The 55,341-nt window shown below is 66.7% G+C and carries 50 protein-coding genes and 1 pseudogene (2 of these 51 cut by a window edge); 26 read left to right on the top strand and 25 right to left on the bottom strand.

Translation table 11 applies throughout. The features are described from left to right. Both AC1DX2_RS07350 and AC1DX2_RS07345 read right to left on the bottom strand, forming a co-directional pair. A protein-coding gene (locus AC1DX2_RS07350) for a hypothetical protein (protein ID WP_477195638.1) crosses the window boundary here: on the bottom strand, positions 1-250 show its start. The gene continues 254 nt to the left of window position 1, outside the view; the window shows 250 of its 504 coding nt (coding positions 1-250); the start codon lies at positions 248-250; its stop codon lies off the left edge, out of view. Positions 251-329: 79 nt separating this feature from the next. After that, entirely contained in the window at positions 330-890 is a 561-nt protein-coding gene (locus AC1DX2_RS07345) for an N-acetyltransferase family protein (protein WP_477195637.1), read from the bottom strand. 46 nt (positions 891-936) lie between these two features. On the opposite strand from AC1DX2_RS07345, the gene AC1DX2_RS07340 reads away from it, so the two are divergent. After that, the gene (locus tag AC1DX2_RS07340; RefSeq protein WP_477195636.1) at positions 937-1,572 is read left to right on the top strand and encodes a helix-turn-helix domain-containing protein; all 636 of its coding nucleotides are present in this window, start codon (positions 937-939) and stop codon (positions 1,570-1,572) included. Positions 1,573-1,613: 41 nt separating this feature from the next. Here AC1DX2_RS07340 and AC1DX2_RS07335 read toward each other — a convergent pair whose 3' ends face one another. From AC1DX2_RS07335 to AC1DX2_RS07325, 3 genes and pseudogenes are all read right to left on the bottom strand, one after another. After that, positions 1,614-2,309, bottom strand: a complete 696-nt coding sequence (locus tag AC1DX2_RS07335; protein WP_477195635.1) for a PEP-CTERM sorting domain-containing protein — start codon at positions 2,307-2,309, stop codon at positions 1,614-1,616. Positions 2,310-2,446: 137 nt separating this feature from the next. Then, positions 2,447-2,812 carry a tudor domain-containing protein gene (locus tag AC1DX2_RS07330; protein WP_477195634.1) on the bottom strand — a complete coding sequence of 122 codons (366 nt, stop codon included), beginning with the start codon at positions 2,810-2,812 and terminating at the stop codon, positions 2,447-2,449. Between the two features lie 94 nt (positions 2,813-2,906). Next, positions 2,907-3,278 (bottom strand): annotated as a pseudogene (locus tag AC1DX2_RS07325) (DUF3703 domain-containing protein). Between the two features lie 227 nt (positions 3,279-3,505). On the opposite strand from AC1DX2_RS07325, the gene AC1DX2_RS07320 reads away from it, so the two are divergent. The 4 genes from AC1DX2_RS07320 to AC1DX2_RS07305 all read left to right on the top strand — a co-directional run bounded on the left by AC1DX2_RS07320 (position 3,506) and on the right by AC1DX2_RS07305 (position 6,034). After that, the gene (locus AC1DX2_RS07320; protein ID WP_477195633.1) at positions 3,506-3,943 is read left to right on the top strand and encodes a FixH family protein; all 438 of its coding nucleotides are present in this window, start codon (positions 3,506-3,508) and stop codon (positions 3,941-3,943) included. A 28-nt stretch (positions 3,944-3,971) separates the two neighbouring features. After that, positions 3,972-5,354: a cytochrome-c peroxidase gene (locus AC1DX2_RS07315; RefSeq protein ID WP_477195632.1), complete on the top strand. Its 1,383-nt coding sequence runs from the start codon at positions 3,972-3,974 to the stop codon at positions 5,352-5,354. A gap of 24 nt (positions 5,355-5,378) precedes the next feature. Beyond that, the gene (locus AC1DX2_RS07310; RefSeq protein WP_477195631.1) at positions 5,379-5,591 is read left to right on the top strand and encodes a YjfB family protein; all 213 of its coding nucleotides are present in this window, start codon (positions 5,379-5,381) and stop codon (positions 5,589-5,591) included. A gap of 176 nt (positions 5,592-5,767) precedes the next feature. Next, positions 5,768-6,034: a hypothetical protein gene (locus tag AC1DX2_RS07305; RefSeq protein WP_477195630.1), complete on the top strand. Its 267-nt coding sequence runs from the start codon at positions 5,768-5,770 to the stop codon at positions 6,032-6,034. Positions 6,035-6,047: 13 nt separating this feature from the next. Here the strand turns inward: AC1DX2_RS07305 and AC1DX2_RS07300 are convergent, their stop codons facing one another. Next, positions 6,048-6,866 carry a class I SAM-dependent methyltransferase gene (locus tag AC1DX2_RS07300; protein ID WP_477195629.1) on the bottom strand — a complete coding sequence of 273 codons (819 nt, stop codon included), beginning with the start codon at positions 6,864-6,866 and terminating at the stop codon, positions 6,048-6,050. A gap of 108 nt (positions 6,867-6,974) precedes the next feature. Between AC1DX2_RS07300 and AC1DX2_RS07295 the strand changes: the two genes are divergently transcribed. Further along, on the top strand, positions 6,975-9,056 hold the full coding sequence (locus AC1DX2_RS07295; protein ID WP_477195628.1) for a sensor histidine kinase: 2,082 nt from the start codon (positions 6,975-6,977) through the stop codon (positions 9,054-9,056). A gap of 117 nt (positions 9,057-9,173) precedes the next feature. Then, a complete protein-coding gene (locus tag AC1DX2_RS07290; RefSeq protein WP_477195627.1) occupies positions 9,174-10,211 on the top strand; it encodes a hypothetical protein in 1,038 nt (345 codons plus the stop codon). Positions 10,212-10,214: 3 nt separating this feature from the next. On the opposite strand, the gene AC1DX2_RS07285 is transcribed toward AC1DX2_RS07290, so the two are convergent. From AC1DX2_RS07285 to AC1DX2_RS07275, 3 genes are all read right to left on the bottom strand, one after another. Then, entirely contained in the window at positions 10,215-11,336 is a 1,122-nt protein-coding gene (locus AC1DX2_RS07285; protein WP_477195626.1) for a sensor histidine kinase, read from the bottom strand. An 84-nt stretch (positions 11,337-11,420) separates the two neighbouring features. Continuing rightward, positions 11,421-13,988, bottom strand: coding sequence for a glycosyl hydrolase 115 family protein (locus AC1DX2_RS07280; protein WP_477195625.1), 2,568 nt, complete (start codon positions 13,986-13,988; stop codon positions 11,421-11,423). 14 nt (positions 13,989-14,002) lie between these two features. Next, positions 14,003-15,508 carry an MFS transporter gene (locus AC1DX2_RS07275; RefSeq protein WP_477195624.1) on the bottom strand — a complete coding sequence of 502 codons (1,506 nt, stop codon included), beginning with the start codon at positions 15,506-15,508 and terminating at the stop codon, positions 14,003-14,005. 239 nt (positions 15,509-15,747) lie between these two features. On the opposite strand from AC1DX2_RS07275, the gene katG reads away from it, so the two are divergent. Continuing rightward, complete coding sequence (katG, locus tag AC1DX2_RS07270) at positions 15,748-17,940, top strand: catalase/peroxidase HPI (protein WP_477195623.1); 2,193 nt, start codon at positions 15,748-15,750, stop codon at positions 17,938-17,940. A 16-nt stretch (positions 17,941-17,956) separates the two neighbouring features. Here katG and AC1DX2_RS07265 read toward each other — a convergent pair whose 3' ends face one another. Beyond that, the gene (locus AC1DX2_RS07265) at positions 17,957-18,580 is read right to left on the bottom strand and encodes a glutathione S-transferase N-terminal domain-containing protein (protein WP_477195622.1); all 624 of its coding nucleotides are present in this window, start codon (positions 18,578-18,580) and stop codon (positions 17,957-17,959) included. 90 nt (positions 18,581-18,670) lie between these two features. Here AC1DX2_RS07265 and AC1DX2_RS07260 point away from each other — a divergent pair, with 90 nt between their 5' ends. Then, positions 18,671-19,714 carry a GlxA family transcriptional regulator gene (locus AC1DX2_RS07260; protein ID WP_477195621.1) on the top strand — a complete coding sequence of 348 codons (1,044 nt, stop codon included), beginning with the start codon at positions 18,671-18,673 and terminating at the stop codon, positions 19,712-19,714. A 10-nt stretch (positions 19,715-19,724) separates the two neighbouring features. On the opposite strand, the gene AC1DX2_RS07255 is transcribed toward AC1DX2_RS07260, so the two are convergent. Beyond that, a complete protein-coding gene (locus tag AC1DX2_RS07255) occupies positions 19,725-21,428 on the bottom strand; it encodes a tetratricopeptide repeat protein (protein ID WP_477195620.1) in 1,704 nt (567 codons plus the stop codon). Between the two features lie 239 nt (positions 21,429-21,667). Further along, entirely contained in the window at positions 21,668-22,579 is a 912-nt protein-coding gene (locus AC1DX2_RS07250; protein WP_477195619.1) for an alpha/beta hydrolase, read from the bottom strand. A gap of 155 nt (positions 22,580-22,734) precedes the next feature. On the opposite strand from AC1DX2_RS07250, the gene AC1DX2_RS07245 reads away from it, so the two are divergent. The 5 genes from AC1DX2_RS07245 to AC1DX2_RS07225 all read left to right on the top strand — a co-directional run bounded on the left by AC1DX2_RS07245 (position 22,735) and on the right by AC1DX2_RS07225 (position 27,996). Next, complete coding sequence (locus AC1DX2_RS07245; RefSeq protein ID WP_477195618.1) at positions 22,735-25,206, top strand: TonB-dependent receptor; 2,472 nt, start codon at positions 22,735-22,737, stop codon at positions 25,204-25,206. Between the two features lie 105 nt (positions 25,207-25,311). Next, positions 25,312-26,421, top strand: a complete 1,110-nt coding sequence (locus AC1DX2_RS07240; protein ID WP_477195617.1) for an alpha-hydroxy acid oxidase — start codon at positions 25,312-25,314, stop codon at positions 26,419-26,421. A 13-nt stretch (positions 26,422-26,434) separates the two neighbouring features. Further along, positions 26,435-27,118, top strand: a complete 684-nt coding sequence (locus AC1DX2_RS07235; RefSeq protein ID WP_477195616.1) for a Fe2+-dependent dioxygenase — start codon at positions 26,435-26,437, stop codon at positions 27,116-27,118. A 58-nt stretch (positions 27,119-27,176) separates the two neighbouring features. Continuing rightward, positions 27,177-27,458: a PepSY domain-containing protein gene (locus AC1DX2_RS07230; RefSeq protein WP_477195615.1), complete on the top strand. Its 282-nt coding sequence runs from the start codon at positions 27,177-27,179 to the stop codon at positions 27,456-27,458. Beyond that, positions 27,445-27,996, top strand: a complete 552-nt coding sequence (locus AC1DX2_RS07225; protein WP_477195614.1) for a cytochrome b/b6 domain-containing protein — start codon at positions 27,445-27,447, stop codon at positions 27,994-27,996. Before AC1DX2_RS07230 ends, AC1DX2_RS07225 begins: the two co-directional genes overlap by 14 nt. A 25-nt stretch (positions 27,997-28,021) precedes the next feature. Here AC1DX2_RS07225 and AC1DX2_RS07220 read toward each other — a convergent pair whose 3' ends face one another. The 3 genes from AC1DX2_RS07220 to AC1DX2_RS07210 are packed head-to-tail and all read right to left on the bottom strand — an operon-like array spanning position 28,022 to position 31,998. Then, a complete protein-coding gene (locus AC1DX2_RS07220) occupies positions 28,022-29,785 on the bottom strand; it encodes a carboxylesterase/lipase family protein (RefSeq protein WP_477195613.1) in 1,764 nt (587 codons plus the stop codon). 3 nt (positions 29,786-29,788) lie between these two features. Further along, positions 29,789-30,766 (bottom strand): Bug family tripartite tricarboxylate transporter substrate binding protein, encoded by a 978-nt coding sequence (locus tag AC1DX2_RS07215; protein WP_477195612.1) that lies wholly within the window; start codon positions 30,764-30,766, stop codon positions 29,789-29,791. Between the two features lie 38 nt (positions 30,767-30,804). Continuing rightward, positions 30,805-31,998 carry a CaiB/BaiF CoA transferase family protein gene (locus tag AC1DX2_RS07210; RefSeq protein ID WP_477195611.1) on the bottom strand — a complete coding sequence of 398 codons (1,194 nt, stop codon included), beginning with the start codon at positions 31,996-31,998 and terminating at the stop codon, positions 30,805-30,807. A gap of 95 nt (positions 31,999-32,093) precedes the next feature. Between AC1DX2_RS07210 and AC1DX2_RS07205 the strand changes: the two genes are divergently transcribed. From AC1DX2_RS07205 to AC1DX2_RS07190, 4 genes are all read left to right on the top strand, one after another. Then, positions 32,094-33,050, top strand: coding sequence for a LysR family transcriptional regulator (locus AC1DX2_RS07205; protein WP_477195610.1), 957 nt, complete (start codon positions 32,094-32,096; stop codon positions 33,048-33,050). Positions 33,051-33,160: 110 nt separating this feature from the next. Continuing rightward, positions 33,161-33,847, top strand: coding sequence for an energy transducer TonB (locus AC1DX2_RS07200; RefSeq protein ID WP_477195609.1), 687 nt, complete (start codon positions 33,161-33,163; stop codon positions 33,845-33,847). Between the two features lie 138 nt (positions 33,848-33,985). Beyond that, entirely contained in the window at positions 33,986-34,726 is a 741-nt protein-coding gene (locus AC1DX2_RS07195; protein WP_477195608.1) for a class I SAM-dependent methyltransferase, read from the top strand. Further along, positions 34,723-35,763 (top strand): pirin family protein, encoded by a 1,041-nt coding sequence (locus tag AC1DX2_RS07190; protein ID WP_477195607.1) that lies wholly within the window; start codon positions 34,723-34,725, stop codon positions 35,761-35,763. The genes AC1DX2_RS07195 and AC1DX2_RS07190 overlap by 4 nt, the downstream gene beginning before the upstream one ends. Positions 35,764-35,772: 9 nt before the next feature. On the opposite strand, the gene AC1DX2_RS07185 is transcribed toward AC1DX2_RS07190, so the two are convergent. From AC1DX2_RS07185 to AC1DX2_RS07175, 3 genes are all read right to left on the bottom strand, one after another. Continuing rightward, entirely contained in the window at positions 35,773-35,952 is a 180-nt protein-coding gene (locus tag AC1DX2_RS07185) for a hypothetical protein (RefSeq protein WP_477195606.1), read from the bottom strand. Positions 35,953-36,019: 67 nt separating this feature from the next. Then, positions 36,020-37,789: a methyl-accepting chemotaxis protein gene (locus tag AC1DX2_RS07180; RefSeq protein ID WP_477195605.1), complete on the bottom strand. Its 1,770-nt coding sequence runs from the start codon at positions 37,787-37,789 to the stop codon at positions 36,020-36,022. 18 nt (positions 37,790-37,807) lie between these two features. Continuing rightward, a complete protein-coding gene (locus AC1DX2_RS07175) occupies positions 37,808-38,320 on the bottom strand; it encodes a chemotaxis protein CheW (protein ID WP_477195604.1) in 513 nt (170 codons plus the stop codon). Positions 38,321-38,533: 213 nt separating this feature from the next. Here AC1DX2_RS07175 and AC1DX2_RS07170 point away from each other — a divergent pair, with 213 nt between their 5' ends. Together AC1DX2_RS07170 and AC1DX2_RS07165 are read left to right on the top strand one after the other, a co-directional pair. Beyond that, positions 38,534-39,070 carry a response regulator gene (locus tag AC1DX2_RS07170; RefSeq protein WP_477195603.1) on the top strand — a complete coding sequence of 179 codons (537 nt, stop codon included), beginning with the start codon at positions 38,534-38,536 and terminating at the stop codon, positions 39,068-39,070. Positions 39,071-39,094: 24 nt separating this feature from the next. After that, on the top strand, positions 39,095-40,531 hold the full coding sequence (locus AC1DX2_RS07165) for a Tar ligand binding domain-containing protein (protein WP_477195602.1): 1,437 nt from the start codon (positions 39,095-39,097) through the stop codon (positions 40,529-40,531). Between the two features lie 16 nt (positions 40,532-40,547). Here AC1DX2_RS07165 and AC1DX2_RS07160 read toward each other — a convergent pair whose 3' ends face one another. The 5 genes from AC1DX2_RS07160 to gtdA are packed head-to-tail and all read right to left on the bottom strand — an operon-like array spanning position 40,548 to position 44,431. After that, the gene (locus tag AC1DX2_RS07160) at positions 40,548-40,874 is read right to left on the bottom strand and encodes a non-heme iron oxygenase ferredoxin subunit (protein WP_477195601.1); all 327 of its coding nucleotides are present in this window, start codon (positions 40,872-40,874) and stop codon (positions 40,548-40,550) included. Between the two features lie 8 nt (positions 40,875-40,882). Then, positions 40,883-41,353 (bottom strand): aromatic-ring-hydroxylating dioxygenase subunit beta, encoded by a 471-nt coding sequence (locus AC1DX2_RS07155; protein ID WP_477195600.1) that lies wholly within the window; start codon positions 41,351-41,353, stop codon positions 40,883-40,885. 2 nt (positions 41,354-41,355) lie between these two features. Further along, complete coding sequence (locus AC1DX2_RS07150; RefSeq protein ID WP_477195599.1) at positions 41,356-42,624, bottom strand: aromatic ring-hydroxylating dioxygenase subunit alpha; 1,269 nt, start codon at positions 42,622-42,624, stop codon at positions 41,356-41,358. A gap of 26 nt (positions 42,625-42,650) precedes the next feature. Further along, on the bottom strand, positions 42,651-43,346 hold the full coding sequence (locus tag AC1DX2_RS07145) for a fumarylacetoacetate hydrolase family protein (protein ID WP_477195598.1): 696 nt from the start codon (positions 43,344-43,346) through the stop codon (positions 42,651-42,653). Between the two features lie 35 nt (positions 43,347-43,381). After that, positions 43,382-44,431, bottom strand: a complete 1,050-nt coding sequence (gtdA, locus tag AC1DX2_RS07140; protein WP_477195597.1) for a gentisate 1,2-dioxygenase — start codon at positions 44,429-44,431, stop codon at positions 43,382-43,384. Positions 44,432-44,540: 109 nt separating this feature from the next. Between gtdA and AC1DX2_RS07135 the strand changes: the two genes are divergently transcribed. Then, positions 44,541-45,458, top strand: a complete 918-nt coding sequence (locus AC1DX2_RS07135; protein WP_477195596.1) for a LysR family transcriptional regulator — start codon at positions 44,541-44,543, stop codon at positions 45,456-45,458. 47 nt (positions 45,459-45,505) lie between these two features. Further along, positions 45,506-46,513, top strand: coding sequence for a hypothetical protein (locus AC1DX2_RS07130; protein ID WP_477195595.1), 1,008 nt, complete (start codon positions 45,506-45,508; stop codon positions 46,511-46,513). A 316-nt stretch (positions 46,514-46,829) separates the two neighbouring features. Here the strand turns inward: AC1DX2_RS07130 and AC1DX2_RS07125 are convergent, their stop codons facing one another. Further along, positions 46,830-47,735, bottom strand: coding sequence for a helix-turn-helix domain-containing protein (locus AC1DX2_RS07125; RefSeq protein ID WP_477195594.1), 906 nt, complete (start codon positions 47,733-47,735; stop codon positions 46,830-46,832). 225 nt (positions 47,736-47,960) lie between these two features. On the opposite strand from AC1DX2_RS07125, the gene AC1DX2_RS07120 reads away from it, so the two are divergent. Then, on the top strand, positions 47,961-49,589 hold the full coding sequence (locus AC1DX2_RS07120; protein ID WP_477195593.1) for a tannase/feruloyl esterase family alpha/beta hydrolase: 1,629 nt from the start codon (positions 47,961-47,963) through the stop codon (positions 49,587-49,589). 148 nt (positions 49,590-49,737) lie between these two features. Here AC1DX2_RS07120 and AC1DX2_RS07115 read toward each other — a convergent pair whose 3' ends face one another. Next, positions 49,738-50,307: a TetR/AcrR family transcriptional regulator gene (locus tag AC1DX2_RS07115; protein WP_477195592.1), complete on the bottom strand. Its 570-nt coding sequence runs from the start codon at positions 50,305-50,307 to the stop codon at positions 49,738-49,740. A 332-nt stretch (positions 50,308-50,639) separates the two neighbouring features. Here AC1DX2_RS07115 and AC1DX2_RS07110 point away from each other — a divergent pair, with 332 nt between their 5' ends. The 3 genes in view from AC1DX2_RS07110 to AC1DX2_RS07100 are tightly spaced (each overlapping or abutting the next) and all read left to right on the top strand, a layout consistent with a single transcriptional unit that may run on beyond the window. Further along, positions 50,640-52,121, top strand: a complete 1,482-nt coding sequence (locus tag AC1DX2_RS07110; RefSeq protein ID WP_477195591.1) for an efflux transporter outer membrane subunit — start codon at positions 50,640-50,642, stop codon at positions 52,119-52,121. Next, entirely contained in the window at positions 52,118-53,263 is a 1,146-nt protein-coding gene (locus AC1DX2_RS07105) for an efflux RND transporter periplasmic adaptor subunit (RefSeq protein ID WP_477195590.1), read from the top strand. The genes AC1DX2_RS07110 and AC1DX2_RS07105 overlap by 4 nt, the downstream gene beginning before the upstream one ends. Further along, positions 53,260-55,341 carry the 5' portion of an efflux RND transporter permease subunit gene (locus AC1DX2_RS07100; RefSeq protein ID WP_477195589.1) on the top strand. It continues 1,026 nt past the right edge of the window, so only the first 2,082 of its 3,108 coding nucleotides appear in the window; the start codon lies at positions 53,260-53,262; the stop codon falls past the right edge of the window. The genes AC1DX2_RS07105 and AC1DX2_RS07100 overlap by 4 nt, the downstream gene beginning before the upstream one ends.

The following is a 55,341-nucleotide window of genomic DNA, read 5'->3' as shown; positions in this document are numbered from 1 at the left end:
GGATGTGCTGGGGGTCCTTGAACACCAGCACACCGCGCAGGTCGCCTTTGGTGGCGCCGATGCGCGAGACGGACTCGGCCACATTGCCTTCGCGCCATTCGACGAACAGGGTGTGCAACTGGTCGTCTCGCAGCCCCAGTTCGCTGGCGCTGGCGCCGGTCTTTTGCATCTCCTTGGTCGTGCCCAGGAATTCGCCGGAGCGCAGGATGGCGTGCACGGCACTGGTGGAATGGATGTAGACGCCGCTCATGGTGTGCTCCCTGCTTTCTGCTTTCTGCTTGCAGTACTGTGCAGGATACGGCGACGCCGGGGCGTTGCCAGCGGTGGCTTTACCTCATTTGGGGGATGTCGCCAGCCTGCACCCACCGCTGCACAAACACCAGGTCCAGCCAGCGCCCAAACTTGTGCCCCACCTCGCGGAAGTGCGCCACCTGTTCGAAGCCCAGGCGCTGGTGCAGGCGCAGCGAGGCCAGGTTGGCGGCGTCCACGCCGCCCAGCATCACGTGCTTGTCCATGGCGCGGGCGCGGACCAGCAGCGCCTGGATGAGCCGCTGCCCCAAGCCCTGGCCGCGGCAGTCGGCGCGCACGTGCACGCTGTGCTCCACCGAGTGGCGGTAGCCCGGCCAGGCGCCGCGGAATTCGCCGAAAGAGGCGAAGGCCATGACGTTGGATTCGGCGTCGGCGTCGTCTTGCGGGCGCACCGCCACCAGCACTGGAAAGCCGGCGGCGCGGCGGGTCTCGAACCAGGCGGCGCGCTCTTCCAGGCTGCTGGGTTGCAGCGCGTAGACGGCGGTGGAGTTGGCGATGACGTCGTTGTAGATGGCCAGGATGCCTGGCAGGTCGGCAGTGGTCGCGTCGCGCAGCAGCGCGGGGCGGTGGGTGGAGGGCATGGCTTGGTTCCTTGATAGTGGAATTAAAATCTACTATAGTAGACATATGGCCAAAACGCAAACCGTCAAACCGCTGCCCGTCAGAAAACTGCCAGCGCCCGCCCCGGCAGACGACCCCACGCCGCGCATTGCCGCGCGGCTGCGCGCGCTGCGCCAGGGGCGTGGCTGGTCGCTGGAGCAGGCGGCGCAGGCCTCGGGGGTGTCCAAGGCCATGCTGAGCAAGATTGAGCGTGGCGAGGCCAGCCCCACCGCACAGCTGCTGGGCCGGCTCAGCGGCGCCTTCGGGTTGACGTTGGGCAGCCTGCTGGCCGACGAGGGCGCGGCGCCCGTTCGGCCAGGCAGGCTGGTGCGCGCGGCCGAGCAGCCGCTGTGGCGCGACCCGCAAAGCGGCTACCTGCGCCGCCAGCTGTCACCGTCTTTCTCGCCGTTGTCCGACCTGCCCATGCAGCTGGTGGAGGTGCGGCTGCCGGCAGGCGCCAAGGTGGCGTTTCCGGCCTCGGCCTATGCCTTTTTGCGCCAGCTGGTGTGGGTGCTGGCGGGCAGCCTGCGCTTCACCGAGGGGGCGCAGGTGCACAGCCTGGCGGCGGGCGATTGCCTGGAGCTGGGTGACCCGGTGGACTGCGAGTTTGCCAATGCCGGGCGGGGTGAGTGCCGGTACCTGGTGGCACTCGCGCGGCGGTAGCCACGCGATACCCTGGCGGCAAGGCGCTGACGCCGCCGGGTTCAGGCTGGGCGACGACGCAGCGCGGCCCACCCGCCCAGCCCGCCGGCCAGCAGCAGCGCCAGCGTGCCGGGCTCGGGCACTTCGGCCTCGCGGGTGATGCTGAAGCTGGTGATGTCCAGCGACGCGGCGCCCCAGTTGCCCGGGCCGCCAAAGGCAAGGTTGCCGCCTTGGTGGAAGGTGAAGTCAGCCAGGTCCAGTGCGGTTGGCAAGGCCAGGCTGCCCAATGCGTCATTGCTGCCGGGAGCATGGCTGAACAGCACGAAGCCGGCGTAGGCTGGGGCCAGGCCGTTGAGGCTGGGGCCACCATTGAGTGGCGCCGTCACCCACAGACCGTCGAACAGTTGGCCGCCGCCGACGTCTTCGTCGTTCCACACCACGGCATAGTTGTCCTGCGTGCCGCCAAACGTCCAGCTCATGCCGGCGGCGGAGATGGTGCCGCCGATGACGGCCTGGTCGTAGAACGCATAGTGAGGCGTGATGGTGCCGCTGTCGGGCAGTGTGGCGTCGTTGACGCGCATGCTGGCTGTCACGATGGTGCCGGCGGCGATGCCCGTGCCAGCCAGCGGGTCCAGAATGCCATTGGCATTGACGACGGCGGTGAAGTTGTAGCTGATCACGCCCGCTTGCGCGGGCGCGGCCATGACGGCGCAGGACAGCATGAGCGCTGCTGCGCGGGCCCAGAATGGAACCTGCATGTGCTTTCTCCCTGAACGTGTGGGTCTGCGGCGGGCTGGCCACTTCGGACAGCCCCGGTGCGCATGATAAGCATATCGCGGTGGCCCCGGGGCATGCGGGTGTTGCGTGGGCGCCGCCTGCCGCCCGCCGCCCGCGCTCAGGTTGAGCGGCAGCGCCCGGTGGCGGTGTTTTCCTTGTCGCCGTCGTCGTAGTGGATGCTGACGGCGCCGCCGCGCAGCGCGGTGATGCGGCCGTTGAACCACTTGCCGCCGCCCTTCCAGTTGCACTGCACCCGGGTGCCGACCTGCCAGCTGTAGTTCTTCACCAGGCTGGAGGGCAGGGTTTCGCGGTCGCCGTCGTCGTAGGCGACGGAGATGCGCCCATTGTTGTCCTGCTGCACCACGCCAGGGTACCAGTAGGGCCCATTGCGGTATTTGGCCAGCACCCATTCGCCCGGCTGGTAGGCCAAGGCCGATGTGGCGGCGAACAGCATGCCCAAGAGACCCAGGATCAGTTTTTTCACGTCATCTCCTTGTGGTTGGCGCAGCCAGAGCTTACAAGGGGTGCGGGGGCGTGGCAATGGGGGCGTCACCCAGCCGGGAGGGCGCCTGTGCGCGTCAGCGGCCGGCGGCCTCGCGTGCCGCCCGGATGGTGCGGGCCAGCTCCGGGGCGACCGGCATCCGTTTGAAGGGGCTCACATTGGCGCCCCCGGTGTTGCCTGCGGGCACCCAGCCCAGTGCGGTCTTGGTGGCCGCACCCGCCATTCGCAGCACCTGGCCAAGCGCCTCGCGCACCTGGCCGTGCCTGCAGCTTCAGGCCAGCATGTGGGCGTGCACGCGCACATGCTGCACGGTGGAGGCCTGGCCCAGCACGTGGGCGCGTTCCAGGTGGGCAAAGGCCGTGGCGGCGTCGCCCTGGCTCGACGTGTGGCGCGCGGCGTGCAGCTCTTCATCCACGTGGGGTTTGATGCGTGTGCCGAAGGAAGGCATGCGGGGGCTCCTGGTCAAGGTGGTGGGCCGCACTGTAGGCGCCGCCGCCGCACCGCGCTTGAATGAAACGGCTAACGGGTGAGGCAGCCCGCGCAAAAAGCTCGCCCGACCAACTTGCCGGGCGCAATGCAGCCGTTTTGTTCAAGCATGCGGGCAGCTTCGCAAGGATCATTGCCCTGCACCGCACCACCGTTTTCATTCCCTGATTTTTACCTGGAGTTCTGACCATGTTTTGCAAATACCTTCTTACCGCCGCCCTGGCCTTGCAGCTGGCCGGCTGCATGACGCCGCCCGCCGACCTGGACCAGTCGCTGACCAAGGCCACCGCGCAGCAGAAATATGTGGTGGCCATACGCCCGCTGAGCGAGCCCATCGCCATCAACCAGATGCACAAGTGGGAGGTCAAGGTGACCTCTGCCGCCGGCGCGCCGGTGCTGCATGCCCGCATCGATGTGGACGGCGGCATGCCGCAGCACGGCCACGGCCTGCCCACGCAGCCGCGCGTGACGCAGGAGCTGGGTGAGGGCCGCTACCTGATGGAAGGCATGAAGTTCAGCATGACGGGCTGGTGGGAGATCAAGCTGAAGCTGCAGTCGACCAACGGTGGGCCTGACAGCGTGACCTTCAACAAGGTCATCGCGCTGCCCGCGGTGGCCAAGAGCTGATTCACCTTCAACCGACGCAGGAGGTCTCATGTCCACACCCAATGGCCGGATGGTGAACTGGCGCGCACTGCCGCGTGGCGCAGCGCTGCTGCTGGCAGGCATCGCCCTGGCCGGCAGCGCCTGGGGCGTCACATTGTTTGGCAAGCAGATCATGGACGGCTGGAATGCCGATGAGCTGGCCGTGGTGGCCTCGCTGCGGCTGAGCCAGCTGCCCGCAGCGCCCAAGGACCCGTCCAACGCCTATGAGGGCTCGACGGCGGCCGTGGCGCTGGGGCAGCGGCTGTTCAACGACACCCGCTTCAGCCGCAACCAGGCCGTGTCTTGCGCCAGCTGCCACGACGCGGCGCGCCAATTCCAGGACGGCCGGCCCCTGGGCCAGGGTGTGGGGCTGGGCGCGCGGCGCACCATGCCCGCCGTGGGCGCGGGGCACAGCCCCTGGCTGTTTTGGGACGGCCGCAAGGACAGCCTGTGGGCGCAGGCCCTGGGGCCGATGGAAGACGCGGTGGAGCATGGCGGCAACCGCACGCAGTATGCGCGGCTGGTGCAGTTGCATTACCGCGACGCCTACCAGGCGCTGTTTGGCCCACTGCCGGACCTGAGCCGCCTGCCGAAGGATGCCGGCCCGCAGGGCACACCCGCCGAGCAGGCGGCCTGGCAGGCCATGGACGAGGCCAGCCGCCACAACGTGTCGCGCGTGTTTGCCAACCTGGGCAAGGCCATCGCCGCGTACGAGAAGTCGCTCAGGCATGGGCCCTCGCGCCTGGACCAGTACCTGGAGCAACTGGTGGCCGGCAAGCCCAGCGGCCTGCCGGTGCTGGACAACCGCGAGATCAATGGCCTGCGTCTGTTCATCGGCAAGGGGCAGTGCATAGGCTGCCACAGCGGGCCGCTGTTCACCGACCAGCACTTCCACAACACCGGCGTGCCCGCGCGCAACCCCGCCGCGCCGGACCGGGGGCGCGCCGACGCGCTGGTCAAGGTGCGCGCGGACGAGTTCAACTGCCTGGGCCCGTTCAGCGACGCCAAGCCCGAGCAGTGCGATGAGCTGCGCTTCATGGCCACGCAAGACCCGAACCTGCTGGGCGCCTTCAAGACCCCCAGCCTGCGCGACGTGGCGCTGCGCCCGCCTTACATGCACGCCGGGCAGTTGGCGACGCTGGAGGAGGTGGTGCGCCACTATGTGGCAGCACCCCATGCCCCGGTGGGCAAGTCGGAGCTGAGCCATACGCATGAAGGGCAGAAAGCCGGGGCCAATGCTGTTGTCACGGCTGGCAGCCACCCCGAGCGCGCGCCCATCCAGCTGTCTGCCGCTGAGCAGCAGGACCTGGTGGCCTTTTTGCGCACGTTGTCGGACGCCGGCGCGCTGCCCGGGCCTCAAGTTCGCCCGCAAGCTGCCGATATAAGCCGGTAAGCACGCAAAAAATCAGAGTTCTCCATGGACATCACCGACGTTTCCCCCGCCGCCTTGGTCAACGCGTCCACGCAGATGGCGCAAGACCAGGTGCAGCAGACGGCGCAGATCCTGGTGCTGAAGAAGGCCATGGACGTGCAGGCCAGCAACGCCATGACGTTGCTGCAGGCGCTGCCGGGCAACCTGCCACTGGCTACCAGCGGCAACCTGGGCACGCAGCTCAATGTGATGGTCTAGGGCCTGTTCACACTTGCAATACAAGTGTGAACAGGCCCTAGACCCCGCAGGCTGAGGCAAGCACGCCACAGGTGGCGTGGTTCTGCTGTAGGCGCGCTGTACGCCGCTGGCCGGCAGGAGTATGCTTTTGGCAGGGGGTATGCCACGTAGCGTGCCCTCACTTGTTGGGGACCTGAATGGAAAACACGACGATGAAGACCGCCCGGCTGGCGCACCACTTGCGGGTGGCGGCACTGGCTTACAACGGCTCGGCCGACCAGCACCGGGAGAAGGGCAATGAGCGCCTGTTCCTGGAGTTCCGCCGGTTGGAGAAGGAGTGCTACGACTTCGCCGACGCGCTGGAAGGCGCCACCCAGCTCAGCGTCTCCAACGGTGCCATCGTGTCCAACCACAACCTGGCGGCGGCACAGCGCTTTCCGGACACGCAGCCGTTTGGCGCTTAGACAGGGCGGTGGCCTACGGCACCGCCACTTCCACCCGCAGGTAGGTGGCCGGGATGCTGGTGTGGCCCGCGCGCTCGCTCTTGTTCTGCGCCGTGAACAGGGTTTGCAGCTCCTTCAGCAGTTCGTCCGCGCGGCCGTTCTTGTCGGCTGACTCGAAGGCGTTCATGGTCGGGCCGTAGAACTTGCGAAACAGGTCCAGCAGCGCGGGCGGTTCGCCGTCGAACTCAAAGGTGTAGGTGGCGCGCGTGAAGCGCACATTGCCCTCGGGCACGCCGGCGGCGGCAAAGCGCTCGCGCACCTTGTCTTCCATGCCCCAGGTCATGGGGCTGACAAAGCCCTCGGGCGGCGGCGGGGTGTAGGCGGCGCTGGTCTTCAGCACCTGGGCCACCAGCGTGGGGTCGTTGGGGATCCAGTTGCCCATCACGATGCGCCCGCCGGGGCGGCACACGCGCACCATTTCCCTGGCCACATCCATGGGGCGCGGCGCGAACATGGCGCCAAAGATGCTCACCACCAAATCGAAACTGTTGTCGGCCAGGTCCACCAGCGCGGAGGCGTCGCCTTCCTGGAAGCGGCAGGTGGCGGCCAAGCCGGCTTCCTGCGCGCGCCGGTTGCCGGCGGCCACCAGGTTGCTGGCAATGTCCACGCCCAGCACGTTGGCGCCCAGTTTCGCCTCGGGCAGGGCGGTGGTGCCGTCGCCGCAGCCCAGGTCCAGCACCTGCATGCCGGGGGTGACACCCAGGCCGGCGACCAGCGCCTCGCCGCTGCGGCGCATGTTCTGCGCCAGGCGGGTGAAATCGCCCTTTTCCCACAGTGTCTTGTTCGGGTTCATCGCGGTGCTCCTTGCGCCAGGGTTGAGCCGCATATGGTACGCCGGGGCGGGCGGCGTGGGAAGCCTGAGGTCACGCAATGGGCACACACATCTGCGTTAAGCTGTGGCATGGCGGGCGAAACGACAACCGAAGCGCGTCCAAGGCTTGAGCGCCTGCTGCAACCCGGCGTGGTGCTGATGCGCGCGCTGCCCTATGGGCGCAAGTTCCTGCTGGTGGCGGTGTGCATGCTGGCGCCCATGCTGGTGATGGCGGCGCTGCTGCTCAATGCGCTGCGGCAGGACAACGCCACCTTGCAGCGCGAACTGCTGGGCGTGTCTGCACTGCGCGCCATCAACACGCTGGACACCTCGCTGCTGCGTCTGGTGGTGGCGCAGCGCGGCGTGGCACCGGCCACGTTGGCGCAACAGCTGGGTGCCGTGCTGGCGCTGCCGCAGTCACTGGTGCCCGGCGACCAATACCCGGTGATGCTGAAGCTGCAGCAGGCGCGCGACGCGGCGCAGAGCGGCCAGGTGCCGGCCTCGCGCGCGGCATTGGCGCTGATGCAGTCCACCCGGCTGCTGCGCCAGGCGGTGTATGAGACCTCCGGGCTGATACTGGACACCGAAATCGCCAGCTACTACCTGGGTGACGTGGTGGCCACGCAGTTGCCCCGCGTGGCGTTGACGCAGGCGCAGCTGGCCGACGTGCTGACGCGTGACATCCGTGCCGACGGAGTGCCCAGCAATGCCGAGCGGCTGGGCACGGTGGTGTATGACGAGTTGCGCTTGGCCGAGGTGTCCGAAACGCTGAGCTTCAACTACGGCCGCCTGTTTGGCGCCAAGCTGGCCGGCATGGCGCTGGAGCGCAGTCGGCCCTACCAGCAGTTGCAGCGGCAGATGGCAGCGATGACCGGGCTGATTGCTGCCATACGGCGGGGCGCGGCATTGGGCGATGTGGCGGTGGAGGCGCCGCTGCTGCCGTTGATCGACGAAATGACGGGCACCGTAGCTCAGGCCTGGACCGACGCGCAGGACGAGCTGGAGCACTACCTGGGCGAGCGGGTGCGCAACGCGCTCAGCCTGGCGCTGCTGCTGTGCCTGGCTATCGTGGCCTCGCTGGCGTCCGCCTGGTATCTGTTTGCGGCGTTTCGCCATGGCACGCTGGCCGACATCGGCCAGCTGGACCGGGCGTCCGCCGCGCTGTTGCGGCAAAACAGCAGCGAGCAGTTTGACGAACATGCCTTTGTGCTGGCCTCGCGCGACGAGCTCTCACGGGTTTCGGAAGCCTTCATGGCGTTTGCGCGCCGGCTGACCGAGGACAACCGCCACCGCGCCGCTGCCGAGGCCTCGATGCGGGTGGGCAAGCAGGCGGCCGAAGGGGCGTTGGCCGAGCTGCGCGATACGCAGGACAAGCTGATCCGCTCCGAGCGGCTGGCTTCGCTGGGCGGGCTGGTGGCCGGCGTGGCGCATGAGATCAACACGCCGGTGGGCATTGTGACCTTGAGCGTCTCCACGCTGCAGGCCCATGTGGACGAGATGCGCAGGGTGTACGACAGCGGGCGCATGCGCCGCGCCGACCTGGAGAGTTTTCTGGCGGCCTCGGAGCAGGCGGTGAAGCTGATCCAGGACAACGCCGAGCGCGCTGCCACGCTGGTGAAGAGCTTCAAGGAGGTGTCGGCCGACCAGGTGAGCGAGGTGCGCCGCGCCTTCAAGGTGAAGGGCTACCTGTGCGAACTGCTGGAGAGCCTGCGGCCCAGCTACAAGCACCGCTCGGTGACGGTGACGTTGATGGGCGACGAGCAGGTGGAAATGGACAGCTATCCCGGCGCGCTGGCGCAGGTGGTCTCGAACCTGGTGATGAATTCGCTGAACCACGCTTTCACAGGCAGCACCGGCCAGACGGGCGGCACCATCACCATCGCCGTGCAGGCGCATGGGCCCGACGAGGTGACGGTGCGCTACCAGGATGATGGCGCCGGTATCCCGCGCGAACACCTGGGGTTGATCTTCGAGCCCTTTTTCACCACCCGGCGCGGCGCGGGCGGCACTGGGCTGGGGCTGGCGATTGTGCACAACATCGTCAACCGGGTGCTGGGCGGCTCCATCGCCGTCACCAGCGAGCCGGGGGCGGGCACGGTGTTTGTGCTGACGCTGCCGTGCCGGGCGCCGCAGCGGGCGGCGGCGGTGCATGTGGAGGGGCAGTTGTCTTGACGGACAGTTTTACCGTGTCAGGGCTATAGTTCCAACGAGGTGCGTGGAAGGCCGCAAAGGCTTGCCGTCGTTGAGCAGATCAAGAACCCGGCTGCGAGCCGGTCTCGGGAGGAAGCCATGTCCAGTTTGGTCAACCGTATTCACTGCATGGGGCGGGTCTTACCGCTGGCGCTGGGGTTGCTGTTTTCTTTCCCGGTGCGGTCCGACGTCCCCGCGAAATTGGACCAGAAGGAATACAACAGCGAACTGCAGAAGATGGCCGCCGCCTGTGCCGCCAGGAACATGCCGCATCTCAACGGCCTGTGCCTATCCCAAAAGCCCGACGGCGCCGCGCGTACGGCGATCACCGTTGCATTGGAGATGCATCGGTTCGAGCTGTATCTGAAGCGTTGTGAACACTCGGCCGCACCGGATGGAAAGGCGCTGCAGAACCAGGTATTCAAGATTGCGGACGTCAGGATGTTCTACGAGGAGATGGCTCTCCAGCGGGAGGCGCTGGACTTTTACTCCCGCAACGCCAACAACTGCAAGACCAACGCCGACAACGATGTGGAAGTGACGAGAAGGCTGCAGTGGTTCGGCTATATGGTTGGCAAGTATTCGGAAGAAGCCAAGGAACAGGCGGCTGCCGTCCAAAGGGAGAAGCGCCGCCAGCAAAGCCTGATCGAGATGCCGTTGCGCGAGACCGACCCCTGGTTCGTGGGCAGGTTTTCCGCGCCCTTCCCAGTGGACGGCGGTACCGGCAATTGGTCGCTGAAGTGCGTCTTGGGTGAGGAGTGCGTGCTGACCATCCACAAGCCGAACACTGCTCCCCAAACGGTGCCGATGCGGGTGCCGATTCGGCGTGAGATCGTCATTCCCAACAACAACCTCCAGCTGACACGGGACAGGGTACGTGAACGTCCCGAACTATATGAAGACAAGCGGGAAGGCCCGATGCTGATGGAGCTTCGCGACCTGCTGGCGTCCGAGGCCCGCTTCGAACGTTGTGTGAACATCGCCGCCGACGGCGACATCGCCGTGTGTTCTCTGACTACAGATCCGCGGGCTGCCAAGTCGCTCGTGCTGCTGCTTGGCACGATGAAGGGCAGTTGTGGAAACTCCCCCTTCTGCGCTTACTACTACCAGATGCTGGGGCGAGAGAAGGGTGAGTGATGCCTACCCGCGCCGGCCCGGCAATGTGAAGTGGAAGGCCGAGCCGGCACCCTCCTGGCTGTCGACCCACACCGTGCCGCCGTGCGCCTCCACGAATGATTTGACGATCGCCAGGCCCAGGCCCGTGCCGCCTTCTTCCTGGGCGTCGGTCTCCAATTTGTCGAACACCACGGCGAGCCGGTCTGCGGCGATGCCGGCGCCGTTGTCGCGCACCGTGCATTGCACGTCGCCGTCGTCTCCCACCGCGCGGGCTTCCACCACCACCTGGCCACGCGGGGCATAGCGTATGGCGTTGCCCAGCAGGTTCTGCAACACGCGCTGCAGGGCGCTGGCATCGGCAAACACGCTCAAATCCTCGGGCACCTCGTTGCGCAGGTGGGTACCGGCGGTGTCGGCCAGGGGTTGCATGTCGTACAGCAGGGCCTCCACCTGCGGCCACAGGTCAAACACGCGCAGCTGCAGTTTCATGCCGCTGTCGGCCTGCAGGTGGCCGCTCTCGGCCAGCACCTGCTGTATCAGCCCTTCCAGTTGCTTCACGTTGCGTTGCAGCGCGCGCTGCATGCGCGTCAGGTCGGTGCCGTCGCCCAGGTCCTTGAGCTTGATGGCCAGCACGCGGGCCGCCAGCGAAATGGCGCTCAGCGGCGTGCGCAGGTCGTGCGCCACAAAGGCCAGGTACTCGTCACGGCGGCGCTGCACCTCCAGCGCTTGCTGGGTGGCGAAGGTTTGCACGGCCAGGCCAATGGCTTCGTCCAGCACGCGGTTCAGGATGTGGAAGGGCTTGCCCAGCAGGCTGATGCCATGGGCCTCGGCCAGGTCATTGATGCAACCACGCAGGATGTTGTATTCGGCCACCACCTCCACGATGTCAAAGCCGTCCTGAAAGCGCTGCACGCCATGCTTTGGTGGTGTGCCATCCAGCATGGCCTGCGCGATGCTCTGGTCGGCCACCTGTCTGAGCGCGCTGGACAGCTCGTACAGCAAGCTGGGCACATGGTCGTTCAGCGTGGGGATGTCCAGTTGGCGGGCCGAGGGCAATTGGCGCACCTGCTGGCGCCAGCGCAGCAACAGGGCCTCGCGCTCGCTTTCGATGAGCGACGCCAGTTGATTGAGGGTGTGCAAATCCATGGGGCGGCTCTAATGGGTGTTTGGTTATAGCACGGTGGCGATGACGGGCATCGGCCGTGCTACCCGCCTCACCGCCTCACTGCCTCACCGCCCCGGCGCCAACCCCACCCGCTGTACCAGCACGTTGTCGTCCAGCCGCCAGAGCTTCAGCGTGTGCTTGCCGGCGCTCAAGGCCGGCAGTTCGGCGTTCAGCGGCCAGGCGTTGGCAATGACGGACGCGGCCCAGTCTTTCTTGCCCTGGGTGTCATAGCCTTCACCGGTGGGCTGCAGGTTGAAGCTCAGCGTCTGCACCGGGCCGTCGTCCACGCTCAGGCCCAGGCGCAGTGGCTGGGCGTCGCGGGTGTTCAGCGTGGGAGACAGCAGCACGCTCACGCGTGCCGCGCCGGCGGCGGGCCAGGTGAAGTCGTATTCCAGCCGCACGTTGTCTTGCACGGTGGTGGCGTCGCGGCCTTGGGGGAAGGCGGTCACCGCGCCTTGGGTGGCGCCCAGGTGGTGGATGGTTTGCCACGCCAGGCCCTTGCCGTTGACGGCGCGGGTGAAGGCAGGGGCTTCCAAGGTGATGCGCGGGGTGGGGGCGGCCTGGGCAAGGCCCTTGGCCAGTTGCGCTTGCACGGCCTCCGAGCTGGGCGCAGCCGGTGCGGTGGCGGCCATCGCTACGCGCGTGAGCGGCGGCATGATGTTGGTGGCGGGCTGCTGCCAGCTGGTGTAGCCGATGTGAGTTTGCAGCATCATGCCGTCCCACTTGCCGCCCAGCAGTTGGTGGTAGGCGTCGCTGATCTGCTGGTCGCGCTGGAAGGCGGCTTCCACCCAGTCTGCAAAGGTGTTGGCGCGGGCGTCGTTGGCGGCGGCCAGCTTTTTGTTCCAGGCGGCGTAGTAGTGCAGGCGATAGACGTTGGCCATGGCAGTGGCCGGGTGCTCAAGGATCTGGAAGTAGGCGGGCAGTTGCTCGGGCTTCAGCTTGGCCTTCAACGCCAGCACCTCGCGCTCCAGCGCGTCCCAGTCGGCCACCTGGCGCGCGAAAGCGCCACCGTCCAATGTGTCGGCTGTCGCCTCACCCAGCGGGAAGGTGCCGGGGTCCAACAGCTCGGGCTTGCGGCGGGCCGCGAGCTGGCTGTAGCGGGTGATCAGCGGCCCCAGCTGCTTGGCCACGGCGGGGCCGAAGTTGTCGCTGGCCCATTGGGTGGGGTAGGCCTGCAGCGCTGACAGGTTCATGGCGGCAGGGTTCCACGCCATGTCCATGAAGAAGGCCAGCGGAAACTCCAGCGGCTTGATGTCGCCCACGTTAACCACCCACAGCGCGTTGGCGCCGCGCTGGTGGCTCAGGTCCATCTGCTGCCAGGTCTTCTCGATCTGCACGGTGTTGACCCACTTGTAGTTGCGCGGGCCGCCCACGTAGTCGAAGTGGTAGTAGACACCGTAGCCGCCCTTGCGGTTGACATCCTTAGTGGGCAGGCGGCGCACCTGGCCCCAGTTGTCGTCGGCGAAGAGCAGCAGCACGTCGTCGGGCACGCGCATGCCCTTGTCGTAGTAGTCCTGCACCTCCTTGTACAGCGCCCACATCTGCGGCGTTTGCTCGGCCGGCTTCTTCGTCACGTCGGCCAGGATGGCGCGCTGGTCCTTGACGATGCCTTGCAGCAGGTCAATGGCGGTGCCTTCCGACATGGGCTCGTCGCCGTCGCCACGCATGCCCAGCGTGACCAGATTCTCAAAACCCTGGCCGTCGCCCTTGGACATGATGCGTTCGATGCCGCCGCGCCAGAAATTGCGCAGCGCCTCGCCATTGCTGCGGTAGTCCCACTTGCCAGCCTTGGCGCGCGTCCACTCGTCGTGGGCCCTGGCCATGGGCTCGTGGTGCGAGGTGCCCATGATGACGCCCATCTCGTCGGCCAGTACCATGTTGCGCGGGTCGTCTGCCGCAAAGGCGCGCGGCTGCCACATGGCAGGCCACAAGTAGTTGCCTTTCAGGCGCAGCAGCAGCTCGAACACCGGCTGATACATCTTGCTGTTGGCACCGCCAAACTTCTTTTGCGCCCAGGTGGTCAGTGCGGGGGCTTCGTCGTTGATGAAGAAGCCGCGGTACTTCACCTCCGGTTTGTCGCTGCGCGTGCCGGCGGTGAGGTAGAGCTGCGCCTGCTGGCGCACCGGCACATCGGCCCACCAGTACCAGGGCGAGACGCCCATCTTGGCCGACAGGTCATAGGTGCCGAAGACGGCGCCTCGGCGGTCGGCGCCGAGGATGACCAAGGCGCGGGGGACGTTGGGGAAGGGCTGCTCCACCACCACTTGCTGGTAAGCCTCCCATTGGTTGTTGAAGGCCGGTGCCTTCAGCTTGCCACGCTTGACCAGGCCGTCCACCACCGCGCTTTTGCCCTGCTGGGCGATGATGACCAGCTCGCCTTTGGCCTGCGCGATGGCCTGCACCTGTGCGGCCGGGTTGCCGGCCACGCGCTGCAGGTCGTCGCGAAAGCTCTGCGCCACATGGCGCAGCGCGGGGTCTGCGGCGGCGTCCACATACACGGCCAGCGGTTGGCTGGCGCGCACCAGGGCCAGGCTGCCGGGGGCGTCGCGCTCGCATACGCTGACGGGGGTGGTGCAGGCAAAGGCCGTGCTGCCGCACAGCGCTGCCATCAGAACGATGAGCCGGCGCATCATGGTGCGGGTGCCCCTCAGGTCGGCAGGCCTGCCGCCAGCCGCCGCTTGGTCAGCTCGTCGACCATGTCCAGCGTGGTCTGCTTGTTCAGCTTGTTCAGCACGATGCAGCCGGCGCAGGCCAGGAACAGCAGGCCGACGAAGATGCTGGAGGCGTCGCGGTAGCCGGCGATGGCGTTGGCGGCCGATGGGGCCTGGGTGTCGTAGTTGTAGAAACCGGCCAGCAGCCACAGCAGGCTGGCCGAGCCCAGCGCCAGGCCGGTCTTCAGCGAGAAACCGATGGTGGCGAACACCATGCCGGTGAAACGGCGGCCGGTTTGCCATTCGGAGTAGTCGGCCGCGTCCGCGTACATGGCCCACATGATGGCGCAGGTGGGCGCATACACGATGGAGCCGACGACGGCCTGCGCCACAAAAAGCCAGGTGGCGGTGGGTGGGTACAGGTACATGGCGAAGGCGTTCAGCGCGCACAGCGTGAAGCAGACGATGGCGACGTTGCGCCGGCCGTACTTGGCCGACAGACCGGAGGTCAGCATGATGAAGATGACGGTGGTGCCAAAACCCGCCATGTTGACGATGCTGTTGAACACGTCGGCGGTGTTGGAGGTGGCAATGGTGTCACGCGTGCCGTGCACGATGTAGCCCAGCGCATCGGCCAGGCCGCCGGTGGGCGCCATGCTGGGTGTGGTGAGGCCCAGGGCGGCGACGAAGTCGAACATGGCGGCCTTGTCGGCATAGTGGTGGTAGTAGTTGTAGTGGGCGCCGCCGCGCAGCGCCAGCATGGCGAAGTGGAACAGCGTGTAGCAGAACAGCGCGATCCACGGGCCGTTCTTCAGCAGGTCGGTGAAGTCCTGCTTGGGCGAGCTTTGCACCTCCACCACTGGCTTGATGCGCTCTTTGGTGGTGAAGAAGGTGACCATGAACAGCACCAGGCAGGCCACGGCCCAGATGGTCATGGTGACCTGCCAGCCGTGCGCGCGGTCGTACCCCTGCGCGAACTTGGCTACCAGCGGCAGCGTGAAGCCGCCGACGATGAACTGAGCCACGTTCACCGACACGAAGCGGTAGCTGTTGAGCTTGGTGCGCTCGTTCAGGTCGCCTGTCATCACGCCGCCCAATGCCGAGTAGGGCATGTTGTTCATCGAATACAGCGTCATCAGCACGGTGTTGGTGATGCCGGCGTAGGCGATCATCATGCCGGTGCTCCAGCCCCAGCTCTTGTCGGGCGTGGTGTAAGCCAACACCATCACGATGCACCAGGGCACGGAGGTCCACAAAATCCACGGGCGGAACTTGCCCCAGCGCGTGTTGGTGCGGTCGGCCAGCACGCCCATGATGGGGTCGAACACGGCGTCCCACAGACGCGGCCACAGCAGGATGGCGGCGGCGGCGTTGGCGCTGAGGCCAAACACGTCGGTGTAGAAGTTCAGCTGGAACAGCACCATGGTCATGAAGACCAGGTTGGCTGCGGCGTCGCCCGCGCTGTAACCGGCTTTCTCGATGAAGCTAAGTGGTTGGCTCATAGGTCTCCGGGCTGTAATTTTGGTGGCTGCCCGGGGGTGACTATAGCGGGGAGTGATGTTAGAAAACAGTGTTTTCTAACATTTTGGTTGCGATCACATTCACCAATTGACAAGCGCCTTTTGCAGGCCGCAAGCGTCATTGGAAAGAGCTATTGGCAATATTTATTCAATTAGATTGCTCAATGATTCAGGGTCTCCTAGACTGGCCCTTCCATTCGCAACTTGAGGAGAACAAGGCCATGTCCACCGAAGCCAAGTGTCCGTTTTCGGGCAGCGCCCCCCGCCACACCAACGCCGCCGCGCCCGGCAATGCAGGCTGGTGGCCCAACCAGCTGAACCTGAAGATCCTGCACCAGCACTCTGCCAAGTCCAGCCCCATGGACAGCGAGTTCAACTACGCCCAGGCGTTCAAGACGCTGGACCTGGATGCCGTGGTGAAGGACCTGCATGCCTTGATGACTGATTCGCAAGCGTGGTGGCCGGCGGACTATGGGCACTACGGCCCGTTCTTCATCCGCATGGCCTGGCATGCCGCCGGCACCTACCGCACGTTTGACGGCCGGGGCGGTGCCGGCACCGGCGCGCAGCGCTTTGCACCGCTGAACAGTTGGCCGGACAACGGCAACCTGGACAAGGCGCGCCGGCTGTTGTGGCCCATCAAGCAGAAGTACGGCCACAAGATCTCGTGGGCCGACCTGATTGTGCTGACGGGCAATGTGGCGCTGGAGTCCATGGGCTTCAAGACCTTTGGCTTTGCCGGTGGCCGGGCGGACATCTGGGAGCCGGAGGATGACGTCTTCTGGGGCCCGGAAAAGACCTGGCTGGGCGACGAGCGCTACAGCGGCGACCGCGAACTGGCCAACCCGCTGGGCGCGGTGCAGATGGGCCTGATCTATGTGAACCCCGAAGGCCCGAACGGCAAGCCCGACCCGCTGGCCTCGGCGCGCGACATCCGCGAGACCTTCGCCCGCATGGCGATGAACGATGAAGAGACCGTGGCACTGGTGGCCGGCGGCCACACCTTCGGCAAGGCCCACGGCGCCGGCGACACCGCGCTGGTGGGTGCGGAGCCGGAAGGCGCCGCGCTGGAAGACATGGGCCTGGGCTGGAAGAACAGCCTGGGCACCGGCATCGGCGTGCACACCACCACCAGCGGCATTGAAGGCGCCTGGACCAACGACCCCATCCGGTGGGACAACGGCTTCTTCGAGAACCTGTTCAAGTACGAATGGGTGTTGACCAAGAGCCCGGCCGGCGCCCACCAGTGGACGCCGAAGGACGCGGCGGCGCAGAACACCGTGCCCGACGCGCACGACCCCACCAAGCGCCACGCGCCGATGATGACCACCGCCGACATGGCACTGCGCATGGACCCGGCGTACGAGCAAATCTCGCGCCGCTTCAAGGACGACCCGGCCGCGTTGGCCGACGCCTTTGCCCGCGCCTGGTACAAGCTGACGCACCGCGACATGGGCCCGCAGGCGCGCTACCTGGGCCCGCTGGTGCCCAAGGAAGTGCTGCTGTGGCAAGACCCGGTGCCGCCGGTGAACCACCCGCTGGTGAACTATGCCGACACGGTGGCGCTGAAAGCGAAGCTGCTGGCCTCGGGCCTGACAGTGTCCGAGCTGGTGACCGTTGCCTGGGCGTCGGCCGCCACGTTCCGCGGCAGCGACAAGCGGGGCGGCGCCAACGGCGCGCGCATCCGCCTGGCGCCGCAGAAGGACTGGGCCGCCAACCAATCCGCACAGCTGGGCAAGGTGCTGCCGGTGCTGGAAAAGATCCAGGCCGAGTTCAACGCGGCGCAGACCGACGGCAAGAAGATCTCGCTGGCTGATGTGATCGTGCTGGGCGGCTGCGCGGCGGTCGAGCAGGCGGCACAGGCCGCTGGGCAAGCGATCAAGGTGCCGTTCTCACCCGGGCGCACCGACGCTACAGCCGAGCAGACGGACGCGCAGGCCTTCGCGGTGCTGGAGCCGGTGGCGGATGGCTTTCGCAACTACGTGCGCCCCGGCCTGGAGGACGCGCAGGCCGAGCTGTTCATCGACAAGGCGCAACTGCTGACGCTGACCGCACCCGAGATGACGGTGCTGGTGGGCGGCCTGCGGGTGCTCAACGCCGGTGCCGCGCCGCTCAAGCACGGCGCGTTCACTGCAACACCCGGCGTGCTGGGCAACGACTTCTTCGTCAACCTGCTGGACATGGGGACCACGTGGCAGAAGTCGGCCACCGCCGGTGTGCTGGAAGGGCGGGACCGCACGAGCGGCGCGCCGAAGTGGACGGCCACCATCGTGGACCTGCTGTTCGGCTCGAACTCGCAGCTGCGGGCCATCGCCGAGGTCTATGCCAGCGACGATGCCAAGGCCCGCTTCGTGGCCGACTTCGTGGCGGCGTGGAACAAGGTGATGAACCTGGACCGCTACGACCTGAAGTAAGCCATTGCCCCGGCCTTCACGCGTACTGCTTGTACTGGCTTTCTTCCAATGCCAGGCACTCGGTGAAGGCCGGTCTTTCCAGCAGCCGCGCCCAGTAGTCGGCCAGCGGGCCGGCCTGGGCCACTTCAAACCCCAGGTAGGGCGCCAGCGACAGCGCCCAGCCCATGTAGGCGTCGGCCACGGTGAACTGCTCACCGGCCAGCCAAGGCTGCTCCCGCACCTGCTCGGCGGCGAAGGCCAGCCGCCCGGCCAGGTTGCCCTTGGCCCAGGCCTTGACCTCGGCCGGCGCGCTGCGCTGGAAGAAGGGGTACAGGCAGACCTTGTGCACCTCGGTGGCGGCGAAGCTCAGCCACTCCAGCGTGCGCTGGCCCTCCAGCGTGTTGCGCGGGGGCAGGTAGCCGCGCTGCGGGGCCATGTCGGCCAGCACTTGCAGGATGGCGCTCACTTCGGTGAGCACGCGACCGTCGTCAAAGCGCAGCACCGGCACGTGGTTCTTGGACGAAATGGCCTCCAGTGAATTGCCGTGGGCGTCCTGCTTGCGCAGCAGCGACACAGGCACCAGCGTGATGGGCAGGCCGGCCTCGCGGATCAGCAGGTGGCCGGTGAAAGAGCAGGCGAAGGGGGAGTAGAAGTAGTCCATGGCGCCGATGATGGCCGCGTCCTGGTTTTGCGACCATTGGCTAGAATGACAATTTCATGGTCAATATGGCCATGCTGCTTTTTGCGCTGTATGGCCGCCACCCCCACCCCCACCCCCACCCCCACCCCCACCTCCACTCCCGCCCTGCGCGACATTGCCATCCTGGTGTACCCCGGTTGCATGGGCACCGAGATATTTGCCGTCACCGACCTGCTGCTGATCGCCAATCACCTGGCCGCCGCCATGGCGCCAGGCCATCAGGCGGACCTGCCGGCGCGGCTGGTGAGTGCGCGGCGTGAGCCGGTGGCGCTGGCGGGTGGTTTCATGCTGGGTGCGCCTTACGCTGGTTCGACTGGCGGCGTGCTGCCGGCGCTGGTGGTGGTGCCGGGGCTGGAGGTGTCGCGCTTTGGCCAGTGGGAAGAGAAGCTGGCGCTGCTGAAGCCCGAACTGGCGTTGCTGCGCAAATGGCATGCGCGCGGTGTGGCGTTCGCATCTGTCTGCCTGGGTGGCTTTCTGTTGGCCGAGTCGGGCGTGGTGGGCCGGCGGCGCATGACGGCGCCATGGGCGTTTGAGCGCGAGTTCCGCCTGCGCTATCCCGCTATCGATGTGGACAGCGGCGCGGTGGTGTGCACCGAGAAGGGCCTGATCACCAGCGGCCCCTTCAGCAGCGTGTTTGACCTGGCGCTGCAACTGGTGGAGCAGCACCACGGCACGCGCATCGCCCGCGCCACGGCCAACATGGCGCTGGTGCGGCGCGGGCGCGGCAGCCAGCAGCCGTATGTGGACCCGGGCTTGATTCCGCAGACGCGGCAAGCCTTCTCAGAACAGGTGAACCGCTGGCTGGCCACGCACCTGGTGCAGCCCTATGACCTGCAGCAATTGGCGGCGCAGTTTCACACCAGTGCGCGCACGCTGCTGCGCCGCTACAAGGCCGAGACCGGGCAGACCCCGCTGGCCTGGCTGCAGCGCACCCGCATCGAGAAGGCCAAGCGGCTGCTGGAGGTGAGCGCCCTGAGCCTGGCCGAGGTGGTGGCCAAGGTGGGGTATGAGGACGTGGCGACGTTCTCGCGCCTGTTCGTGCGGCACGTGGGGGAGAGCCCGGCGCGGTATCGGCGGCAATCCCTGCAGGGGTAGCCCCGGCTGCCTACTGTGCCGTCGGCAGCGGGACCTCGAACTTGATCGCTGCCAGCTGTTCCGGCGCCTTGCCCAGCTTGCGCATGAAGGGCAGCCAGCGCGGGTCTTGCTTGAGCTTGTCCATGAACGGGTCCGTGGGCAGGCTGCTGACGTCCAGGTTGGCGGCCACCGCCTTGGCCAGCCAGGCAAAGGCGGCGTCGGCCTCGCCGCGGTAAGCGTGGATTTCGGCGATGCCTAAGGTGGCGTCCACCGGAAATTTCTTGGCCAGTTCGGCCACAGCGGCGTCCGACGCCTTGGCCGCGCCCAGCGCATGTTCGATCAGGCCCAGCGCCGACAGCCGGTTCAGTTCGTCAGCTTCCTTCAGCGCCTCGGCACGGGCCGCCTGCGCGTCGCCCTTGAGCAGCAAGGTCAGGGCAAGGGAGCCCTGGGCGCCGATGTAGCCCGGTGACAGGCGCAGGGCTGCCTGGTAGGTGGCGATGGCCTCGTCGTAACGCTTGGCGCTCTGGTAGAAGTTGCCCAGGTTGGAGCGGGTGACGGCGCTCACCGGGTTCTGCCGGGCTGCCCATTCGCTGGTCGCGATGGCGCTGTCCAGGCGGTTCAGGCTGTTGAGTAGGGCGGTGGTGTTGGCGATGACGGCGACGTCGTTGGGCGCCAGTGCCAGGGCGCGCTGGTAGTGCTGCGCCGCCTGGGCCAGGTCGCGGTCGTAGATCATCGCGATCCAGCCCAGATGGTCGTGGGCGCGCGCTAGGTTCGGGTTGATGGCCAGGGCCTTGTTGATGGCGTCGCGCGACTGTGCGTAGGCTTCTTTGGGCTGCCGCGTCTGGTTGCCCGCCTGGTTGAGGTAGACGGTGGCCAGTTCGGCCCAGCCTTCGGCATAGCGGGGGTCCAGCTTCAGCGCCTGCTGCAACAGCGCCACGGCGTTCTGCAGGCTGTCGCGGGTGCTCTGGCGGCGCAGCTGGCGGGCCTGCAGCATCAGCGCATAGGCCTCGGGGTCGGCCGCCGTGGCCTTGGGCGCGCCGCCCAGCAGCCGGGCCTTGAGCTGCTCCACCACGGCGGCGGAGATTTCGTCCTGCACGGCGAAGATGTCGTTCATGTCGCGGTCATAGGTCTCGGACCAGATCTGGCTGCTGTCGGCGGCGCGTATCAGCTGGGCGGTGATGCGCACCTTGGTGCCGGACTTGCGAATGCTGCCCTGCAGGATGTTGGCCACGTGCAGGCGTCGGGCGATCTCGCTGACCTCCACGTCCTTGCCCTTGAACGAGAACGACGAGGTGCGCGCCATCACCTGCAGATCGCGCACCTTGGTGAGCTGGTTCAGCAGTTCCTCGGAGATGCCGTCGGAGAAATACTCCTGGCCTTTGTCGCCGCTCATGTTGGCGAAGGGCAGCACGGCGATGGATTTGCTGTTGATGGGTTTGGCGGCCTGCGTGGCGGGCGTGCTGGCCGTGGGCGTGGCCACGGTCTTGTAGGTGGTGTACCAGCCGATCATCCCGCTGAGCACGGCGCCGGTGCCGGCTATGGCGACGATGGCGCCCTTCACATGTTTGAGTTTGCCCAGCAGGTGGGCGAAGCGGCCGGGGGCGGTGGTGGTTGCGGGTGGCGCGCCGGACGCGGTGGCTGCGGCAGCGTTGGCGGGCGCAACTGGCGGCGGCGCGCTGTCTTTGAACTGGCTGCTCCGAGCCGGTGGATGTCTTCTGGAGGACGATTTCGACATGGGCCTGGTTCCACTCCCTGTGTGCAGCCGCTGACCGATGCCGGATCATACCGGCTTGGCGAAGCGCTACCATGCGCGGAGTTCGGCGCCAACTATGCGGTTCTGGGGAGGGAGCCGCTGAAAGTACGGCTACTACCAGTTCTGCTTCATGGCGGATGCGCTGCGCGAGCGGCAGCAGCTGCATTTCGCCAAGATGGTGGGCAAGTAGGGCGGCCGCAGGCGAGCACCCTGGTGCGCGTTCAGGGCTTGTCCTTGACGGCGGCGAGGATCTGGTTGATGACCTCACGCCCCGGCGGCGTCCACGGCGCGATGAGCTCGAAGTGGCCTGCATGGTCCAGGCTGGTGATGGCGACGGCCTCGCCGCTGGCTTGGGCGCGCGCCTGGTAGCGCCAGGCGTAGGCGGGTGGGACGATGGCGTCGTAGACGCCGCTGACCAGCGTCTGCTTCACGCCCAGCGGCAGCAGCGCGGCGGGTGAGGTGTCGCTCCAGGCGTCCTTGTCGACGCGCTTGGCGACGTCGACCAACTGCGTCAGCGTTTCTGTCGGGCAGCCGGTGCGCCCATCCGTGGCCTGCTTCAGATCGGGAATGGCGGCGATGCCCACCACCGCCTGAATGGGCAAGGGCTTGGCCGTCTTCAGCGGGCTGCCATCGGCAATTTTGGGCCGCGCCGCCGCCCACAACGCGAGGTGGCCGCCGGCGGAATGGCCGGCCGCGACCACGCGGGTCAGGTCGAGCGCGTATTGGCCTGCCACGTCGCGCAGCTTGTCGACGCCGTTGGCCACATCGAGAAAAGTGCCCGGGTAGCCGCCGCCTTCGTGGCCGAGGCGGCGGTAGGTCAGGCTCCACACCGCGACGCCGTGCTGGCGCAAGTCCTCCGCAAGGAAGGCGACCAACTCCGGCCCGGGCAGCGCCGCCATCCAGCAACCACCGTGGACCAGCACCACGACAGGGTGCGGGCCTGCGCCCGCGGGTAGCCACAGCTCGGCGTATTGGTGGGCGTCCTGGCCGTAGGCCATTTTCTGATGGGGCGCGGGGCGGTCGGGGCGGTCGAGGATCTGGCGGTAGGTCAGCACTTGGGCGCCGGCCGTGGAGGACACCGCCGCCAGCGTTGCCAGACAGGCGATGGTGAAGAGGTGGCGCAGGAGGTGCATGGTGTTGCCAAGTGTGTGATGCCGCGATGCTGCCAGAGCATTGCGGATTGGTCAAAATCGTATATATAATGAGAATTATTCGCAATTGCAATTGCATTCGCGTTCCATAAAAGAACACTCGCTTTCAACTCACTTACCAAGAAACCAAGGAAACCATGGCCCGCTCGCAACAGCCCCAGCAACAGCCCTCGCGCCTGCGCAAACCCCAATCCCTGCGTGCCCAATTGCGCGCTGCCACGCCGCCCAGCAGCCTGAGCGCCAGCTCTGCTGCTTTGTTGGGTATTTCTGGCCTGGGCTTGTCCGCCGCCCTGCTGGTGCCGCTGAGCACGCTGGCTCAGACGGCCTCACCGGCTGCTCCTGTGACTTCGGCCACGCCGGCCGCGCCTGCGGCATCGGCCGCGCAAGCTGGCAAGGCCGCTGGTTCGCTGCCGGTGGTGACGGTGCAAGAGAAGGCCATCGACCCGAACCCGAACGCCGAAGTGGGCGTGCCTTACAAGGCCAAGACCTCGGCCGACAGCCGCCACACCCGCCCGCTGGCGGAGACGCCGCAAACCATCCAGGTGCTGACCAAGGCGTCGATTGACGACTCGGGCTTCACCGACCTGAAGAAGATCTTGAGCGCGCAGCCCGGCATCACACTGGGCACGGGCGAAAACGGCAACGCCTTTGGCGACCGTTACATCATCCGCGGCCAGGAGGCGCGCAGCGATGTGTTTGTGGACGGCCTGCGCGACCCCGGCATGAGCACGCGTGAGAGCTTTGCCATCGAGCAGCTGGAAATCTCCAAGGGACCCAATTCGAGCTTTGCCGGCCGTGGCACTGCTGGCGGCGCCATCAATGCCATCACCAAGCAAGCCACGCTGGACTATGACTTCGCCCGACTGTCGGCCGGCTTTGGCACCGACAGCTATGGCCGCTTCAGCACCGACATCAACCACGTCTTCACCGACCAGACGGCGCTGCGCGCCAACCTGCTGTGGGACGATGAGGGCGTGCCGGACCGCGCGCCCTCCAAACGCAGCCGCAAGGGCGTGGCGCTGTCGGGCGTGTACGAGGCGAGCAAGGACTTGTCCATCACGCTGGACTACTACGGCCTGCGCGCACGCGACAAGTACCCCGACCTGGGCACCTACCTGGTGGGTGCGGTGCCCGACCGCGTGCCGGCCAAGAACGTGCCGACCTACGCGCAGGACAACGACTTCTTGACGTCGGACACGGACACGCTGACGGCGCGCATCAAGTGGAAGCTGTCGCCGACGCTGAGCATCAACAGCCTGACGCGCTACGGCCAGACCAGCAACGCCTACGGCACCACGGGTGCGGCCTATGCCGCCACGCGCTACAACGGCACCACCGGCGCGGTGTACGCCAGCGCGTCCATCGACAACGGCCACACCGGCTGGCAAGAGGTGGACTACTTCGCCCACCAGACCAACCTGCGCTGGGACACCAAGCTGGGCAACACCAAGAACGAATTCGTCTTCGGCGTGGAGTACACCGACCACAAGGTGGTGTCGGGCAACTACGCGGTGGCCAACAGCGGCGCCTTCAATTGCAAAACCACCGCCGGCGTGGGTGCCAACAACGGCTTTTGCATCTTTGACCAAGCCGGCAATGTGGTGAACAACCTGACAGGCGTGACCGGCCGCACCTACACGCGCCGTGGCTTCAGCGGCGACTGGCACGTGAAGACCACGGCCTTGAGCGTGATGGACACCATCGACCTGACGGACCAGTGGACGCTGTTTGCCGGCCTGCGCGCCGACCACTTCGACCTGAGCCTGCAGACGCGCAACAACACCACGGAAGTGGTGACTGGCAACTACAGCTACCAGGACACGCTGGTGAACGGCAACTTTGGCATCACCTACAAGATCAGCCCTGCGGGCATGGTCTACTTCTCGGTGGCAACGTCGCAGGACATCAACGGCGGCGAGCCGGACTCGGGCACCAACTCGGGTTACGGCGGCACGGTGGTCTACAACGGCCAGGTGGCTGGCGCCAAGCCCGAGACCGCGCGCAACATCGAGATCGGCACCAAGTGGAACGTGCTGGACGACAAGCTGCTGGCCACGGCGGCCATCTTCCAGACCACCAAGGACGACGTGATGGAAGGCGCCAACTACGACACGGTGGGCACCTTCAACACCGGCTCGCTGCGCGTAAAGGGCGTTGAGATCGGCCTGCAGGGCAACATCACGCCGCAGTTCACCGTGCAGGCGGGCATCTCGTGGCTGAACTCCGAGATTTTGAAGTCGGTCACGGCCGCCAGCATTGGCAAGCCGCTGGCCAACTTTGCCAACCGCACGGCGTCCATCCAGGGCAAGTACCAGTTCACCGATGCCTTCGCGTTTGGCGCGGCAGCCCGCTATGAGAGCGACCGCTGCGGCGGCCAACCCGACACGGCGGCCGGCTTTGACACGCTGAACCGCTGCACGCAGCCCATCCCCTCGTTCGCGGTGTATGACCTGTTTGCCACCTACCGCGTGAACAAGAATCTGGACCTGCGCGTGAACGTGCAGAACGTGGGCAACAAGGACTACTACACCGCGGGTTACCGCGCGGGCTTTTTCGTGTACAAAGGCGATGCCCGTTCCACCCGCGTGACGGTGAACTACGAGTTCTGACCAGTTTGATGGGGGCGGGTGGAGACACCTGCCATTGCGGCAGACTGGGCTCACGTTCAGTCTGCCTTTTTTCTTTTGTTGATGTGAGTTGATGAGCGACCCTTCGTGAACGACCGTCTTCAGGCGCCTGCCAGCGCCATACCCCCCGATGTGCTGTGCGCACAGGACTACGAGCGCCTGGCGCCGCTGTACCTGGCGCCCGCCACGCTGGCTTACATCGAAGGCGGCAGTGGGCAGGACGTGACGGCACAGGCCAATGTGCACGCGTTTGCGCGCTGGGCGGTGCTGCCGCGTGTGTTGTGCGATGTGTCGCAAGGGCACACGCGTGTGACATTGGCCGGCCAGGCGCTGGCGCACCCGGTGCTGCTGGCGCCGCTGGCCCTGCAGAAGTTGGCGCACCCGCGTGGTGAGGTGGAAACGGCGCGCGGCGCCGGCGCCACCGACACACTGATGCTGTGCAGCACGCTGTCCACCTGCACACTGGAAGAGGTGGCGAGGGTTGGTGCGGCGCCGAGGTGGTTTCAGTTGTATTTGCAGCCCACGCGCGAGGCCACGCTGGCGCTGGTGCGGCGGGCCGAGGCTGCAGGCTACCAGGCGATTGTGCTGACGCTGGACGCCGCCGTGCAGGCGCCCAGCCTGTCCGCTTTGCGCGCGGGCTTCTCGATGCCGCGCGATTGCATGCCGGTCAACCTGGCGGGGCAGGCGGTGGCCGCGCCAGCCGCCGTGGCGGAAGGGCAAAGCGCGGTATTGCAAGGGCTGATGCGGCTGGCGCCCAGTTGGGACGATGTGGACTGGCTGCTGGGCCAGACCCAGCTGCCTGTGTGGGCCAAGGGCGTGCTGCACCCGGACGACGCGGTGGCGCTCAAAGCGCGCGGCGTCGCAGGGCTGGTGGTGTCCAACCACGGTGGGCGCAGCCTGGACGGGGCGCCGGCCAGCCTGCTGATGCTGCCCGGCGTGCGTGCAGCGGTGGGTGACGGACTGCCGCTGGTGCTGGATGGCGGCGTGCGCAGCGGGGCGGATGTGTTCAAGGCGCTGGCGCTGGGCGCCGACGCGGTGGCGGTGGGGCGCCTGCAGGTGTATGCGCTGGCGGTGGCCGGTGCCCTGGGTGTGGCCCACATGCTGAAACTGCTGCGCGATGAGCTGGAGCTGTGCATGGCGGCGGCGGGCTGCGCCACGCTGGCAGACATCACGCCAGATGCGTTGAGAGAAGTTTGAAAGAGCAAATGCGATGTTGATCACGCTGGACCAGGTGTTGACGAAGGACGAGGTGGCGCAATTTCGCCGCCAGCTGGATGCGGCCGAGTGGCAGGACGGCACGGCCACGGCTGGCACGCTGGCCCGCCACGTGAAGCAGAACCAGCAGCTGGACGATGGCAGTGCAGTGGCGCGGGAGTTGGGTAACCACATCCTGCGCGCCCTGGGCAACAACCCGGCGTTTGTGTCGGCCGCGCTGGCGAAGAAAATCTACCCACCCAAATTCAACCGCTATGCCGGCGGTGGCACCTATGGCGCGCATGTGGACAGCGCGGTGATGCAAGTGCCCGGCACGGGGCAGGATTTGCGCAGCGACCTGTCGGCCACGCTGTTCCTGGCCGAGCCGGACGAGTACGAAGGCGGCGAGCTGGAGATAGAAACCGGCTTTGGCGTGCAGGCGGTGAAGCTGGAGGCCGGCGACCTGGTGCTGTACCCCAGCAGCAGCCTGCACCGGGTGACGCCGGTGACGCAAGGGGCGCGCGTGGCCTCTTTCTTCTGGATAGAGAGCCTGGTGCGCGACGAGGGCGCGCGTGCGCTGCTGTATGAGCTGGACCAGGCGATACAGGGGCTGACGCCGGTGGCTGGCGCGGGCAATGCGGACGTGCTGGCGCTGACGGGCGTGTACCACAACCTGCTGCGGCGCTGGGCTGTGACCTGATGGTTGCGTGATGTGAATCGATGATGGCTGTATTTTTGTGAGCAAGGAGAACCTGACGATGACTTCCAAACACCTGTTGAACAAGATCGCATTGGCCGTTGTGCTGGCCGTGGCCGCTGGCGGCGCCATGGCGCACGGCAATGTGAAGTGCAAGGCCTACCCGAAGGAAGAGTGGAAGCCGCACAGCGAACTGCAGCAAAAGCTGGAGAAGGACGGCTGGACCATTCGCCGCATGGAAAAGACCGAAACCTGCTACGAGGTGTATGGCAAGGATCCGCAGGGCAAGCGGGTGGAAGCCTTCTTCGATCCGAAGACGTTTGAACGCGTTGAAGAAAAGTAACCGGCTGCGCGTCTGGGACGTGCCGGTGCGCCTGCTGCACTGGAGCCTGGTGGTCTGCGTGGCCGGCGCCTGGTTCACGCGCCACAACCACATGGGCGAGGGGCACCAGTGGTGGGGCTATGGTGCGCTGGCTGCGGCCACGCTGCGGCTGCTGTGGGGCTTCTTCGGCGGTGGCCGCTATGCGCGCTTCACCCAATTCGTGCGCCGCGTGGCGCCCACGTTGGCCTATGCGCGAGCAGTGCTCACCGGCCGCGCGGCGCGCTACATCGGCCACAACCCGCTGGGCGGTTGGATGGTGGTGGCGCTGCTCGGCTGCGTGGGCCTGCTTGGGTTCACCGGCTGGCTGTACACCACCGACATGTTCTGGGGCTATGGCTGGCTGGCCACGTTGCACGAGTGGCTGGGCTGGGGGCTGTTGGTGCTGGTGGGGCTGCACCTGGGCGGCGTGGTGTTCACCAGCTGGCAGCACCGGGAGAACCTGGTGCGGGCGATGGTGACGGGGACGAAGCCGGCGGCGCAGGACGGCGACGTGGCTTAGGCCGGCGCAGCTTGCGCGCGGGACCTCACGGCTGGCGCGCCTGTTCCGTTCGCAGCGATGCGCGGCCGGATTCCACGTCGAACACCCGCAGCGCCGGCCATGCTGGCCAACCCGCCGCCGTGTCCGGTGCCCCACCGGCCGCGAACGTGGCCAGCGACCGCATCATCGCCTGCGACAGCGCCAGCCGGCCCGGTTCGTTGGCGCGCGTGAACGAGATGCTCGAATACAGGCTGGGCCCGAAGTTGCCGAACACGAACGGCAGGTCGAACGTGTGGGCGGCGCCAAACACCGTGTCAAACGGCGGCGGCAGGTCGTCCCAGTCGAAGCGGTAGGCCCACACGGCGTCCTGGCGTGCGCGCAGGGCGTCCAGCACGTCGTTGCGGATCGCCGTGAACCACAGGCGCTGCAGTTCGCGCGCGCGGGCGTTGAAGCCGGTGGCAGGTTGGTCCACCGGCAGGTAGGCGGCCGGCACCCAGTCTTCCACGCGCGAGGCCGGCGCGGCCTCAGGATCGTAGCCATAGGCCAGCTTGAAGACGGCGGCATCGTCCGGCAAACGGCCGCTGACGCCGCCCAGGTCGGGGCGGATGGCGAACAGCTGCGGAAACAGCTTGGTCTCATCCCGCGTCATGCCGCCCAGCACGGGCACTTTCACATATTGGCCGGCGCGGATGGCGGCGATGGGGTCGGTGGCGACCACGTGGCCGTCCGGGATGGGGTTGGATGCCGACATGCCCAGCGGCGTGAGCCGCGTGCGCACCACGCCCAGCAGCGCGTCGGCGGATTGGCCGCGCAGCCAGGCGGCGTTCTCGCCGGCACTGCGCCGGTTGGCCAGCGCCGTGGCTGCCGCCGCGTCCGGCGCCGCGCCGTCGGCCACCAGCGCGTGCGCCAGCAGGGCTTGGCCGCGCGCGGTCCATACGGACTTCGGCAGCACGCCGGGGATGGCGCCCTTGGGCAGCGTGGCCGCCGTGGAGATGCCGCCGCTCAAGGCCGCGACACGGTGGAACAGCGGTTGGGCGCGCGCCGCCAGCAGCGGCGAGGCCAGCAGCGCATACACGTTCACCGCGCCGGCGGATTGGCCCATCAGCGTGACGCGCGCCGGATCGCCGCCGAAGGCTGCGATGTTGGTCTGCACGAACTGCAGGGCTTTCACAATGTCCAGCAAGGCGAAATTGCCCGAGTCGTCTTGCGGGTCGCCGGTCTTCAGGGCCGGCAGGTCCAGGAAGCCGAAGATGCCCAGGCGGTAGTTCACAGTGACGACTACGGCGTCGGCGCCGCGGGCCAGTGCCGCGCCGTCAAACAGCGGGTCGGCCGTGTAGCCGGTGATGTTGCTGCCGCCGTGCACGAACACGATCACGGGGCGCGGCGCAGCCGAGGCGCTGTAGGAGGGCGCGGGCTGCCAGACGTTCAGGTACAGGCAGTCTTCGCGGCCCAGTGTCTGACCCAGCGTGGTGCTTATGGTGGCGTCATAGCGGTTGTTCAGGCCGGGGCCGTACAGGCGGCCGGTCTGCACGCAGGCGGCGGCGAAGCTGTCGGCCAAGCGCGGCTGGGTCCACGGCGCCGGGTCGGCGGGCGCCTTCCAGCGCAGCGGGCCGACGGGTGGCGCGGCGAAGGGGATGCCTTTCCAGCTGTAGGTGCCGTCGGCGGCTGAGTTGTCAACGCCGATGACGGGGCCGTAGGAGGTTTGGCGTTGCGTGCCGGCAGGGCCTGCAGGCATGCCGGCGCAACCCGCGAGCAGCAGCGAGGAGGACAGTACGACGCAGGCGAGGGTGCGTGCGATGGGGCCTGCCATGGCTTAGTCCACCTTGATGTTGGCGGCCTTGATGACCTGCGCCCACTTCCTGGCTTCGCTGTCGATGAAGGCGCGGAAATCCGCCGCCGTGCCGCCGCGCGCCTGCAGACCGGCGGCCTCGACCTTCTTGCGCACCTCGGGGTCGGCGAGTGCCGCATTGGCCTCGGCGTTCAAGCGTTGCAGGACGGCCGCCGGCGTGCCGGCCGGCGCCATCAGCCCGTACCAGCCGTAGCCGACCACGTTGGTCAGGCCGGCTTCGACGAAAGTGGGTGTGTCGGGGTTCAACGGCGTGCGCTTTTCCGTGGCCACGGCCAGCACGCGCAGCTTGCCCGCCGCCACATGTGGCACCGCCGTGGCCAGCGCGGTCAGCGTGGCATCGATGCGGCCGGCCATCAGCTCAATGTAGGCCGGCGCGTCACCCTGGTACTGGGCCACCAGGCCCTTGGCGCCAGTGGCGCGTATGAACAGTTCGGCGGTGAGGTGGGGCGCCGAGCCAGCGCCGGGCGAGCCGAAGGTGAAGCCGTGGGGGTGGGCCTTGCCCCAGGCGACGAACTCCTGCAGCGTCTTGTACGGCGCGGCGGCGTTGACCACCAGGAACAGCGGCGCGATGGCCGTGCTGATGATGGGCTCGAAGCTCTTGCGCACGTCATACGGCAGGTTGGGGTACAGCGACTCGCCAATGGCGATGGGTGCCGCTGCGTGCAGGATGGTGTAGCCGTCGGGGGCGGCCTTGGACACCTGGTCGTTGGCGATGCGCGTGCCGGCGCCGGGCTTGTTCTCCACCACCACCGCCTGCCCAAGGCGCGCGGCCATGAAGTCGCCCAGCACGCGCGTGAGGATGTCGCTGGAGCCGCCGGCGCCGTAGGGCGAGACCAGGCGGAGGGGCCGCGCGGGCCAGGATTGCGCGAAGGCGCTGGGCATGGCGGGCGCGAGCGCTGCAGCCGAAGCGACGGCCAGCAGTTGGCGGCGAGTGAGGGTCATGTTGTCTCCTGATCTGATTGTGATGTGTTCATGCGCGGTCACGCGACGGCGCCGCTGTGGCGCAGCGCCGCGATCTGCGATGGGTCGTAGCCCGCATCGGCCAGTACCTGGGCGCCGTCGGCACCACAGGCCGGCGCGGCCGGCGGCGCGGCGCGCGGGGCATCGCCCAGGCGGTAGGGCAGGCCGAGCACGCGGTAGCCGTCGCCGCCGGGGGTGTGCGCGTGCACCAGCAGGCCGCTGGCGGCCACGTCGGGACTGGCCAGCACGTCGCGGTAGCGGCGCACGGCGCCGACGACGATCTGGTTGCCGCCCAGCAGGGCGACGCATTCGTCGCTGGTGTAGCCGCGCAGGCATTCGTCCAGCAGCGCGCGCAACTCGGCACGGTGTTGCACCCGCAGCGCGTTGGTGGCGAAGCGCGGGTCGCCAGCGAGCGCCTCGCGCCCGACGATGCGGCAAAAGCGCTGCCAATGATCTTCGGCGTAGGCCGACAGCACGACGTGGCCATCGCGCGTGGCCACGATTTCTGCCGCAGGGGCGTTGTGCGGTTGCCCGTGGCCCATGCGCGTGGGCTCGGGCGCGCCGGCCAGGTATTCGCACCAGGTGGCGGCCTGCAGGTGCAGCGCCGTCTCCAGCAGCGACACCTCCAGCGCCTGCCCGGCGCCGTGTTTTTCGCGCCCGTACAGCGCGGCCAGCACTGCCTGCGCGCCGAGTTGCGCGGCGGCTGCATCCACCACCGGCACGCCCACCTTCTGCGGCAGGCCGTCGGGCTCGCCGGTGACCGACATCAGGCCGCTCTCGGCCTGTGCCGCGATGTCGTAGCCGGGCCGGGCGTGCGAGGGCGCGTTGCTGGGGAAGCCGCTGATCGACAGGTAGACCAGCCGTGGAAAGCGCGCGCACAGCGCAGTGGGGCCCAGGCCCAGCTTGTCCACCGCGCCGGGGCGCAGGTTCTGGATGACCACGTCGGCGCCGGCGATCAGGCGCAGCGCCACCTCGCGCCCGGCGTCGCTCTTCAGGTCGAGCGCGATGGAGCGCTTGCCGCGGTTGTAGGCGCGGATCATGGATTCGCCGTAGCGGCCGATGTGGCGGGCCTGGTCGCCGGACAGCGGTTCGATCTTGGTGACGCTGGCGCCCAGTTCGGCCAGTGCCATGGCCGCACCGGGGCCGGCGATGTACTGGCCCAGGTCGATGACCCGCACGCCGGCCAGGGGCGCGGCTGGAGAAGATGCATTCACGGCCACGACGATAGACGCCGGTGCGATTGCTGTAAATTCGATAATCCTGATAGAGCGATCACTGGAAGTGATCACATTCATCTAGGAGCGCAGATTTGAAGCCGTCGAATTCCGATTACCTGGTGCGCCGGCTGCGGCTGCGCCACCTTGAATTGCTGGTGGCCCTGGCGGACATCGGCACCATGCGTGCTGCGGCCGGCCAGCTGCACCTGAGCCAGCCGGCGCTGAGCAAGATGCTGGGCGAGATCGAAACCGGCTTCGGCGCGCGGCTGTTCGAGCGCAGTGCGCAAGGGCTGACCGCGAATGCGCTGGGTGAAGCCGTGGTGTACCGCGCCCGGGTGATGCTGGGTGAATTGACCCGTGGCGAGGAGGAGGTCCATGCGCTGCGCACCGGCGCCACCGGTGTCCTGCGGCTGGGCACGCTCTCGGTCTCGGCGTCGGTGCCCCGAGCCATTGCCCACCTGCGCCAACGCCACCCCGGTGCCCGCGTGCAGGTGCAGGAAGGGCGCGTGCGCGACATGGTGCAGCGTCTGCTGGACGGTGAACTCGATTGCGTGTTCGGCGCCATCACGCCCGAGTTGCTGGCGAGCGAGCAACTGCCGCTGCTGCGACCCGCCGTGCTGCTGGAGGACGCGTTGTGCGTGTTGGCCGCCCAGGCACACCCGCTGGCGCGCAGGCGCGCTCTGGCATGGGCGGATCTGCGGGACCAGCCCTGGGTGGCGCCGCCCAAGGACACGCTGGTGCGCCAGGGGCTGATGACGGCTTTTCTCAACGGCGGCTTGCAGCCGCCGGAGCCCGTGGTCGAGGTGTTGTCCTCGGTGACGGTAGGCAGCCTGTTGCGGCTGGATCCGGCGCTGCTGGCCGCCGTCCGGGCCGACCATGCGCAGGACGAACTGGCGCGCGGCGGCGTGCGCAAGCTGGCGCTGCGGCCGGTGATGCAGCTGCCTTCGCTGGGTCTGTACACGCGCCAGTCGGGGAGCGAATTGCCACCGTTGGTGGCGGCGTTCGCCGCAGCGCTGCGCAAGTTGGGGGCGCAAGCCCCTGCAGGCTGACAGCTTGCGGGGTTGAGCTGCGTCAACCCCAAGGGCTAGCGGTTGGCATGCTGATTGCAAATGCGACAAATTCTCATTTACAATCACAGCAATCCGCACAAACCCTAGCCATGTCCGCGCTGACCTTCGCACAAGCCCCGTTGCTGTCTTACCCCGCCAACCGCCGCAGCCCGCTGGTGGCCGGCGGTGTGGTGGCTTTCCATCTGGCGCTGCTGTGGGCGGTGCACAGCGGGCTGATGCGCCGCGCGGTGGACGTGGTGGTGCCGCCTTCGGTGCTGAAGGTGTTTGTGGAGCTGCCGGCACCCGAGGTGGCGCCGCCGCCGGTGGTGGTGAAGAAGGTGGAGCCGCCGCGCCCGCACGAGCCGGCACCTCAGCAGCAGAAGGTGGAAGCCCCGCCCCCGCTGGTGGAGGCCGTGGCCATGACCACTGCGCCCACCGGCACGTTTGCCACGCCGCCGGCCGCCGCACCGGCACCGGCACCGGCACCAGCACCCGTGGCGCCCCCCGCGCCCAAGGTGGAACTGCCCAGTGGCGACGCCGCCTACCTGCAAAACCCCAAGCCGGTGTACCCGACCGTGAGCCGCCGCCTGGGCGAGAAGGGCAAGGTGGTGGTGCGGGTGCTGATAGGCGTGGACGGCGCGGCGCAGAAGGCCGAGATCTACCAGTCCAGCGGCTTTCAGCGGCTGGACGACGCGGCGATGAACACGGTGACCAAGTGGCGCTATGTGCCCGGCCGGCGCGATGGCGCACCCGAGGCGATGTGGTTCAACGTGCCGATTGATTTCGTGCTGGGTTGACTTTCCGCCGGGCTAGCGGCTTGCCGGGCTGGGCGCGGTTGCAGACGGCACTACACTGTGGCGTGCTGCCGCCAGCGCGGCGCGTGACCAACCCTGAACCTACCCCCGAAGACGATGGAACCGATCAAGCCCTTATTCATGTTGGGTTCACACTTCAATGTGCTGGACAAGGACAAGTTCCAGGCCGGCCTGCAAATGCTGCGCGAAAGCCTGTTCGACGGCGGCAAGACCTTGTTTTCCGCGGACAACATGATCCTGTGGAACCGCAACCTGAGCTTCTTGCGCGACCCGTTCTTCCTCGAGCCGCTGCACGACGACAGCCTGAGCATCGAGGAAAAAAGCTCGGTGTGGCGGCGCTACATCCTGCTGTATTTTGCCGAGCTGGCCACCCACCTGACCGGCGACTTCCTGGAGCTGGGTTGCTACCAGGGCCGCACGGCGCTGGACGTGCTGCGCAAGCTGGATCTGACCGCGCTGGGCAAGCGCTACTACCTGTACGACCTGTTCGAGTGGCGCGAGGGTGACGGCCACTCGCATCTGGCGGCCCATGACACGCCGGACATGTATGCACAGGTGCTGAAGCGCTTTGCGCCCTACCCCTGCGTGCAGGTGGTCAAGGGCCGGGTGCCGGAGTCGTTTGCCCAGGGTTTCCCCGATCGCATTGCCTTCGCCCACATCGACATGAACCACTGGGTGCCCGAGGCGGCCGCGCTGGAGGCGGTGTTGCCGCGGCTGGAGCCGCGTGGCGCGATCGTGTTTGACGACTACGGTTGGTGGGGCTACTCGGCGCAGAAGGCCTCGCTGGACCCGATTGCGGCGCGGCATGGGCTGAAGATCCTGGAGCTGCCCACGGGGCAGGGCTTGCTGATCAAGCCATGAACAGCACCGCGCAAGTCCCCGGCGACCCGGTGCTGAGCGTGGCGCCGCTGGGCTTTCCGTGGCAGACGCTGGACCCTTTTCTCTTTTGCGTGCACCACGACGACCTGTACCCGGCGGGCAATGACGCGCTGGGGCCGGCGGCCTCGCTCGAAGGGCGCGACATGGGCCAGGACTTTGCCGGCAAGGACGGCTGGCGCATGTACCACGGCCGCACGGTGCCGGGCTTCCCCGGCCACCCGCATCGCGGCTTCGAGACCGTGACGGTGGTGCGGCATGGACTGATCGACCATTCGGATTCGCTGGGCGCCACGGCACGCTTTGGCCAGGGCGATGCGCAGTGGCTGACGGCAGGCAGCGGCATCGTGCACAGCGAGATGTTCCCGCTGCTGGACAAGGACGGCCCGAACCGGCTGGAGCTGTTCCAGATCTGGCTGAACCTGGCGGCCAAGGACAAGATGGTGGCGCCGTATTTCGGCATGTACTGGAACGGCGACATTCCCCGGCGCACGCTGCGCGACGCGGACGGGCACGAGACGCGTGTGACGGTGGTGGCCGGCACCTATGCCGACGCCCAGCCGCTGCCGCCACCGCCCAACAGCTGGGCCAGCGCACCGGGCAGCGACGTGGCGATCTGGACCATCGCGATGGATGCGCAAGCGCAGTGGCAAATGCCGGCAGCGCAGCCGGGCACGAACCGGGTGCTGTACTTCTTCAGCGGCGAGAAATTGCGTGTGGGCACGCGCGACGTGGCGGTGGGCCATGCGGTGCAACTGCGCGCCGAGCAGGCGGTGATGCTGCACAACACCGGCGGCCAGGTGGCCGAGGCGTTGCTGCTGCAGGGCCGGCCGATCGGCGAACCGGTGGCGCAGTATGGGCCGTTCGTGATGAACACGCAGGCCGAGATCCAGCAGGCTTTCAACGACTACCGGCGCACGCAGTTTGGCGGCTGGCCGTTTGCCGACGAGCAGCCGGTGCACCCGCGCACGCAGGCGCGGTTTGCGCGGCATGCGGATGGGAAGGTGGAAGAGGGGCGGTGACGCCTCTCTTCACCCTGCTTGTTCTGGTGCGTCGGCACTGGGGCTGACGTTTTCGTGTGGCGCCGGGTGTTTCAGGTAGTCGTTCAAGGCCTGGGAGATGGCAGCGAGCGTGGCCTGGGTCTGTTCCAGTTCCTGGATGGTTTTGAGCAGTTCGTCGTGGTCTGACGGCGGCGGATTCTCTGTGGGCATGGCGCGCAACACGGCCCGCCCAGGCAGCTGCCTGGCGGGCCGCGTTTTGGTGTCGGTGGGTTGAGTCTTAGAACGTGTCCCAGCCCCCATCGACACCGGCGACAGCCAGTGCCTTGGGTGCAACCACGGGCGCCGCTACGGCGGGCTTGGCCTTGGGCTTGGCGGCGGTGGCGCCAGTGGTGCGCGGGGTGCCGATGGCGCGGCGCTCTTCGCCCTTGAAGGCAACGCCGGCCGTGCTGTCCGCGCGCACCGCCACCGGGGCGGTCAGCGCCGGCTGTTCGTGGCCCGTGTCCAGCTTGAACACGCTCACCACCTGCACCAGGTCACCGGCCTGGCCGCGCAGGCTGGAGGCGGCGGCGGCCATCTCTTCCACCAGGGCGGCGTTTTGCTGCGTCACCTGGTCCATCTGCTGAACCGCTTCGCCGATCTGCGCCACGCCCTGGCTCTGCTCGGTGCTGGCGGCGCTGATCTCACCCATGATGTCGGTCACGCGCTTGATCGAGCTGACCACTTCGCTCATGGTCACGCCGGCCTTGTCCACCAGGGTGGTGCCTTGTTCCACGCGCTCCACGCTGTCGTTGATCAGGGTCTTGATCTCCTTGGCAGCATCGGCACTGCGGCCGGCCAGGCTGCGCACTTCACTGGCCACCACGGCAAAGCCGCGGCCCTGCTCGCCGGCGCGCGCTGCTTCCACGGCGGCGTTGAGCGCCAGGATGTTGGTCTGGAAGGCGATGCCGTCGATGACGCTGATGATGTCGGAAATCTTCTTCGATGAATCGTTGATGCCCTTCATGGTCACCACCACCTGGTTGACCACTTCGCCGCCGTTGATGGCCACCGTGGACGCGCTCTTGGCCAGCTGGTCGGCCTGGCGGGCGTTGTCGGCGTTTTGCTTGACGGTGGAGGCCAGCTCTTCCATGGAGGCGGCGGTTTCTTCCAGCGCGCTGGCCTGCTGCTCGGTGCGCTGGCTCAGGTCGTTGTTGCCCTGGGCGATCTGGGTGCTGGCCGAGGCCACGGATTCGGACCCCTGGCGCACCTGGTTGACCACCTTGGCGAGGTCGTTGTTCATCTTCATCAGCGCGCGCACCAGCTGGCCGACTTCGTCCTTGCTGTCGCTGTGGATGCGCGACGACAGGTCGCCCACGGCGACGGCTTCGGCCAGCTTCAGCGCGCTGCCCACGGGGGCGGTGATGGAGCGGGTGATGGCCCAGGCCAGCAGCGCGCCGATGGACACGGCGGCGACCAGCAGCGCGATGACGGCGGTACGGGTGGACGCGTACTGGCTTTGCGACAGCTGGTAGGCGCCATCGGAGCCCTTGGTCTGCACCTCGATGTCTTTCTCGATCAGGTCCAGCAGTTCGTTGAAGGTCTTGCGCGGTGTGCCGCCGAAGGCGGCGCGCAGGGCGTCCGTCACGCCGTCAGACGCGCGGGAGGTCTTCACCACCTCTGCCAGCGCGGCGTAGTAGCGCTGCTCAGCCGCCTTGATGCTGTCGGCCAGCGCCTTTTCCTCCGGCGAGTCGACGGTCTCGGTATAGCGCTTGAAGGTCGCGGCGGCCTTGGCCTTGCCGGCTTCGATGCCCTTCTCCTGGTCGGCGAACTCCGCGTCCGACCTGGACATCACGTGGCGGGACGCGGCGCGGTGGATGCCGTCGATGTTCGCGCGGTACTCGCCCAGGTACTTGGTGGCCGCCAGCCAGTTGGTGGCGATGTCGGAGGTGGCCTCGTTGATGACGGCCAGACGGCTGATGGCAAACACGCCCAGCACCAGGCTCAGGGCCAGCACGATGGCAAAGCCCAAGGCGAGCCGCACGCCGATTTTCAGGTTGGAGATTTTCATGGTGTTCTCGCAGTGGGTTTATTGAACGGTTTGGGAGACCAGGCCCATCTCGGCGCTGGCCATGAGCTTTTCGATGTCCAGCAGCACCAGCATGCGCTCCTGGATGGTGGCGATGGCCTGGATGTGGCTGCTGATGAGGCTGGCCGTCATGTCGGGCACCGGGCGCTTTTCTTCAGCCGTCAGCGAAATGACGTCGGACACGCCGTCCACCACCATGCCCAGCACCTGGCGACCGACGTTGATGACGATCACCACCGTCAGGTGGTCGTAGTCCACCTGGGTCAGGCCGAACTTGATGCGCATGTCGATGATGGGGACGATGACGCCGCGCAGGTTGACCACACCTTTGATGAAATCCGGCGCGTTGGCCATGCGGGTGGGGGATTCGTAAGAGCGGATTTCCTGCACGCACAGGATGTCGATGCCGTAGTGTTCGCTGCCCAGTTTGAAGGCCAGGTACTCGGACGGACGGCTGGTCTGCGACGCGGCAGTCGGGGAGGCCGTGGTTGGCAAGGTTGTGGTCTGGATCATCGCTGCGGCTTTCGTAAGGAAGGATGGAAGCAAGACGTTTCAATCTGTTAGATCGGTATCATCGATTTAATCTGACCGCATGTCAAGCGTTTTAATCGATTAAATCTAAATTATCGTATTTGGCAGAACGCGTATACAATCGCCCAAATCGATCAATAATCGATCGAAACGACTAGAGGTATGCTGGCAATGACTGAATCAGAGAAGCCGTGGATGACCCCCGCAGAGGTGGCGCAGCGGATGAAGGTGTCGCCCATCACGGTGCGGGGCTGGTCGCAACGGGGGCTGCTGGAGGCCGAAATCACCCCCGGCGGCCACCGCCGTTACAGCCGCGAGGTGGTGGAGCGCTTTGCGCGCTCCGGGAACCCTTCTGGCAACAAGGGACCGCTGCGTATCCTGATCGTGGACGACGATCAGGCGTTGGTGGGCTTCCTGGTGGAACTGCTGGGCGATTACAACGGCCAGACACTGTTGGAGACCGCCTACGACGGCTTCGAGGCGGGCCATAAGGTCATGGCGTTCCGCCCCGATGTGGTGCTGCTGGACCTGATGATGCCCGGCATGCGGGGCACGGAGGTGTGCAAGCGCATCAAGAGCTTCCCCGGTTATGCCGGCATCCGCGTGTTCGGCATGAGTGGCTACCTGACGCCGGAGAATGAGCAGGAACTGCTGGCCGCCGGCGCCGAGCGCTGCTTTGCCAAGCCGCTGGACACCGACGCCTTGCTGCTGGCGCTGGGCTTGCAGGACTGAAGGCGGCAACAACCGGCGATGTCAATGAAGCAGCTGAGCACCTCCAACCGCCTGATCCTGCTGGTGGCCGTGCTGGCGTCGCTGCTGGTGGGCGTGGGCTGCGTCGGCCTGGTGGGCATCTACAAGACCAATGACGCGCTGCAGCGGGTCTATGCCGACCGCACCGTGCCGATGTGGCAGTTGTCGGAGGTGCAGCGGCTGATGCAGCGCACCTGGCTGGTGATTGCCGTGGGGCAGGAATTCCGCGACCCCGGCACCATTGACAAGTACCTGGCGGACGCCGATGCCAACCTGGACACCGTCAACCAGCTGTACGGCCAGTACCTGCAAACCGGCATGACGCCGGAGGAAGAGGTGCTGGCGCAGGCATTCCAGAAGGACCTGCGGCGGTTCCAGGACGAGGGCCTGCGCCCGGCGCTGGCAGCGTGGCGGGCCAACCGGCTTGACGAGGTGCGCCGCATGCAGACGGAGGTGATGATTCCCCTGTCAGTCCCCTACCGCGAAAGGTTGCAGGCCCTGAGCAAGCTGCAGCTGGAGGTGGCCAACGAGGAGTACCAGGACGCCAGGACCCGCTTCAACTACATCCTGCTGGCAGCCTTTGCGTCGATGCTGGGCGGGCTGGGGTTTGCCGTGTTTTTCGGCCGCTTCCTGGTGCGCAGCATCGTCAAGTCCAACGCGGAGTTTGAGCAGTCGCTGATGGCCAAGCGCGACCTGGAGCGCCAGCTGCAGCAATCGCAAAAGGCGCAGGCGCTGGGCCAGCTGACCGGCGGCATTGCGCATGATTTCAACAACATCCTGACGGCCATCCTGGGCTACGCCAAGCTGGCGCTGGACAAGCATGTGCCGGACAAGGAGTCCAAGCTGGCCAGGTATCTGCGCGAGGTGATCGCTTCCAGCGAGCGGGCGCGCGACCTGGTGGCCAAGATGCTTTCCTTCACCCGCACCCAGCCCAGCGACAACGTGCGGTTGATCCAGCCCACCACAGTGGTGCGCGAGGTGGAGTCCATGCTGAGCCACGCCATCTCCTCCAGCATGGAGCTGCGCTGCCACATCGATGACGAGACGCCCATCCTGATGGATGCCAGCGAGCTCAACCAGATGCTGGTGAACCTGGTGATCAACGCGCGCGACGCCATTCAGACGCATGGCCAGGACCATGGGCGCATCACCATCAGCGTGCGCAGGACGGCGGTGGACAACCAGATCAGCCTGACCAGCCAGCGGCGCATCTCGGGTCAGTTCCTGGCCATCGAAGTGGCCGACACGGGCACGGGCATTCCGGTGGAGGTGCTGCCCCGGATATTTGACCCCTTCTTCACCACCAAGGACGTGGGCAAGGGCACTGGCCTGGGCTTGTCGATGGTGCAGGGCATCATGACGCGCGCCGGCGGGCATGTGCTGGTGAGCACGGCCCTGGGCCGAGGCACACGCTTCGAGCTGCTGTTTCCGCTGCAGGGCTGAGTCTGCTGCCGCGCTGCTATTGCTCAGCAGGTACGGCCAGAAACACGCGACCCCCATCGATCTTCACCGGGTAGCTGCGGATCGCCTCGGTGACCGGCTCGCAGGTGGCCTGGCCGCTGCGGATATCAAATCGCCCCTGGTGCAGCGGGCATTCGATCTCGTGGCCCAGCAGGAAGCCTTCGCACAGCCGCGCGTGGCCATGGGTGCACAGGTTGTCGGTGGCGAAGAGCTCGCCTTCCACGCTGTACAGCGCAATCTCCCGCCCGGCCACCTGGAGGGCGATGACGTCATCGGCGCGCACCTCGTCCGCGGCTGCGGCGTCTGTCCATTCGGTGTTGCTCATGGGGCTTCTCAGATGGGGTAGATGATGGAGTTGGGGATCATTTCGCTGTCGTAGATCACCTGGCGCGAGGCGAACTTCAGCCCCTGCGGCGTGCGCACCACCACATCGATGTAGCGCCCGACGCTGAACACGCTGGACAGCTCCGACAGCTTGGTGCGGAACACCGCGTAATTGGCTTCGCACTCGAAACGGTCTGCCTCAAACTTGAGGATGACGGGCGCGCCGACCACCGCGCGCTGGTAATACGGGTCGTGGAACAGCGTTTCGCGAATGCCGTAGACGCGGTCCTTCAGCATGCCCTTGCTCTCGAACGACAGCGTGGCCAGCGGGAAGCCGCGCTCGAAGTTTTCGCGCGGTTGCAGGCGGTAGCTGCAGTCGTCGGTGAAGAACTCGGGCCACAGGTCCCATTGGCCGGAGCTGATGGCGGCGGCGTAGCTGGCGTAGAGCTGGGTCAGCGCGAGGTAGTCGGGGAAGTCCATGCTCAGTCCTCCATCTGCTGGCGCCAGTAGGCGTACATGCCGCGTATCAGCGTTTCGGTGACCATGTGGTCGGTGTCGCCCACGTCGCGCCCGCCCAGCTCGGCCAGCGTGCGGTGGAAGGGCTTTTGCTCGAAGCCCTTTTGCGACAGCTCGATCACCTCGCCATCGTCGGCCGACACGAAGCCGGCCGGGCCGAACAGGTTGGCCTGGCGCAGGCGGCGCTGCGTCATCTCTTTGGTGTCGTCTTCAAAGCCGAAGTGCGTCCAGACAAAGTCGAACGCGCCGGGGCCGCTGGGCTGGATGTGGCGGGTGGAGACGCTGTTGACCTGCTGCTGCAGGATAACGCTGGGGAACAGCGTCATCATCACCGCCGTGGGGCCGTCCCACCAGGGTTCGGGAACGATGTCCAGGAAGCGCGGGTCGTTCAGTTGCATGCTCTCCTTGAAGCTGGCGACCTGCGTCACCTGGTCGGCTTTGCCGCTGGCGCCGCGGGTGGAGATCATGGCGGCATGGCGGCCATGGGCGTCCATCTTCAGCTCTGACTTGTTGTCGGCGCGCCAGAGGCCGAAGGTGACGAACCAGGTGTGCAGCAGGCCGGGGTGGTAGGGGTCCTTGATGTTCTCCTGCATCAGCTTCCAGTTGCCGGGGATGCGCTGGCGGTTGTAGCCCAGGATGGTGAGCTTGCGGCCATTGAACAGGCGGTCGAAGTAGCCCAGGATGGCCGGGCCCATGAAGTCTTCCAGCGACTCCACGTCCGGATCGAAGGACGCGAACACCACGCCGCCGCGCGCGGCCACCTTGAGCTTGTTCAGGCCGTGCTCGGCGGGGTTGAAGTCGGCCGGCATGCCACCGTTGACCTTGCCCTCCTGCTTGACGCCACGGCGAAACGGCACGCCCTGCAGGTCACCCTGCAGCGTGTAGTTCCACTGGTGGTAGGGGCAGGTGAAGCCGGCGCCCTTGCGGTTGCCGTGGCGCTCGCGGCAGAACTGCATGCCGCGGTGGGCGCAGACGTTTTCCACCACGTGGATGGCGTGGTCGGCGTCACGCACCATCAGCACCGAGCGTTCGCCGATCACCGTGCGCTTGAAGTCGCCGGGGTTGGGAATCTCGGCTTCCAGGCCGACGTAGCACCAATGCTTGCGGTAGAACAGGCGCTCCAGCTCCTTGCGGTGCTGGTCAGCCTGGGTGTAGGCCATGAAGGGGATGCGGCTGGTGCCGCTGCTCTCCCAATGGATTGTGTGTGGGAACACGGGGGTGGCGGCGCTGTCCATGCGGGTCTCCTGGTGGGGGTGTGGCGTCAGGGCGCGACGGTGACGGTGATGTCGCCCAGGCCGGCGATGGCGCCGTGCAGCACGTCGCCACGCTGCACCGCGTTCACGCCCTCGGGCGTGCCGGTCATGATCAGGTCGCCGGGCTCCAGCGTCTCGAACTGCGACAACACGGCGATGCATTCGGAGACCGACCAGATCAGCTTGGCGATGTCGGAGGCCTGGCGCGGCTGGCCGTTGACGGTGAGGGTGATGGCGCCAGCGCCGGGGTGGCCCAGGTCCTGCGCGCGGTGGATGGCGCCTATGGGCGCCGAGGCGCTGAAGGACTTGCCGAATTCCCACGGCCGGCCCTTGTCGCGTGCTTCCAGCTGCAGGTCGCGCCGCGTCATGTCCAGGCCGACGGCGTAGCCGTAGACGTGCGCCAGCGCATCGCTGGCGGCGATGTCGGCGCCGCCCTGGCCTATGGCCAGCACCAGCTCGATCTCGTGGTGGAAGTTGGCGGTCTTGGGTGGGTAGGGGATGGTGGTGGTCTGCGCGGCGTCCACGCTGGCCTGCGCGGGCTTCATGAAGTAGAAGGGCGGCTCGCGCTCCGGGTCCTTGCCCATCTCGCGCGCATGGGCGGCGTAGTTGCGGCCGACGCAGAAGATGCGGTTGACGGGCCAGCGCTCGGCGTGGCCGGCGATGCTGAGGGTGTGCTGTGTGGGGGCAGGGACGGCGTAGTGCATGGAGACAGGGGTGGGAGTTGGGCGGTTGAAGTCGTTCACAGGCGCTGCTCGCGCCACAGCCCCAGGGCCTGCTGCACCGGCCGGTCGGAGAAGCTGAACAGCGTCAGCGGCTTGCCGGCGCGCAGGCGCAGCGTGTGCCAGGAGGGGACGACGAAGACATCGTTTTCGCTGAAGGCATGGGTGGTGCCGTCTATCTCGGCCTCGCCGTCGCCTTCCAGGCAGACGTACACCGTGCCATCGGTGCAGCGGTAGGGCTGGGTCTCGAACCCAGCGGGCAGCGCCTGCGCATAGGCGCCCATGGTGGGCATGGGCGAGGCGCCGGTGGCGGGGTTGACGTAGCGCAGCTTGTGGCCCAGGTGGGCGTCTGGCGCGCTGCCGTGGACCATGCCCTGCAGCGCGGCCTGGGTCTGGGTGTAGGGGTAGACAAACAGGCGCGTGGGCTCGCTGGGTGTTTGCTGAAAATCCACCGGCAGCATGTTGGCGCCGTAGCGCGCCAGCGCGTCGCCTTCGGGGCGCAGCGGGGCCTGCGACGATTGCGCACTTCTCTCGGAAAAGCCGGCAGCCAGAAAGCGCAGCAGCGGGATGTCCAGGCCATCCAGCCAGACCACCGGCTGGGTGCCCAGGTTGCCGTGGTCGTGCCAGGTCCACGACGGGGTGATGATGAAGTCGCCCCGGTGCATGGTGGTGCGCTCACCATCTACCGCCGTGTAGGCGCCTTCGCCATCGAGCACCAGGCGCAGTGCGGACTGGGTGTGGCGGTGTGCCGGCGCCACTTCGCCGGGCATGATCAGCTGCAGGCCGGCGTACAGCGACGTCGTGATGCACGACTGGCCGCGCAGCGCCGGGTTTTCCAGGATCAGCACACGGCGCTCGGCCTCTTCGGCCGTGATCAGGCGGCCGGCCTCCATCACCTGCGCGCGCACCTCGCTGTAGCGCCACAGCGCGGGCACTGCGTCGGTGCGGGGGGAGGGGGGCACCAGCGCGCCCAGCACTTCCCACAGCGGCGTCATGTGGTGCTGGGCGATGCGCTCGTAATACTGGCTGCGGGCGGCCTGGGTGGCGGCCTGAGCGGCGGCATGTGGCATGGGGTGTCTCCGATGGGGGCGGCGTCATGATTGCGCCGTCTTTGATATAAGGCAATAGAATTCAATCAATACATCACATTGATTTGGTGAATAAAGCCATGGAACCGGCATGGAACTGAAGGACATGGACCTGAACCTGCTGGTGGTGTTCAACCAGCTGCTGACCGAGCGCAGCGTGTCGAAGGTGGCCGACACGCTGGGCCTGTCGCAGCCGGCGGCCAGCAATGCGCTGGCGCGCCTGCGCAAGCTCACCGACGACCCGCTGTTTTTGCGCACCACCCGGGGCATGGAGCCCACGCCTTTTGCGCAGCAATTGGCCGAGCCGGTGGCCATGGCACTGGGCATGATCCACAGCGCCGTCAACCAGAAGACATCGTTCGAGCCGGCGAAGGCCCAGCGCGCCTTCACGGTGGGCATGACGGACATTGGCGAGATCTACTTCCTGCCGGCCTTGATGGAAGCGCTGGCCAGGGTGGCGCCCGGTGTGACCATGAGCACGGTGCGCAACAGCAACGTGAACCTGCGCGACGAGATGGAGGCCGGCCGCATCCACCTGGCGCTGGGCTTGCTGCCGCAGCTGAAGGCAGGCTTCTTCCAGCGCCGGCTATTCCGCCAGCGCTATGTCTGCATGTACCGCAAGGGCCACCTGCTGGACAAGCGCAAGATCTCGCTGGCGGAGTTTTCAGCGGCGGACCACGTGGTGGTGGTCTCCGAAGGCACCGGCCACGGCAGGGTGGACGAGTTGCTGGAGCGCGGTGGCGTGGCGCGCAAGGTGCGGCTCACCGTGCCGCACTTCGTGGCGGTGGGGCACATCCTGCAGCACAGCGACATGGTGGCGACGGTGCCCGAGCGGCTGGCGCAGGCACTGGTGGGGCCGTTCGGGCTGGCCTATGCCAACCACCCGGCGGCGCTGCCGGAGATTGCCATCAACATGTTCTGGCACGCCAAATACCACAAGGACCCGGCCAACGAGTGGCTGCGGGGGCTGGTGTTTGGCACGCATGCGGACCAGCGGGCCGTGGCCTAGCCCATCCGCTTTACCATCCCTGTAACTTATTGGCTTCAACGCTTTTCATGAATTCTGCGGCTGACACGCTGGCTCACATCGTCCACACGTATGGCAAGCAACCCCTGGTGTTGCTGGCCCTGTTTCTGACCGCCTCTTTCCTGATGATCTGGCGGTTGCAGGCCATGGAGAGCAAGGGCTTTGAAGGCACCGTGCTGGGCACGCTGATCATGCCCTACTGCTCGGGCTTTCCCAACCTGGTGTTCGCCTATGTGATGAGCCGCTCGGCCGGCAATGGCGGCCAGGTGGTGGAGAACTGCCTGGTGAACAACGTCACCAACCTGACGTTGATACTGGGGGTGTCGGCAATTTTTGCCGCTGCGGGCGGCGCGCAGGCAGGTGGCGCCAGCAGAAAGGCCAGGCCAGCCGCGAGCCTGCAACGCATCCGCGGGCTGGAGGTGCTGTTCAGCCTGGTGGCGCTGTTCCTGTTCACCGGCACGCTGTGGGCCCTGGCCAAGGACGGTGTGGTTGATTTCTATGACGGCCTGGTGCTGATCGCGCTGTTTGTGTTCTGGCAGGTCTTGCACGTGTTTGAAATCCTGAAGGACAACATCCGCAAGAACAAGGCTTTTCAATGGTCCATCGTGTTCGACCTGGCGGTGATTGCCGGCGGCGCCTATGGTGTGTACTACACCATTGACCACCTGGTGACGTGGGTGTCTGGCGCGGGCAACGCGTATGTCGACATGGCCAACCTGGGTTGGCTCAGCGGCCTGCTGATGGTGGTGCCCAATGCCTTGATCGCGCTGTACTTCGCGCGCCGGGGCCGGCAAGACATTGTGCTGAGCTCGCAGATTGGCGATGGGCACATCTGCATCCCCATGTGCATAGGCCTGTTTGCCGTGTTCAATGCGATCCAGGTGCCAGACATGTTCCAGACCGGCGTGTACGTGATCCTGGGCGCGGGGGTGGTGCACTTTTTGTCGGTGGCCATCCTCAAGGGCTTGCCGCGCTTGCTGGGGGTTGGGCTGCTGGGGGCTTATGGGTTCTTCGTTTACGCGGGCATTGTGCATTGAAGGTGGAAGGTTGGCACATTTCGACCAGTTGCGGACGGTCGCAAGCGTTCAGTCAAATGTCTGCTTCGGCTGGAAGCGGACGATTAACGCCCACGTTAGGTCGCCGCGCGCAGGCACAGCCGTGGTTTTGACTTTTTCAGCGAAGTTTATGTCGTGGCCTCCTTAAGCCAGCCACGGGAAACGCGTATTCAACAAATGCATGACCACCATCTCGATGGCGATGCTGACTTACGGCGGCAGCCAGATCGCCAACTGATGCCCCACCGTATGCAGCCATGATCGCCGCAATGGTGCTCCACGATTCCAACAGGAAGCCTCAGTGGTTGAATTTGCTGGTCCGCAGAATGGTGCCGGGCGATGTGCCCAACTCCTTGGCAAAGACGCTTGTCATGTGGCTTTGGCCGGAAAAGCCGCAAGCCTGCGCGATGGCGGCCAGCGACAAGTGGCCGGACTGGATCAGCGCATGGGCACGCTCCACCCGCTTGAGCAGCACGTAGCGGTGCGGCGACTGCCCGTAGCTGTTGCGAAACAGACGCGTGAACTGAGCTGGGCTGAAGCCGGCGGCATCGGCCAGAGCCATAAGCGACAGATCGCCCGCCAGGTCCAGCGCGATGAACTCCTCGACCCGGCGGCGCTGCGAGGACGACAGGCCACCGCGTTCACGCCGTGCCATGCCCGCCGAGGCGCCCGCGCCGCGCAACTGCGACAGGCGGAGCAGCAGGCCCAGCGACAGCGACTGCGCGTACAGCGCGCCGCTGGGGCAGCCGGCGGTCACCTCGCGCAGCATGCAGCGCAGCACCGCTTCGATTTGCGGGTCGTAGAACTCGGTGTCTTGGCGCCAGCCGGTGTGCGCCAACTCCGTGTCTTGCAAGCCAATAGACGACAGGGCGCCGGCGTCCAGGTCCAGCATGATGCGGCGCACGGAGCGGCAGCTCCATTTGCAAAAACGCGGCTCGATCTGGCCGTTGAACAGGCCCATGGCGCCGGCGCCTATGTCCTTGTGCTCGGTGTGGCGTGCAAAGCCGAACTCGGCCCGTGCGCGCCCGGTGTCCAGCATGGCCAGCAGCGGGCGCGGCCAGGCGATGTTACGCGCGTAAAGCTCCGGTGCCGCGCTGAACCAGCCCAGCGCCAGCCCTTTCCAGCGCGCGAGGAACTGCGGCGGCAGCAGGCTTTGCTCCGCATGGACATTGGGTGAATCCGTTTCCATTTCGCGCGCGCTCATGTGCGCAGATTGTAGGCAGCGGGTGCCCGAACAACAGGGTCCAAACGGCATAGCAGCTATGTCGGCAAGCGATATGAGCGCTAGCGCGGCGCGTGCCGGGTCGGCATGGGCCTGGGGTTTTCCCTGGGCTGTATCTGTTTTTGAAATCTTGATCTGTTTGTGAAAGACCGCCGGGGGCTCTTTCGGTGCAATCGCGGGTGTTCGCTCATCACAATCGGAGACATCATGCGTTCAGCCCTTGGCAACAAAACAGCCTTTCATGGATATTTCGCGGCGGCGGCGCTGGCCGCGTCGCTTAGCTTGAGTGCTTGTGGCGGCAGCGGCGGCGACTCTGCCGCGGCACCAGCCCCCGCGCCGGTGGCCATTGCACCAGTGACGGAATGCTCTATGACCGGCATAGGCGCGGCCACGCTGCTGGCCGACGCACCGGTGACCATTCTGGAAGCTTCTACCGGCACCGCCGGCACGGTGCCCTATTGCCTGGTGAAGGCGCGGGTGGCGCAGGCCGTCAACATCTGGGTCACGCTGCCCATGGGGGGAAAGTGGAATGGCGACCTGCGCTCCCAAGGGGGCGGCGTGTTCGCCGGCTCGGTGGGCGCGGAAACGAACGCGGCCGCGTTGGGTTACATGGGCATCCAGACCGACACCGGCCACTCGGCCTTTTTCCTCGACGGGTCCTTCGCCATGGCCTCCCCCGGCGTGGCCAACACCGCGCTGATGGAAGACTTCGCCTACCGCTCCGAGCACCTGATGGCGGTGCTGGGCAAGCAGTTGGCCAAGGCCTTTTACGGGCAGGCGCCCAACAAGTCTTACTGGTTCGGCTGCTCCACCGGCGGGCGCCAGGGCATGATGATGGCGCAGCGCTACCCCGAGGACTATGACGGCATCCTGGCCGGCGCGCCGGCCATCCATTGGGACCGTTTCCAGGCGCAGCAGATCTGGCCCCAGGTGGTGATGCGCCAGGATCTGGGTTATGTGCTGTCTGCGCCGAAACAGGCCCTGGCCACCAGCCGCGCCATTGCCGCCTGCGACGCCGCCGACGGCGTGACCGACGGCGTGATCGACAACCCGTCCAGCTGCGCCTACAACCCGGTGAGCGACACCACCATCACGAAAGCCGCTTGTTCCTCATCGGACAACACCTGCCTGTCGGTGGCCGAGGCCAATGTGATGCAGAAGATTTGGGGCGGTGCGCGTAACGCCAGCGGCGTGCAGCTGTGGCCCGGCACCAGCCGTGGCGCCACCACCGTGTCCATGGCGGGCACCACGCCCTTCCCGGCTGCCACGGAGCAGGGCAAGTACTGGGTGTACCTGGACCCGAACTGGGACTGGGCCATGCTGACGTATGCAAACTACGAGGCCTTCTTCAACAAGACCGTGGCCATGATTGGCCCGCTGATAGGCACCGACAACCCCGACCTGTCTGCCTTCAAGGCGCGCGGCGGCAAATTGATCAGCTACCACGGCTGGGCTGATCCGCTCATCATGTCAGAGGGCACGGTGCAGTACTTCCAGGCGGTACAGACAAAACTGGGAGGCGCCACGGCGGTGAACTCGTTCGCCCGGCTGTTCATGGTGCCCGGCATGGGCCATTGCAACGGTGGCGACGGGCCCAACGTGTTCGGCCAGGAAGGCACCGCCCCCCAAGCGGATTCTGACCACGACATCTTCAAGGCACTGGTGAAGTGGGTGAACACCGGAACCGCCCCGGACAAGGTGATTGCCACTAAATACACGAACAATGATGCCACTCAGCCCATCTTGCGCAGTCGTCCGCTTTGCGCGTGGCCAGCAGTGGCCAAATACAAGGGCTCGGGGAGCACTGACGATGCCGCGAACTTCAGTTGCAACTAGCGCTGTTCAGAGAAGATCGATTCTCGTCATAAGACTGAAGTGAAGAGACTTGCCTAGTATGCGGCGCGCTGTCGGCCATCTCAACTATCCGGCTGGTTGTGGCAGAGAACTTCGCTTCCCGCCGCGTGTTAGCGACTTCAGGCCGTGGCTACGCACCGTAGGCAGCCATAAAAACGCGCACGGCCTCGCGCAGAAGAGCCCTGTTTTCCCGGGAATCCGGCATCTCGAGCTTCAGCAGTCCGCGAATGTGCCCGGAGCCGAGGAATATCGACAGGAACAGGTCCGCTGCCTGACGCGGGTTCCGCACGTTCAACGTACCTGCCGAGTCGGCACGGCGCAGGTATTCAGCCAGCTCGCCGTTCACACGCTCCGGGCCGTCCTTGTAGAACGCACGGCAGACTCCCGGCTGCACCCCCGCGACGCCGTAAACAGCGCGCATCGCGCCCAGGGCGTCGTCCCCGCGCGCGAGTGCGAGAAACCGGGCGCCGATCGCCAGCAGCGCTTTCTCCGGTTGGTCCGGGTCCAGCGGCCCTGCGCTCGGGACGCCAGCCACCACCGTCGCCGTCCTGTCGCGCACGACCGCCTGAAATAGCCTCTCCTTGGAGCCGAAGTTGTTGTACATGGTCGTTTTAGACACACCGGCGTCCGCGGCAATGGCATCCATGCTGGCACGCTCCAGGCCATGCTCGTTGAAGTGCTTTTGCGCCGCTTCCAGCATGCGCCGGCCGCGCTCGGGATCGCGTGGCCGCCCGCGTTGGGGCGTGGGAGAGGACGGAGCTGGGGGGCTGACCATGGCAGATTTAGTGGATTTGACAGTTCACTATAGCGCACACCAATTATTGAACTTGTAGTCCAGTAACTGAGGGCGATCCGAGGAACCCCACAATGCAACAGCTGATCGACTGGCCAATTGGCAGTGTGATCCGCACGAGAAGCGGCAGCTGCAGTGGACCATTAACCATGGCGGACTCTTGAAATATTAAATGAACTTGACAGTTCACTATATCAGCCGTACATTACTGAACTCGTAGTCCAATAATCAATCGATCTATGACTTTCTACTCCTGGCGCAGCCACGGGTCGGCCCCCCGGGCAACCCGGCTCCTGTCGCTCGCGGCATGGGCCATGCTGACGGCATGCTCGACACCCCCCGTGCAGCCTCCCGCGCCCTCGGTGCCCCTCGCGGCCACCTTTGCCCACAGTCATGCGGCACAGACGGAAGGCGCGGTCGCGGGCGCAGCGTGGTGGGCCGCCTGGGGCGACACCACTCTCACCGCGCTGGTTGAGGAAGCGCTGGGCGCCAACCAGGAAATCGCCATCGCGCTTCGGCGCGTCGCCCAGGCCCGCGCGGGCGCGGATGCCCAGGCCTCTCGCTTGTGGCCGGAGGTGGGCGTGCAGGCTTCCGCATCGCGCAGCAGCAGCGGCTTGCCTGATCCCGTTAAGCAAGGGATGCCCGACACACGCGCGCTGCGCGTAGGGATCGACGTGGCGTGGGAGATCGACTTGGCAGGGGGCGTGCGGGCTGCGCGTGACGCAGCACAGGCCGACACCACGGCGGCGGCTGCAGGAGTGCAAGGCGCCCGCCTGCTGGTCGCCAGCGAGGTAGCGCGCCAGTATTTCGTGCTTCGCAGCGCCCAAGAGAGGCTGCGCATCGTGCTGGCCCTGGCACAGGCGCAACGGGACACCGCCAGCCGCGTGGAAAGCCGCCTGCGCGAAGGTCAGGCAAGTGCGTTTGACCACGACCGCGCGCGCGCCGAAGCCGACGCGCTGGATGCCCAGGTGCCCGCGCTGCGGATTCTGGTCGGCACCACGCAGACCAAGTTGGCCGTGCTGCTCGGCCGCAACCCGTCTGTGCGCATTGTCGACGCCGACGACGGCTTCACGTGGCCGGCAGCGCGCGCCATCGCGGCGGGCCAGCCCAGCGAGCTGCTGAGGCGCCGCCCAGACGTGGTCGCCGCCGAGGCGCGGGTCGCTGCCGAGGCACTGCGCACCGCCGAAGCCCGGGCTCAGTGGTGGCCCAAGCTGTTCCTGAGCGCATTGGTGGGTCGCGAAGACTTGCAGCTCAATGCGCTCGATCTCGCGCCGGTTAACTTCTCCAACGTGGCGCTGGCCTTTGCGATGCCGATCTTCAACGCCGGGCGAATCGATGCCGGCGCTCGTGTGCAGTCCGCGCGCGCCGACGAGGCGTTGCTCATCTGGCAGAAGGCGGTATTGCTGGCGGTCCAGGAGGTCGAGGACAGCCTGCTCGTGCGCTCGCAGGAGGCCGAGCGCAACGCCGCCCTCGCGCTCACCGTCGAGCACCGCCGCCATTCGTTGCAACGCGCCGAGTCGCTGCAGCGTGAAGGACAGATCGACCTGCTAGCTCTGCTGGACGTGCAGCGCTCGGTGCTGGCCAGCGAACTGACCTTGTCGGAGAGCCGCCTGCAGCAGGCGCTGGCCGACGTGCAGCTCTACAAAGCCCTGGGCGGGGGATTTCCCATGACACAGCCCAGCACCGACATGACTTCACTTGCCGCAAGGACACTGCAATGAACGGCTCATTGAACAATATCTTCCCCGCCCTCTCCCTGTCGACCATCGCGGTCACCAGCCTGCTGTTGACCGCCTGCAGCGCCCCCCCCGCGCCGGCTACCATTGTGAAGCCGGTCTTCGTGACGACCGTGACACCGGCCAACTCCGCACAGAGTCGCAGTTTCACTTCGGTGATCCACGCCCGCGTGGAGACGGAGCTCGGATTTAGGACCGGAGGCAAGGTGGTCGAGCGCGTCGTGGAAGTCGGCGACAGCGTCAAGGCAGGCCAGGTCCTGGCCCGCCTGGATCCGGCCGACTACGAGCTGGCCGTGAAAGCGGCCGCTGACCAGGTGCAGGCCGCCTCCGTGGACGCGCAGCAGGCCGCTTCCGACGAGGCACGCTTTCGCCGGTTGTTGGCCGACGGTTCGGTTAGCGCCGCCGACCACGAGCGGCAGAAGGCGCGCGCGGACGCCGCTGCAGCGCGCCTGGACCAAGCGAATCGCCAGCTCGAGCTTGCGCGCAATCGCGAGGCCTACGCCACGCTGGTCGCTCCCTACGCAGGTGTCGTCACGACGCTGCGCTTCGAGCGCGGCCAGGTGGTCGCGGAAGGCCAGCCCGTGATGTCGCTGGCCCGTGACGGTGAACGCGAGATCGTCGCAGAGCTGCCCGAGGACTGGGTCGGCCGGGCACGAAGCCTGGTCGCCAAGGCAGCCCCTTGGAACGATCCGAAATCGCAGGTCCGTCTCGTGCTGCGTGAGCTCTCGCCGCAGGCCAGCGCACAAGGCCGGACTTACCGCGCGCGCTATTCGGCCGCGCCCGAATCGCGCGAACCCGTGGCTGCGCTGCCGTTGGGCAGCACCATGCAGTTGACGCTTTCGGCACCGCAGGCGGGCTCCGCGACCGCAATACTGCCCGTGAGTGCCTTGGTCAGGGGCAGTGGCCCCGCCGGCGTGTGGACTGTGAACGCCAAGGGTTCGGGCCTCGTGTTCACACCGGTCCAGGTCGTGGCCATTGACGACGCCACGGTGCAGGTCACGGGTCTGACCATGGGCAGCAAGGTTGTCAGCGTGGGCGCTCAGAAGCTCGATGCGGGCACTGCCGTGCGCGCCATCGAGCGCACCCCCGACGCTGCAACGACCTCTGTTGCGAAGAGCAGCACATGAAGCGCTTCAATCTTTCGGAATGGGCCGTCACGCACCGGCCCATGGTGCTGTTCCTGATCATCGCGACGCTGATCGTCGGCAGCCTGTCGTTCAGCCGCCTCGGGCGCCTGGAGGATCCCAACTTCGACGTGCCGCAGATGACGGCCATCGTCGTGTGGCCCGGCGCCACCGCGCAGGACGTGCAAGACCAAGTGCTCAACCGCATCGAGCGCCGCCTGCAGGAACTCGATCACTTCGAGTACGTGCGCAGCTTCTCGCGCCAGGGCTACGGCGGCATCACGCTCTGGATGAAGGGCGGCAGCAGCAAGGAGGAGCTGGATAACGCCTGGTACCAGGCGCGCAAGAAGATCGGCGACATGCGCCAGGAGTTTCCAGAGGGCGTGCGCGGGCCGTTCTTCAACGATGAGTACAACGACCGCTACAGCGTACTGTATGCATTGAGCGCACCCGATCTGTCGATGGCCGAACTGCTGACGCTTACCGAGGACGTGAAGCGCCGCCTCCAGAGCGTGCCCGGTGCCGCCAAGGTCGACGTGCTGGGCAAGCAGGCCGAGCGCGTGTATGTGGAGGTGTCGACCCGGCGCCTTGCATCGCTCGGCATCACGCCGACGGCGGTGTTCGACGCGCTGGCGCGCCAGAACCTGGTGACGCCTGCCGGTTCGGCCGACGCCCCGCACGACCGTGTGCAGGTGCACGTGGACGGGGAGTTCAAGAGCGTCGCTGATGTTGCCAACGTGACGCTGGAAGTCGGTGGTCAGTTGCTGCGATTGGCCGACATCGCCACCGTGCGCACCGGCTATGAGGATCCGCCCAGCTTCAGCATCCGGCACAACGGCGTGCCGGTCCTGGCCATCGGCGTGACCATGCAGCAAAACGGCAATGTGCTGGACTTCGGCAAGGCGTTGGAGCAGCGGCTGGCCCAGATCCGGCAGGAAATCCCGGCCGGGGTCGACATCCAGCAATACGCCGACCAGCCGCGCGTGGTCGCGGACTCGGTTTGGGAGTTCGAGCGCTCGTTCCTGGAAGCACTGGCGATCGTGCTGGCCGTCTCCTTTCTGTTCCTGGGCTGGCGCACCGGCATCGTGGTGGCGGCCTCGGTGCCGCTGGTGCTGGCACTGGTCGCAACCGTCATGCACGCCGCCGGCTGGGCGCTGGACCGCATCTCGCTGGGGGCGCTGATCATCGCGCTAGGCCTGCTGGTGGACGACGCCATCATCGCGGTCGAGATGATGGTGGTGAAGCTGGAGGAGGGCTGGGACCGGCTGCGCGCCGCCACCTACGCATACACATCCACGGCGTTCCCGATGCTGACCGGCACGCTGGTCACTGCCGCCGGATTCATGCCGGTGGGTTTCGCCAGATCGATCGCCGGACAGTACGCGGGCGGGATCTTCTGGGTCGTCGGAACGGCGCTGATCCTGTCGTGGCTAGTGGCGGTGGTCTTCACGCCGTACCTGGGTGTGCTTCTGTTGCCGAAGAACCTGACGAGCCAACACGAACACGGCGCTCACCACGACCCTTATGACCGGCCCGTCTACCGCCGGCTGCGCGGCATGGTCGACTGGGCAGTGCATCGCCGGGCCTGGGTGCTCGCCATCACGGTGCTGGTCTTCGCTATCTCTGGTGCCGGCATGCTGGCGGTGCAGCAGCAGTTCTTCCCCACCGCCTCGCGGCCGGAACTGCTGGTGGATCTGCGTCTGCGCGAAGGGGCGTCGTTCGCCGCCACGACCGCCCAGGTGAAGCTGCTCGAGGCCCGGCTCGCGAAGGACCCCGACATCGAGTTCTTCACTGCCTACACTGGTGCCGGCACGCCGCGCTTCTATCTGTCGATCCAGCCGGAGTTGCCGAACCCGGGATTCGCCCAGTTCGTCATCAAGACGGCTGGTATTGAACAACGCGAGCGGGTGCGCGCGCGCCTGATGGACCTTTTCGCCAAGGACGAGGCTTTCCCCGACGTCAATGCACGCGTCACGCGCCTGGAGTTCGGCCCGCCGGTGGGCTTCCCGGTCCAGTTCCGCGTCATCGGGCCCGAAAAGGCGCAGGTGCGCGAGATCGCCTATCGCGTGCGCGACGCGGTG

This window comes from Hylemonella sp. P2_B10 (assembly GCF_056404875.1).
This window is presented reverse-complemented; position numbering and strand designations above follow the sequence as displayed.

What these genes read in the sequence shown, in the direction of transcription:
- AC1DX2_RS07185 (WP_477195606.1), bottom strand. Translation starts at nt 35,952, where the DNA reads ATGCCCACAGAGAATCCGCCGCCGTCAGACCACGACGAACTGCTCAAA.
- AC1DX2_RS07235 (WP_477195616.1), top strand. Translation starts at nt 26,435, where the DNA reads ATGTTGATCACGCTGGACCAGGTGTTGACGAAGGACGAGGTGGCGCAA.
- AC1DX2_RS07155 (WP_477195600.1), bottom strand. Translation starts at nt 41,353, where the DNA reads ATGGACTTCCCCGACTACCTCGCGCTGACCCAGCTCTACGCCAGCTAC.
- AC1DX2_RS07220 (WP_477195613.1), bottom strand. Translation starts at nt 29,785, where the DNA reads ATGGCAGGCCCCATCGCACGCACCCTCGCCTGCGTCGTACTGTCCTCC.
- AC1DX2_RS07250 (WP_477195619.1), bottom strand. Translation starts at nt 22,579, where the DNA reads ATGCACCTCCTGCGCCACCTCTTCACCATCGCCTGTCTGGCAACGCTG.
- AC1DX2_RS07215 (WP_477195612.1), bottom strand. Translation starts at nt 30,766, where the DNA reads ATGACCCTCACTCGCCGCCAACTGCTGGCCGTCGCTTCGGCTGCAGCG.
- AC1DX2_RS07130 (WP_477195595.1), top strand. Translation starts at nt 45,506, where the DNA reads ATGAATTCTGCGGCTGACACGCTGGCTCACATCGTCCACACGTATGGC.
- AC1DX2_RS07340 (WP_477195636.1), top strand. Translation starts at nt 937, where the DNA reads ATGGCCAAAACGCAAACCGTCAAACCGCTGCCCGTCAGAAAACTGCCA.
- AC1DX2_RS07290 (WP_477195627.1), top strand. Translation starts at nt 9,174, where the DNA reads ATGTCCAGTTTGGTCAACCGTATTCACTGCATGGGGCGGGTCTTACCG.
- gtdA (WP_477195597.1), bottom strand. Translation starts at nt 44,431, where the DNA reads ATGCCACATGCCGCCGCTCAGGCCGCCACCCAGGCCGCCCGCAGCCAG.
- AC1DX2_RS07315 (WP_477195632.1), top strand. Translation starts at nt 3,972, where the DNA reads ATGTCCACACCCAATGGCCGGATGGTGAACTGGCGCGCACTGCCGCGT.
- AC1DX2_RS07180 (WP_477195605.1), bottom strand. Translation starts at nt 37,789, where the DNA reads ATGAAAATCTCCAACCTGAAAATCGGCGTGCGGCTCGCCTTGGGCTTT.
- AC1DX2_RS07295 (WP_477195628.1), top strand. Translation starts at nt 6,975, where the DNA reads ATGGCGGGCGAAACGACAACCGAAGCGCGTCCAAGGCTTGAGCGCCTG.
- AC1DX2_RS07285 (WP_477195626.1), bottom strand. Translation starts at nt 11,336, where the DNA reads ATGGATTTGCACACCCTCAATCAACTGGCGTCGCTCATCGAAAGCGAG.
- AC1DX2_RS07305 (WP_477195630.1), top strand. Translation starts at nt 5,768, where the DNA reads ATGGAAAACACGACGATGAAGACCGCCCGGCTGGCGCACCACTTGCGG.
- AC1DX2_RS07260 (WP_477195621.1), top strand. Translation starts at nt 18,671, where the DNA reads ATGGCCGCCACCCCCACCCCCACCCCCACCCCCACCCCCACCTCCACT.
- AC1DX2_RS07120 (WP_477195593.1), top strand. Translation starts at nt 47,961, where the DNA reads ATGCGTTCAGCCCTTGGCAACAAAACAGCCTTTCATGGATATTTCGCG.
- AC1DX2_RS07245 (WP_477195618.1), top strand. Translation starts at nt 22,735, where the DNA reads ATGGCCCGCTCGCAACAGCCCCAGCAACAGCCCTCGCGCCTGCGCAAA.
- AC1DX2_RS07275 (WP_477195624.1), bottom strand. Translation starts at nt 15,508, where the DNA reads ATGAGCCAACCACTTAGCTTCATCGAGAAAGCCGGTTACAGCGCGGGC.
- AC1DX2_RS07135 (WP_477195596.1), top strand. Translation starts at nt 44,541, where the DNA reads ATGGAACTGAAGGACATGGACCTGAACCTGCTGGTGGTGTTCAACCAG.
- AC1DX2_RS07200 (WP_477195609.1), top strand. Translation starts at nt 33,161, where the DNA reads ATGTCCGCGCTGACCTTCGCACAAGCCCCGTTGCTGTCTTACCCCGCC.
- AC1DX2_RS07190 (WP_477195607.1), top strand. Translation starts at nt 34,723, where the DNA reads ATGAACAGCACCGCGCAAGTCCCCGGCGACCCGGTGCTGAGCGTGGCG.
- AC1DX2_RS07165 (WP_477195602.1), top strand. Translation starts at nt 39,095, where the DNA reads ATGAAGCAGCTGAGCACCTCCAACCGCCTGATCCTGCTGGTGGCCGTG.
- AC1DX2_RS07160 (WP_477195601.1), bottom strand. Translation starts at nt 40,874, where the DNA reads ATGAGCAACACCGAATGGACAGACGCCGCAGCCGCGGACGAGGTGCGC.
- AC1DX2_RS07310 (WP_477195631.1), top strand. Translation starts at nt 5,379, where the DNA reads ATGGACATCACCGACGTTTCCCCCGCCGCCTTGGTCAACGCGTCCACG.
- AC1DX2_RS07345 (WP_477195637.1), bottom strand. Translation starts at nt 890, where the DNA reads ATGCCCTCCACCCACCGCCCCGCGCTGCTGCGCGACGCGACCACTGCC.
- AC1DX2_RS07150 (WP_477195599.1), bottom strand. Translation starts at nt 42,624, where the DNA reads ATGGACAGCGCCGCCACCCCCGTGTTCCCACACACAATCCATTGGGAG.
- AC1DX2_RS07105 (WP_477195590.1), top strand. Translation starts at nt 52,118, where the DNA reads ATGAACGGCTCATTGAACAATATCTTCCCCGCCCTCTCCCTGTCGACC.
- AC1DX2_RS07320 (WP_477195633.1), top strand. Translation starts at nt 3,506, where the DNA reads ATGTTTTGCAAATACCTTCTTACCGCCGCCCTGGCCTTGCAGCTGGCC.
- AC1DX2_RS07230 (WP_477195615.1), top strand. Translation starts at nt 27,177, where the DNA reads ATGACTTCCAAACACCTGTTGAACAAGATCGCATTGGCCGTTGTGCTG.
- AC1DX2_RS07300 (WP_477195629.1), bottom strand. Translation starts at nt 6,866, where the DNA reads ATGAACCCGAACAAGACACTGTGGGAAAAGGGCGATTTCACCCGCCTG.
- AC1DX2_RS07280 (WP_477195625.1), bottom strand. Translation starts at nt 13,988, where the DNA reads ATGATGCGCCGGCTCATCGTTCTGATGGCAGCGCTGTGCGGCAGCACG.
- AC1DX2_RS07145 (WP_477195598.1), bottom strand. Translation starts at nt 43,346, where the DNA reads ATGCACTACGCCGTCCCTGCCCCCACACAGCACACCCTCAGCATCGCC.
- AC1DX2_RS07115 (WP_477195592.1), bottom strand. Translation starts at nt 50,307, where the DNA reads ATGCTGGAAGCGGCGCAAAAGCACTTCAACGAGCATGGCCTGGAGCGT.
- AC1DX2_RS07170 (WP_477195603.1), top strand. Translation starts at nt 38,534, where the DNA reads ATGACCCCCGCAGAGGTGGCGCAGCGGATGAAGGTGTCGCCCATCACG.
- AC1DX2_RS07175 (WP_477195604.1), bottom strand. Translation starts at nt 38,320, where the DNA reads ATGATCCAGACCACAACCTTGCCAACCACGGCCTCCCCGACTGCCGCG.
- AC1DX2_RS07335 (WP_477195635.1), bottom strand. Translation starts at nt 2,309, where the DNA reads ATGCAGGTTCCATTCTGGGCCCGCGCAGCAGCGCTCATGCTGTCCTGC.
- katG (WP_477195623.1), top strand. Translation starts at nt 15,748, where the DNA reads ATGTCCACCGAAGCCAAGTGTCCGTTTTCGGGCAGCGCCCCCCGCCAC.
- AC1DX2_RS07265 (WP_477195622.1), bottom strand. Translation starts at nt 18,580, where the DNA reads ATGGACTACTTCTACTCCCCCTTCGCCTGCTCTTTCACCGGCCACCTG.
- AC1DX2_RS07195 (WP_477195608.1), top strand. Translation starts at nt 33,986, where the DNA reads ATGTTGGGTTCACACTTCAATGTGCTGGACAAGGACAAGTTCCAGGCC.
- AC1DX2_RS07125 (WP_477195594.1), bottom strand. Translation starts at nt 47,735, where the DNA reads ATGAGCGCGCGCGAAATGGAAACGGATTCACCCAATGTCCATGCGGAG.
- AC1DX2_RS07110 (WP_477195591.1), top strand. Translation starts at nt 50,640, where the DNA reads ATGACTTTCTACTCCTGGCGCAGCCACGGGTCGGCCCCCCGGGCAACC.
- AC1DX2_RS07255 (WP_477195620.1), bottom strand. Translation starts at nt 21,428, where the DNA reads ATGTCGAAATCGTCCTCCAGAAGACATCCACCGGCTCGGAGCAGCCAG.